49 protein-coding genes and 1 riboswitch (2 of these 50 running past the window's edge) are annotated in these 55,829 nt (G+C 67.7%); of the genes, 23 read left to right on the plus strand and 26 right to left on the minus strand.

Annotated features, from left to right (window positions below):
- The 3 genes from N440_RS18430 to N440_RS18440 form a co-directional block, all read right to left on the minus strand.
- Positions 1–328, minus strand: the beginning of a protein-coding gene (locus N440_RS18430) for an ExeM/NucH family extracellular endonuclease (protein WP_133936126.1). 1,118 nt of this gene lie to the left of the window's left edge; 328 of the gene's 1,446 nt are visible here — the first part of the coding sequence; its start codon is at positions 326–328; its stop codon lies beyond the left edge, outside the window.
- Between the two features lie 173 nt (positions 329–501).
- On the minus strand, positions 502–1,020 hold the full coding sequence (locus N440_RS18435) for a c-type cytochrome (protein ID WP_005407662.1): 519 nt from the start codon (positions 1,018–1,020) through the stop codon (positions 502–504).
- A 201-nt stretch (positions 1,021–1,221) separates the two neighbouring features.
- On the minus strand, positions 1,222–1,836 hold the full coding sequence (locus N440_RS18440) for a TetR/AcrR family transcriptional regulator (protein WP_133936127.1): 615 nt from the start codon (positions 1,834–1,836) through the stop codon (positions 1,222–1,224).
- Positions 1,837–1,996: 160 nt separating this feature from the next.
- Between N440_RS18440 and N440_RS18445 the strand changes: the two genes are divergently transcribed.
- From N440_RS18445 to N440_RS18455, 3 genes are read left to right on the plus strand one after another with little or no spacing between them, the layout of a single operon-like run.
- The gene (locus N440_RS18445) at positions 1,997–3,160 is read left to right on the plus strand and encodes an isovaleryl-CoA dehydrogenase (RefSeq protein WP_133936128.1); all 1,164 of its coding nucleotides are present in this window, start codon (positions 1,997–1,999) and stop codon (positions 3,158–3,160) included.
- A gap of 10 nt (positions 3,161–3,170) precedes the next feature.
- Complete coding sequence (locus N440_RS18450) at positions 3,171–4,781, plus strand: carboxyl transferase domain-containing protein (RefSeq protein WP_133936129.1); 1,611 nt, start codon at positions 3,171–3,173, stop codon at positions 4,779–4,781.
- A gap of 41 nt (positions 4,782–4,822) precedes the next feature.
- The gene (locus tag N440_RS18455; RefSeq protein WP_133936367.1) at positions 4,823–6,805 is read left to right on the plus strand and encodes an acetyl/propionyl/methylcrotonyl-CoA carboxylase subunit alpha; all 1,983 of its coding nucleotides are present in this window, start codon (positions 4,823–4,825) and stop codon (positions 6,803–6,805) included.
- Positions 6,806–6,824: 19 nt separating this feature from the next.
- Here N440_RS18455 and N440_RS18460 read toward each other — a convergent pair whose 3' ends face one another.
- Positions 6,825–7,991 carry a putative peptide maturation dehydrogenase gene (locus N440_RS18460; protein WP_053511188.1) on the minus strand — a complete coding sequence of 389 codons (1,167 nt, stop codon included), beginning with the start codon at positions 7,989–7,991 and terminating at the stop codon, positions 6,825–6,827.
- 138 nt (positions 7,992–8,129) lie between these two features.
- On the opposite strand from N440_RS18460, the gene N440_RS18465 reads away from it, so the two are divergent.
- A complete protein-coding gene (locus tag N440_RS18465) occupies positions 8,130–8,426 on the plus strand; it encodes an NHLP-related RiPP peptide (RefSeq protein ID WP_053448498.1) in 297 nt (98 codons plus the stop codon).
- A 7-nt stretch (positions 8,427–8,433) separates the two neighbouring features.
- Here N440_RS18465 and N440_RS18470 read toward each other — a convergent pair whose 3' ends face one another.
- The 4 genes from N440_RS18470 to aceB form a co-directional block, all read right to left on the minus strand.
- The gene (locus N440_RS18470) at positions 8,434–10,923 is read right to left on the minus strand and encodes a putative peptide modification system cyclase (RefSeq protein ID WP_133936130.1); all 2,490 of its coding nucleotides are present in this window, start codon (positions 10,921–10,923) and stop codon (positions 8,434–8,436) included.
- Between the two features lie 13 nt (positions 10,924–10,936).
- The gene (locus N440_RS18475) at positions 10,937–11,977 is read right to left on the minus strand and encodes a GGDEF domain-containing protein (RefSeq protein ID WP_133936131.1); all 1,041 of its coding nucleotides are present in this window, start codon (positions 11,975–11,977) and stop codon (positions 10,937–10,939) included.
- Between the two features lie 342 nt (positions 11,978–12,319).
- Positions 12,320–13,621, minus strand: a complete 1,302-nt coding sequence (gene aceA / locus N440_RS18480; protein WP_133936132.1) for an isocitrate lyase — start codon at positions 13,619–13,621, stop codon at positions 12,320–12,322.
- Between the two features lie 66 nt (positions 13,622–13,687).
- Positions 13,688–15,310 (minus strand): malate synthase A, encoded by a 1,623-nt coding sequence (gene aceB / locus N440_RS18485; RefSeq protein ID WP_133936133.1) that lies wholly within the window; start codon positions 15,308–15,310, stop codon positions 13,688–13,690.
- 110 nt (positions 15,311–15,420) lie between these two features.
- Between aceB and N440_RS18490 the strand changes: the two genes are divergently transcribed.
- On the plus strand, positions 15,421–16,389 hold the full coding sequence (locus tag N440_RS18490) for a LysR family transcriptional regulator (RefSeq protein WP_133936134.1): 969 nt from the start codon (positions 15,421–15,423) through the stop codon (positions 16,387–16,389).
- 388 nt (positions 16,390–16,777) lie between these two features.
- Positions 16,778–17,686, plus strand: coding sequence for a LysR family transcriptional regulator (locus N440_RS18495; protein ID WP_133936135.1), 909 nt, complete (start codon positions 16,778–16,780; stop codon positions 17,684–17,686).
- Between the two features lie 93 nt (positions 17,687–17,779).
- Here the strand turns inward: N440_RS18495 and N440_RS18500 are convergent, their stop codons facing one another.
- Positions 17,780–19,036 carry an MFS transporter gene (locus N440_RS18500; RefSeq protein ID WP_133936136.1) on the minus strand — a complete coding sequence of 419 codons (1,257 nt, stop codon included), beginning with the start codon at positions 19,034–19,036 and terminating at the stop codon, positions 17,780–17,782.
- Positions 19,037–19,160: 124 nt separating this feature from the next.
- Positions 19,161–19,787, minus strand: a complete 627-nt coding sequence (gene lepB, locus N440_RS18505) for a signal peptidase I (RefSeq protein ID WP_133936137.1) — start codon at positions 19,785–19,787, stop codon at positions 19,161–19,163.
- Positions 19,788–19,968: 181 nt separating this feature from the next.
- Between lepB and N440_RS18510 the strand changes: the two genes are divergently transcribed.
- The gene (locus N440_RS18510) at positions 19,969–20,370 is read left to right on the plus strand and encodes a hypothetical protein (protein WP_133936138.1); all 402 of its coding nucleotides are present in this window, start codon (positions 19,969–19,971) and stop codon (positions 20,368–20,370) included.
- A 3-nt stretch (positions 20,371–20,373) separates the two neighbouring features.
- Positions 20,374–20,820 (plus strand): 3-dehydroquinate dehydratase, encoded by a 447-nt coding sequence (locus N440_RS18515; RefSeq protein ID WP_004153636.1) that lies wholly within the window; start codon positions 20,374–20,376, stop codon positions 20,818–20,820.
- A 146-nt stretch (positions 20,821–20,966) separates the two neighbouring features.
- Here the strand turns inward: N440_RS18515 and dcp are convergent, their stop codons facing one another.
- The 3 genes from dcp to arfB all read right to left on the minus strand — a co-directional run bounded on the left by dcp (position 20,967) and on the right by arfB (position 24,273).
- Entirely contained in the window at positions 20,967–23,123 is a 2,157-nt protein-coding gene (gene dcp / locus N440_RS18520) for a peptidyl-dipeptidase Dcp (RefSeq protein WP_004153614.1), read from the minus strand.
- Between the two features lie 111 nt (positions 23,124–23,234).
- Positions 23,235–23,837 (minus strand): lysophospholipid acyltransferase family protein, encoded by a 603-nt coding sequence (locus tag N440_RS18525; RefSeq protein ID WP_008266991.1) that lies wholly within the window; start codon positions 23,835–23,837, stop codon positions 23,235–23,237.
- A gap of 4 nt (positions 23,838–23,841) precedes the next feature.
- Positions 23,842–24,273 (minus strand): alternative ribosome rescue aminoacyl-tRNA hydrolase ArfB, encoded by a 432-nt coding sequence (gene arfB / locus N440_RS18530; RefSeq protein WP_004153612.1) that lies wholly within the window; start codon positions 24,271–24,273, stop codon positions 23,842–23,844.
- A 133-nt stretch (positions 24,274–24,406) separates the two neighbouring features.
- Between arfB and N440_RS18535 the strand changes: the two genes are divergently transcribed.
- Complete coding sequence (locus N440_RS18535) at positions 24,407–24,943, plus strand: DUF2059 domain-containing protein (protein WP_133936139.1); 537 nt, start codon at positions 24,407–24,409, stop codon at positions 24,941–24,943.
- A 75-nt stretch (positions 24,944–25,018) separates the two neighbouring features.
- On the opposite strand, the gene N440_RS18540 is transcribed toward N440_RS18535, so the two are convergent.
- Both N440_RS18540 and N440_RS18545 read right to left on the minus strand, forming a co-directional pair.
- On the minus strand, positions 25,019–25,804 hold the full coding sequence (locus N440_RS18540; protein ID WP_343133951.1) for a pseudouridine synthase: 786 nt from the start codon (positions 25,802–25,804) through the stop codon (positions 25,019–25,021).
- A gap of 65 nt (positions 25,805–25,869) precedes the next feature.
- Positions 25,870–26,451, minus strand: a complete 582-nt coding sequence (locus N440_RS18545; RefSeq protein WP_133936368.1) for an O-methyltransferase — start codon at positions 26,449–26,451, stop codon at positions 25,870–25,872.
- A 170-nt stretch (positions 26,452–26,621) separates the two neighbouring features.
- On the opposite strand from N440_RS18545, the gene N440_RS18550 reads away from it, so the two are divergent.
- Genes N440_RS18550 through N440_RS18565 form a run of 4 tightly spaced genes read left to right on the plus strand, consistent with a single transcriptional unit; the run spans position 26,622 to position 29,754 of the window.
- Complete coding sequence (locus N440_RS18550; RefSeq protein ID WP_049457575.1) at positions 26,622–27,233, plus strand: PIG-L deacetylase family protein; 612 nt, start codon at positions 26,622–26,624, stop codon at positions 27,231–27,233.
- Complete coding sequence (locus N440_RS18555) at positions 27,233–28,372, plus strand: glycosyltransferase family 2 protein (RefSeq protein ID WP_133936141.1); 1,140 nt, start codon at positions 27,233–27,235, stop codon at positions 28,370–28,372. Before N440_RS18550 ends, N440_RS18555 begins: the two co-directional genes overlap by 1 nt.
- Positions 28,359–28,964: an acetyltransferase gene (locus N440_RS18560; protein ID WP_133936142.1), complete on the plus strand. Its 606-nt coding sequence runs from the start codon at positions 28,359–28,361 to the stop codon at positions 28,962–28,964. The genes N440_RS18555 and N440_RS18560 overlap by 14 nt, the downstream gene beginning before the upstream one ends.
- A gap of 4 nt (positions 28,965–28,968) precedes the next feature.
- Positions 28,969–29,754 carry a YaiO family outer membrane beta-barrel protein gene (locus N440_RS18565; RefSeq protein ID WP_133936143.1) on the plus strand — a complete coding sequence of 262 codons (786 nt, stop codon included), beginning with the start codon at positions 28,969–28,971 and terminating at the stop codon, positions 29,752–29,754.
- 54 nt (positions 29,755–29,808) lie between these two features.
- Here the strand turns inward: N440_RS18565 and ubiB are convergent, their stop codons facing one another.
- Entirely contained in the window at positions 29,809–31,464 is a 1,656-nt protein-coding gene (gene ubiB / locus N440_RS18570; protein WP_133936144.1) for a ubiquinone biosynthesis regulatory protein kinase UbiB, read from the minus strand.
- Positions 31,461–32,096, minus strand: coding sequence for an SCP2 sterol-binding domain-containing protein (locus tag N440_RS18575; protein WP_004153599.1), 636 nt, complete (start codon positions 32,094–32,096; stop codon positions 31,461–31,463). The genes ubiB and N440_RS18575 overlap by 4 nt, the downstream gene beginning before the upstream one ends.
- A 404-nt stretch (positions 32,097–32,500) precedes the next feature.
- On the opposite strand from N440_RS18575, the gene ddlA reads away from it, so the two are divergent.
- The gene (ddlA, locus tag N440_RS18580; RefSeq protein ID WP_133936145.1) at positions 32,501–33,586 is read left to right on the plus strand and encodes a D-alanine--D-alanine ligase; all 1,086 of its coding nucleotides are present in this window, start codon (positions 32,501–32,503) and stop codon (positions 33,584–33,586) included.
- A gap of 96 nt (positions 33,587–33,682) precedes the next feature.
- On the opposite strand, the gene N440_RS18585 is transcribed toward ddlA, so the two are convergent.
- From N440_RS18585 to oleC, 3 genes are all read right to left on the minus strand, one after another.
- Entirely contained in the window at positions 33,683–33,838 is a 156-nt protein-coding gene (locus N440_RS18585) for a DUF1328 domain-containing protein (protein WP_004153593.1), read from the minus strand.
- A gap of 82 nt (positions 33,839–33,920) precedes the next feature.
- Complete coding sequence (gene oleD, locus N440_RS18590) at positions 33,921–34,913, minus strand: 2-alkyl-3-oxoalkanoate reductase (RefSeq protein ID WP_133936146.1); 993 nt, start codon at positions 34,911–34,913, stop codon at positions 33,921–33,923.
- Positions 34,910–36,568 (minus strand): olefin beta-lactone synthetase, encoded by a 1,659-nt coding sequence (gene oleC / locus N440_RS18595; RefSeq protein ID WP_133936148.1) that lies wholly within the window; start codon positions 36,566–36,568, stop codon positions 34,910–34,912. The genes oleD and oleC overlap by 4 nt, the downstream gene beginning before the upstream one ends.
- A gap of 104 nt (positions 36,569–36,672) precedes the next feature.
- Here oleC and N440_RS18600 point away from each other — a divergent pair, with 104 nt between their 5' ends.
- On the plus strand, positions 36,673–37,104 hold the full coding sequence (locus N440_RS18600; RefSeq protein WP_049458121.1) for a YkgJ family cysteine cluster protein: 432 nt from the start codon (positions 36,673–36,675) through the stop codon (positions 37,102–37,104).
- Positions 37,105–37,219: 115 nt separating this feature from the next.
- Here the strand turns inward: N440_RS18600 and N440_RS18605 are convergent, their stop codons facing one another.
- From N440_RS18605 to N440_RS18620, 4 genes are all read right to left on the minus strand, one after another.
- On the minus strand, positions 37,220–38,110 hold the full coding sequence (locus N440_RS18605; protein WP_133936150.1) for an alpha/beta fold hydrolase: 891 nt from the start codon (positions 38,108–38,110) through the stop codon (positions 37,220–37,222).
- Positions 38,111–38,250: 140 nt separating this feature from the next.
- Positions 38,251–39,267, minus strand: coding sequence for a 3-oxoacyl-ACP synthase III (locus tag N440_RS18610; protein ID WP_004153587.1), 1,017 nt, complete (start codon positions 39,265–39,267; stop codon positions 38,251–38,253).
- A gap of 102 nt (positions 39,268–39,369) precedes the next feature.
- Entirely contained in the window at positions 39,370–39,687 is a 318-nt protein-coding gene (locus tag N440_RS18615; protein ID WP_005407628.1) for a DUF4156 domain-containing protein, read from the minus strand.
- Positions 39,688–39,838: 151 nt separating this feature from the next.
- Positions 39,839–42,688, minus strand: a complete 2,850-nt coding sequence (locus N440_RS18620) for a pitrilysin family protein (RefSeq protein WP_133936152.1) — start codon at positions 42,686–42,688, stop codon at positions 39,839–39,841.
- A gap of 414 nt (positions 42,689–43,102) precedes the next feature.
- On the opposite strand from N440_RS18620, the gene N440_RS18625 reads away from it, so the two are divergent.
- Both N440_RS18625 and N440_RS18630 read left to right on the plus strand, forming a co-directional pair.
- On the plus strand, positions 43,103–43,579 hold the full coding sequence (locus N440_RS18625; protein WP_049458123.1) for a hypothetical protein: 477 nt from the start codon (positions 43,103–43,105) through the stop codon (positions 43,577–43,579).
- Between the two features lie 69 nt (positions 43,580–43,648).
- Positions 43,649–44,128, plus strand: a complete 480-nt coding sequence (locus N440_RS18630) for a tRNA (cytidine(34)-2'-O)-methyltransferase (protein ID WP_004153580.1) — start codon at positions 43,649–43,651, stop codon at positions 44,126–44,128.
- A 170-nt stretch (positions 44,129–44,298) separates the two neighbouring features.
- Here the strand turns inward: N440_RS18630 and N440_RS18635 are convergent, their stop codons facing one another.
- Entirely contained in the window at positions 44,299–45,462 is a 1,164-nt protein-coding gene (locus N440_RS18635; protein ID WP_049455961.1) for an acyl-CoA dehydrogenase family protein, read from the minus strand.
- Between the two features lie 257 nt (positions 45,463–45,719).
- Between N440_RS18635 and N440_RS18640 the strand changes: the two genes are divergently transcribed.
- Together N440_RS18640 and N440_RS18645 are read left to right on the plus strand one after the other, a co-directional pair.
- Positions 45,720–47,396 (plus strand): electron transfer flavoprotein-ubiquinone oxidoreductase, encoded by a 1,677-nt coding sequence (locus tag N440_RS18640; RefSeq protein WP_133936154.1) that lies wholly within the window; start codon positions 45,720–45,722, stop codon positions 47,394–47,396.
- 65 nt (positions 47,397–47,461) lie between these two features.
- Positions 47,462–47,863: a c-type cytochrome gene (locus tag N440_RS18645; protein ID WP_008268418.1), complete on the plus strand. Its 402-nt coding sequence runs from the start codon at positions 47,462–47,464 to the stop codon at positions 47,861–47,863.
- Here the strand turns inward: N440_RS18645 and N440_RS18650 are convergent.
- Positions 47,857–51,456, minus strand: a complete 3,600-nt coding sequence (locus tag N440_RS18650; protein ID WP_133936156.1) for a transporter substrate-binding domain-containing protein — start codon at positions 51,454–51,456, stop codon at positions 47,857–47,859. The genes N440_RS18645 and N440_RS18650 overlap by 7 nt on opposite strands.
- 75 nt (positions 51,457–51,531) lie before the next feature.
- On the opposite strand from N440_RS18650, the gene N440_RS18655 reads away from it, so the two are divergent.
- The 4 genes from N440_RS18655 to N440_RS18670 form a co-directional block, all read left to right on the plus strand.
- Positions 51,532–52,170, plus strand: a complete 639-nt coding sequence (locus tag N440_RS18655) for a response regulator transcription factor (RefSeq protein ID WP_049455957.1) — start codon at positions 51,532–51,534, stop codon at positions 52,168–52,170.
- Positions 52,171–52,516: 346 nt separating this feature from the next.
- Positions 52,517–52,924 (plus strand): glycine zipper 2TM domain-containing protein, encoded by a 408-nt coding sequence (locus N440_RS18660; RefSeq protein WP_014035547.1) that lies wholly within the window; start codon positions 52,517–52,519, stop codon positions 52,922–52,924.
- A 128-nt stretch (positions 52,925–53,052) separates the two neighbouring features.
- On the plus strand, positions 53,053–54,177 hold the full coding sequence (locus N440_RS18665) for a phosphotransferase (RefSeq protein ID WP_133936158.1): 1,125 nt from the start codon (positions 53,053–53,055) through the stop codon (positions 54,175–54,177).
- A gap of 43 nt (positions 54,178–54,220) precedes the next feature.
- Positions 54,221–54,316, plus strand: a riboswitch (TPP riboswitch).
- A gap of 69 nt (positions 54,317–54,385) precedes the next feature.
- Positions 54,386–55,829, plus strand: partial view of a TonB-dependent siderophore receptor gene (locus N440_RS18670; RefSeq protein WP_133936160.1) — the 5' portion only. 746 nt of this gene lie beyond the right edge of the window; only the first 1,444 of its 2,190 coding nucleotides appear in the window; it begins with the start codon at positions 54,386–54,388; the stop codon falls past the right edge of the window.

Below are 55,829 nucleotides of genomic sequence, written 5' to 3' on the forward strand. Positions count from 1 at the left end.
GACGCTGGTTGTCGGCCATCACCTGCTCGTAGCCGGCGGTACCCGGCGCGGCCACTTCGGTCGGCTGCCAGAGGCGGCCATCGAAGGCCACGGTGAGTTGGCCGAAGCGCTCCAGGCCGTCGGTACCGGCCAGGGTCAGCGGGGCGGCGATACGCACCCGCTGTCCCTCCAGCGCGCGCCAGTCGGCCGGGGCCGCAGTCAGCACCACGGTGGCGCTGCTGCGCGCGGCAGGCGTTGCCGGGGCCGGTGCAGCCTGCGGCAGGGCCTGGGCGAAGGCGCTGGCCGGCAGCAGCAGGGTCAGTGCAAGGGCAAGGGAGCGGCGGCGCATCGACGGGCGATTCCAGGGAAGAGGGCGCACAGACTAACCCTGAAATGCGAAACCCCGCTTGCGCAGCGGGGTTTTGGCCCGGGTGGGCAAAACCGGGTAGCGCCGGCCGCTGGCCGGCAGCCCTATGACCTTCGTGCGATGCGTGGTGGCCGACCGCTGGCCGGCACTACCGGCTACTTCAGGTTGCCCAGCATCCAGTCCACGGTGGCGTGGATCTGTTCCTCGGTCAGCGCCGGGTTGCCGCCCTTGGGCGGCATGATGCCGCCGTCCGGGCCGGTGTAGCCCTCGATGGCGTGCTTGTAGAGGGTGTCCTTGCCCTGCGCGATGCGCTTGTCCCAATGCGAGTGGTCCAGCGTCGGTGCCATGCCCACGCCGGTGGTGTGGCAGGCGGTGCACAGGTTGTCGAAGATGACCTTGCCGTCCTTGGTGCCGCCATAGGCCACCTGCGAAGCCGCCTTGGCCAGCGCGGCGGCCTTGGCCGCCGCCTGCGCGGCGGCGCCGGTGCTGCCGGCATAGACCGCGCCGGTGGGCGAAATGCGCTGCTCGGTGCGCTTGGCCGCGGTCGGCGACACCTCCGGCGGAATCCGGGTGTGGATGTAGGCAGCAAGGAGGATGAGGCCGAGGGTGATGGTCGCCAGCAGCGCGATCACCATGGAGAAGCGTTTCAGGAACTCCAGATCGTAATTCCGCACTCTTCGTTACCCCTGGCTGATAGTCGTTGGACCACGGCTGAGCGACTGCGTGATGGGCCGAGTATAGAACGCGCTTCGCGTGCGACAACAGGCTTCAGGGCTGGTGCGGCGCAGCATGCGTGGCCGGCATCGCCATCCCGCCGGATGGATCGTGCAGAAGCCGGCCAGCGGCCGGCAAAAACAGTCGAGCATGGCTCGACTCTACAAAACCCGGGCGCCGATCGCGCGCAGGCAGAAGCTGCAGATCGCATCCACCAGCGCGTCCTCGTCGCGGTGCGCTTCGCGGCTGGGAGCGGTCGGGCCGACCATCGCCTCGGTGAAGGCGCCGACCAGGCAGGCGGCGGCCACGTGCGCGTCCTGCACCGGCAGCTCACCGGCTGCCACGCCCTCTTCCACCAGGCGCAGGAACACGTCACCAAAGGCGCGACGGCCGCGCATGCGCTCGGCTTCCACGTCCGGGTCCACCGGCTCGACGATGAAGGCATGGGCCAGCCCCGGCCCGGCCAGGGCGCGGCGGACGAAGGCGGTGATCGCAAGGCGCAGGCGCTCGCTGGCCACCTCCGGGCCGCTGGCGATGCGTTCCATGATCGCCACCTCGTGGGCCACGGCGGCGTTGAGCACCTCCACGAACAGGTCGGCCTTGGACGGGAAGTGCCGGTAGATCAACCCGGTGGACACCCCCGCCTGGGTCGCCACGGCGGTTACCGGGGCGTTGCGCCAGCCGCCGGCCGCAACCAGCTCACGGGTGGCCAGCAGGATCCGTTCCCGGGCCCCGGCCAGCCGTTCTTCCATCAGTGCAGAGCGTTTGTAGGCCATGTTTTGATTCTAGTTTCAATTTTTGAATTTGTGTTCACTTCTTTCCCGAACCCCGCTACGCTGGGGTCCATCGCCCGTGCGGGTGACGGCCCTGCCGGCCGCCGCCCGCTCCCCCGCCGGGTGCGTCCATTCCCTGTAGTCCCGCCGTGGAGCCACCGCAATGCACGTGCCATCCCTGAACTTCGATCTTGGCGAAGATATCGACCTGCTGCGCCAGAGCGTGGCCCATTTTGCCGCCGCCGAGGTCGCGCCGCTGGCCGCCGAGGCCGATGCAACCAACCAGTTCCCGCTGGCACTGTGGCCGAAGTTCGGCGAACAGGGCCTGCTCGGCCTCACCGTGGAAGAAGCATACGGTGGTACCGGCATGGGCTACCTGGCCCACGTGGTGGCGATGGAAGAAATCTCGCGTGCCTCCGGCGGCATCGGCCTGTCCTACGGCGCGCACTCCAACCTGTGCGTGAACCAGCTGCGCAAGAACGGCAGCGAAGAACAGAAGCAGCGTTTCCTGCCCGGCCTGTGCAGCGGTGCCAAAGTCGGCGCGCTGGCGATGAGCGAACCGGGCGCCGGTTCGGACGTGGTGTCGATGAAGCTGCGTGCGGACAAGCGTGGCGACCGTTACGTGCTCAACGGCAACAAGATGTGGATCACCAACGGCCCGGACGCCGATGTGCTGGTGGTCTACGCCAAGACCGACATGGACGCCGGTGCCAAGGGCATCACCGCGTTCCTGGTCGAGAAGGGCATGAAGGGCTTCTCCACCGCGCAGAAGCTGGACAAGCTGGGCATGCGCTCCTCGCCCACCTGCGAGCTGGTGTTCCAGGACTGCGAGATTCCCGAAGAGAACGTGCTGGGCCAGGTCGGTGGCGGCGTGCGCGTGCTGATGTCCGGCCTGGACTACGAGCGCGTGGTCCTTTCCGGTGGCCCGCTGGGCCTGATGGCCGCGGCCATGGACGTGGTGATGCCGTACGTGCACGAGCGCCACCAGTTCGGTGAGCCGATCGGCAGCTTCCAGCTGATCCAGGCCAAGATCGCCGACATGTACGTGGGCCTGGGTGCCTGCCGCGCCTATGTCTACGCCGTGGCGCGCGCCTGCGACCAGGGCCGTACCACCCGCCAGGACGCGGCCGGTGCGATCCTGTACGCCGCCGAGAAGGCCACCTGGCTGACCGGCCAGGCGATCCAGATCCTGGGCGGCAACGGCTACATCAACGAATACCCGACCGGCCGCTTGTGGCGCGACGCCAAGCTGTATGAAATCGGCGCCGGCACTTCGGAGATCCGCCGCATGCTGATCGGCCGCGAACTGTTCCAGCGCACCCTGTAAGGCCACCGCAATGACCGTCCTGAACAGCCAGCTGCAACCGGGCAGCGAAACGTTTGAAGCCAACCGCACCGCCATGCAGGCCGTGGTCGATGACCTGCATGCCACCCTCGCCCGCACCGCACTGGGTGGCAACGAGGCCGCGCGTGCCAAGCACACCGCCCGCGGCAAGCTGCTGGTGCGTGATCGCATCGATGCGCTGCTCGACCCCGGCAGCGCCTTCCTGGAGATCGCGCCACTGGCCGCGCACGGCATGTATGAAGATGCCGTGCCCGCTGCCGGCGTGGTGGCCGGCATCGGCCGGGTAAGTGGCGTGGAATGCGTGATCGTGGCCAACGACGCCACGGTGAAGGGTGGCACCTACTACCCGATGACGGTGAAGAAGCACCTGCGCGCGCAGGAGATCGCCGAGCAGAACCACCTGCCGTGCATCTACCTGGTCGATTCCGGTGGCGCCTTCCTGCCGCTGCAGGACGAGGTGTTCCCTGACCGCGACCATTTCGGCCGCATCTTCTACAACCAGGCCAACCTGTCGGCGCAGGGCATTCCGCAGATCGCCTGCGTGATGGGCAGCTGCACCGCCGGTGGCGCCTATGTGCCGGCAATGAGCGACGAGACGGTGATCGTGCGCGAACAGGGCACGATCTTCCTGGGCGGCCCGCCGCTGGTGAAGGCGGCCACCGGTGAAGTGGTGACCGCCGAGGAACTGGGCGGTGCCGATGTGCACACGCGCATTTCCGGCGTGGCCGACCACATGGCCGACAACGATCTGCAGGCGCTGGCCCGGGTGCGTGCGATCATCGCGCAGTTGAACTGGCGCAAGCCGGAACCGGCGATGGCGGTGCAGGCCAGTGAAGAACCGCTGCTGCCGGCGCACGAACTGTACGGCGTGATTCCCGCGGACACGCGCAAGCCCTACGACGTGCGCGAAGTGATCGCGCGGCTGGTCGATGGCTCGCGCTTCGACGAGTTCAAGCCGCGCTACGGTGCAACCCTGGTGACCGGCTTCGCGCATCTGAACGGCTACCCGATCGGCATCATCGCCAACAACGGCATCCTGTTCTCCGAGTCGGCACTGAAGGGCGCGCATTTCATCGAGCTGTGCACCCAGCGCAACATCCCGCTGGTGTTCCTGCAGAACATCACCGGCTTCATGGTCGGCCGCAAGTACGAACAGGGCGGCATCGCAAAAGACGGCGCCAAGCTGGTGATGGCGGTGGCCTGCGCCAAGGTGCCCAAGTTCACGGTGGTCATCGGTGGCTCGTTCGGCGCCGGCAACTACGGCATGTGCGGCCGCGCATACTCGCCCAACTTCCTGTGGATGTGGCCGAACGCGCGCATCGGCGTGATGGGCGGCGAACAGGCCGCCAGCGTGCTGGCCACGGTCAAGCGCGACGGTATCGAAGCCAAGGGCGGACAGTGGCCGGCGGCGGAAGAGGATGCGTTCAAGGCGCCGATCCGCGAGCAGTTCGAACAGCAGGGCCACCCCTACTACGCCAGCGCGCGGTTGTGGGACGACGGCGTGATCGATCCGGTCGACACCCGCCGTGTCCTCGCTCTGGCGCTGTCGGCCAGCCTCAACGCCGCCCCGCAGCAGACGCGCTTCGGCGTGTTCCGCATGTAACCCGTGCCATGACAGAGCAAGCTCCCATGAAGCCCGTCGCCATGTTCAGCAAGATCCTCATCGCCAACCGTGGCGAGATCGCCTGCCGCGTCATCGCCACCTGCCGCCGCCTCGGCATCGCCACCGTGGCGGTGTATTCCGATGCCGACCGCAACGCACGCCACGTGCGCCTGGCCGACGAAGCCATCCACATCGGCCCGGCCGCCGCGCGCGAAAGCTACCTGCGCGGCGACGTGCTGCTGGACGCCGCGCGCCTGACTGGCGCGCAGGCGATCCACCCCGGCTACGGCTTCCTGTCCGAGAACGCCGACTTCGCCGATGCCTGCGCAGCGGCCGGCATCACCTTCATCGGCCCGCCGGCCAGCGCGATCCGCGCGATGGGTGACAAGAGCGCGGCCAAGGCGCTGATGGCCAAGGCCGGCGTGCCGCTGACCCCGGGCTACCACGGCGACCAGCAGGACCCGGCGTTCCTGCGCGCGCAGGCCGATGCCATCGGCTACCCCGTGCTGATCAAGGCCAGCGCAGGCGGTGGCGGCAAGGGCATGCGCAAGGTCGAACGCAGCGAGGACTTCGTCGATGCGCTGGCCAGCTGCCAGCGCGAGGCGGGCTCGGCGTTCGGCAACGACCACGTGCTGGTCGAGAAGTACGTCGAGCGCCCGCGCCATATCGAGATCCAGGTGTTCGGCGACAGCCACGGTGAGGCGGTGTACCTGTTCGAGCGCGACTGCTCGGTGCAGCGGCGCCACCAGAAGGTGCTGGAAGAAGCCCCGGCGCCGGGCATGAGCGCCGAACGCCGCGCGGCGATGGGCCAGGCCGCGGTCGATGCCGCGCGTGCGGTGGGCTACGTCGGTGCCGGCACCGTGGAGTTCATTGCCGGCCCGGACGGCGATTTCTACTTCATGGAAATGAACACCCGCCTGCAGGTCGAACACCCGGTGACCGAGTCCATCACCGGCACCGACCTGGTGGAATGGCAGCTGCGCGTGGCCGCTGGCCAGCCGCTGCCGCTGCGCCAGGACCAGCTGGCCATCCACGGCCATGCCATCGAAGCGCGCCTGTATGCCGAAGATGCGGACCGCGGCTTCCTGCCCTCCACCGGTACCCTGCGCCACCTGCGCCTGCCGACACCCTCGGCGCACGTGCGCGTGGATACCGGCGTGGAGCAAGGCGACAGCATCACCCCGTTCTACGACCCGATGATCGCCAAGCTGATCGTCTGGGACGTGGACCGCGATGCCGCGCTGCGCCGCATGAGCCAGGCCCTGGCCGACTGCCAGGTGGTCGGCGTGACCACCAATGCCGGCTTCCTGCGCCGGCTGGTGAACACCGATTCGTTCGCGAACGCCAGGCTGGATACCGCGCTGATCGAACGCGAACAGGCGGCGCTGGGTCACGTGGGCGATACCGGCGATGCGCTGTGGATGCTGGCGGCGGTGGCCGCCGTGACGTGCACCGCAGGCGCCAGCCGCGATGCGCGCGACCCGCATTCGCCGTGGCAGGCGCAGGACGGCTGGCGCCTGGGTGCTTCGGCGCCGCGCGTACTGCCGCTGCAACAGGGCGAGCGCCGGCACACCCTGAAGGTGTGGGCACAGGCCGATGGCTGGCGCGTGCAGCGCGATGACGCGGCGCCGGTACAGGTGACCGGCACCGCCGATGCGCGCGGCATCACCGTGCAGCTGGAGGGCCGACGCTGGTCGTTGCAGGTGCTGCGCGAAGGCGACCAGCTGTATCTGTTCGGTGCCGATGGCCAGCAGCGCTTCACCCTGCATGATCCGGTGGGCGAATCGGACCACGCCGCGGCCGATGCCGGCAGCCTGCTGGCACCGATGCCGGGCAGGATCGTGGCCACGCTGGTCGCGGCCGGCACCGAGGTCAAGCGCGGCACGCCGCTGGTGGTGCTGGAAGCGATGAAGATGGAACACACCCTGCAGGCCCCGGCCGATGGCACGGTGAAGGGCTACCGCGCCAAGGCCGGCGACCAGGTCGGCGACGGCGCGGTGCTGGTGGACTTCGAAGCGGCGTGATCGCCGGGGCGGCGACCGCTCAGCGGTCGTCGCCCGCCAACACGCGTCCGGCGGGATCGAATTCCGCCGTGTCCAACGTGGCGCTGCGCCAGCCCAGGCCACAGATGGCCATTGCGCTCTGGCCGATGCCATCGAAGCCGAACGCCCGATCGACATCGGCATCGTTGATGGCCGCGGTCACGAACGCGGCCAGCCCGCGCTCGGTCGCGCACAGGTACAGCAGCTGCGAGATATGGCCGACATCCAGCGTCACCGCACGGTGCGCCTTGGCATGGTTGCGGTACTTCCAGAAGCAGCGGTCATAACGCGGCGCCAGTACCAGCAGTGCCGGCGCATCGGCAAACCACTCCTGCCCCGACAGCATCCGCCGCGCCAGCGCAGGCAGCGACGGCGGCGGCGGTGAAGGCAGGGGCAGCACGGCGTGCTGCACGGGATGGTAGTGGTACAGGCCCGGTGCCAGGCCCTCCACGTTCTGCACCAGCAGGAAGCCCTCGGTGGGATGCAGGCCACCGCCGGAGGGTACGTTCTTCTTCAGGAACTCGGTATCGCGCTCGACCTTCTGCACCGCGTGCGCCATCAGCGTGCGCTGCAGCACCTGGGCCAGCAACGGCAGCGGCAGCGCGCGCTGCGGGTCGAAGTTGCGGCAGGTGGTGCGCCGCGCCAGCAGTGCGTCGAACGCAGCCTCGTCGCTGCGCGGCAGCGGCTGGTAGTCGCCCTGCATCGGCTGCACCACCGGCGGTGGCGGCCCCAGCCGTTGGCGCAGGCCCGCGGCGGTGTCCAGCCCCTGGCGGCGCATGTCCTCCACGCTGTCCACGGCCTGCCAACGTGCGTGGCGATGGGCCAGTGCGGCCAGCGGCCACCACTGGCTGCGCCGCAGCGCCTCATCACGCAGCTGGTGCCCCACCTCGCTGGGCGGGTCGGTCAGCAGCAGGCCCTGTTCAACCAGGCGCGCCAGCATGGCCGGCGAGGCGTCGGCCGGTGGCTCGCTCCAGCGGTGCGCGCTGAGCTCGCCCAGCAGCTGGCGCTCCTCGGCATCCACCGGCAGGGGCTGATCCAGATGGGCGGCCAGGGCCACCCAGCTGATCTGGCTGTCCATCTCGGCGTGGCCGGCCAGCATCGCGCGCAGGTCCAGGGTGACCGACTCGCGGGGTTCGAACATCAGGCTGGCGCAGCGGCGCAGGCGCATGGGTTTCCTTCCTTCTGCCGCACAACCGGCATAGCAGCAGCGACCGCAGCGCGGCCAACTTTAGCGATGAACGCGCCACGGCCCTCAATGGCAGGCTGTCGCGGCCGATACGAAACATTCCACCTACGGAAGATCCCGATGAGCACCCATCCCCGCCTTTCCGCCGAAGACGCCAGCACGCTGCTGGACCACCTGATCGGCAACGACGACTTCCGCAACCGCTTCACCGCTTCGCCGGCCAAGGCGCTGGCCTCGATCGGCCTGGACGGCGCTGTCGGCGAAAACGACTGCATGAAGATCGGTACCCTGGCGTCGGTCGAGGAGCTGTGCCGGACGCGCGATTCGCTGCATGCGTACCTGAGCACCTCGACCGCCTCGATGACGGTGGTGTTCTGTTTCGAAGCCGACCGCATCGACGAGCGCGTCAACGCCTGAGCCTGCTTCAGTGCGACGATGGCGGCGACACCGCCGCCATGGCGATGTCGTGCACGTTCAAGGGCTGCCAGACCTGCATCGAGGCGACTTCAGCAATGGCCTGGCCGTGGTGCCGGGCCAGCCATTGCTGCTCGCGGCGCACGCCGGCGGCATCCTGCTGTACACGCAATGCCTGCAACAGCACCACATGGGCCTGTACCGGTTCGCTGCCATCCAGCGCAGTCTCGAGCAGATCGCGTGCCGCCTGCGGCCGTTGCCGACCCAGTTCGGCCATGGCCCGCACCACGCGGAGCCACTTGCCCACCACCGGGCTGCGTTGTCCCTCCAGCAGCTCGCCGTGGTCATGCAGCCACTCTGCGGCGAGCACATGCTGGCCCTGTCTCTGGGCCAGGTAAGCCAGCGCCAGCAATTGCAGGCTGCGGCTTCCCACGGCGGAGTCGTCGTTGTCGCGGAGCAGGGGCCGCAGCATCGCCGCGATGGATTCAAGTTCCTTCACGTCCCCGGTCGTGCACAGCGTGGTCACCGTAGCGTGCTGCAGGCGCTGATGGATCTGGTAATCGATCAGCTCCGGCGCCGGACCATCCGCCGCAATCGCTGAATGCATGGCTGTGCAATCGCGCTGCTCGGCAGCCACCAGCAGGTGTGCACGCAGGCGCATGCGCTGTTGCAGGTCGTCTCCCCTGGGCAATCGCATCAGCACCTGCCGTGCCTGTGCCTGCTGGCCCTGGGCGATCAGGACGTCCACATCAAGGTCGTCGGCCTCGTCATTGCCGCGCAGCATCTGTGCCTGATGCAGGGTCCGCATCGCCTGCTGTGGCTGGCCAAGGCCCAGCTGCGCCCGCGCCAGGTGGATCATCGGATACAAGCGCAATGGATCCTGCGGCACCGTCGCCGCGCGCGCATAGGGCAGCGCTTCGGTGAAGCGATTGTCCTGCAGCAGCCCCCACGACGTATTGGACAGTCCGGCAAACGAATCCGGATAGATCTTGGCCAGTGCACGCCACTGCTCCAGCGGCCAGCCGCCGGGTTCCAGCTCGGCCTGCCAGCCCTTCAGGTACAGGCGCTCGCGTGCGGGCAGGCGCTGTTGCTGGGCCAGTGCATGCTCCAATGCCTCGCGCGCCTGCTGGACCTGTGCGGTGCGTGCCAGCAGCTTGGCCAGCCCCATGTAGGCCAGCGCAAAACCAGGATCGATGTCGATCGCGGCCTGGTAGAGATTGCGCGCCTCTTCGAAGCGACGTTGTCCCAGCGCGTTCTCGGCCAGGGCGAAGGCCCGCAGCGCACGCAGATCGCGGGTCGACGCCCGCGGCAAGGGCAGCGACTGCTCAAGGCTGGCGACGGACTCACCCAATCCGCGACGCAGGCGTCCAACCACGTCGTCCACCGCGAACACCAGCTGATCGGAGCGATCGGCCGTTGCCGTGAAGCTGGTCACCAGCTGGCCGCTGCGGGGTTCGACCACATCGATGCCCAGCAGGTAGCCACCGGTCTGCTGCCGCACATTGGGCAGCAGCACCGCACGCGCACCTTCGCGCATGGCGATTTCCACGGCCGTGTTGCGGGTCATCCGCGAGTCACTGGACAGCCGGGCCATCTCCAGGCTTTCGCGGATCTTGCCTTCGGACAGCACGTTCACGTACCGCGACTGTTCCAGCGCGATCAGAATCGCGTGCCGCATCGACTCGTCGAAGATCGGGTCACCGGTCAGGTTGTCGACATCGGCCAGCACCACCCAGTCGCGCTCGGCGAAGGCGATCGCCGGTTCCGGCCGCAGCAGCAGCCAGCCGCCCAGCACCAGCACCGCCAGCACCAGGCCTTCGGCGGCCAGCACCACGGGCTGCCGCCACAGGGGAAGATCGCGGCGCGCCTTGGCATTGGAGCGCGGCATGCGCAGCGGCGCCGACCCGATCTCGCCCACTTCGATCACTTCCTGCACCACCGGCACACCCTTGAAGCGCCAGCGTCCGTGCGACTTCCACAGCAGGCGCGTGCCACGCTCGCCGAGCGCTTCGGTGGCGCGGTGGGTCAGCGATTCGGCCACGGCCGACAACAGGATCTGGCCCGGCCGTGCCAGCATCATCAGGCGTGCTGCCATCGGCTTGGCCAGGCCTTCCACTTCCATCGACTTGGCGCCGGCGCGGACCGCTTCGGGGCTGTTGTCCCAGGTCAGCACGTCGCCCACGTGCAGGCCGGCACGCGCACGCAGTTCAATCGAGCGCTGCTGGCCCAACGCATGCAGTTCGCGCTGGTAGTCCAATGCGAAGCCCAGCGCATCGATGGCGCGCTCGAACAGCATGAACAATCCGTCGGAGCGATCGATCAGCTGGCCGTTCCAGCGGTGCTGCAGCACCAGCACCAACCGATCGTGTTCCTGGAACAGGCTCGCGGCCGCCACATCGCCGATCCGCTCGACCAGCTGCAGCGAATCACACAGATCGGTGAACAACAGGGCGCGTAGCTGGGGGCTATGCGGGGCTGACGTTCCGTTGTCGCCATTCATTGCCTGCCTCTCCCTATGGGCCGTCCGGATCATCCACCCAGCGCAGGCAGTTGCCGCCATCGCGCTTGGCCTGGTACAGCGCGCGATCCGCGCTGGCATACCATTCGCTCCAGCCGGCATCCGGCGGCAGCAGGCTGGCGCCGATGCTGACCAGGCTCACGTGCGGCGTGCCATGGCTGCGTTCAAGCAGACCGTGTACCGCGCTGAGAATGAACTCGGCCGCGTGCTGCACGATCTCGTGGTTGCCACGGCGCAGGATCAGGCAGAACTCGTCGCCGCCCAGCCTGCAGGCCAGGTCCTGCTCGCCGGCCATCGAGCGCAGGATGTTGCCCATGCTCTGCAGCACGCGGTCGCCGGCCTGGTGGCCATGGCGGTCATTGATCTGCTTGAAGCGGTCGCAGTCGATCAGCAGCAAGGCCTGCGGCAGCCCTTCCTGCTCGGTGCGGCATTCCTGCAGGTACAGGGTCAGGCCGCGGCGGTTGTGCAGCCCGGTCAGTTCATCGGTACGCACCAGCTCGCGTGTATGGGTCAACTGATGGGTGGTGATGTACAGGTTGTCCAGCGCGGTTTCCAGATCATGGTTGCGCCGGCGCAGCTGGCTGATCAGGGCCTGTTCGTTGGTCAGCACGCGCATGATCGTGCGGCGCAGGAAGTAGGCGACCAGGCCGGGATCGGATTCGACCAGGCGATGGAAATCGGACGGCCCCAGTTCCAGCACTTCACAGTCGGCCAGGGCACGGGCGCTGGCACTGCGCAGGTGGTCGCCCACCAGCAGGCCCAGTTCGCCGAAGAACTCATGCTGGCCGAGGGTCTTGATCACCAGGTCTTCGCCGAAGTCCAGTTCGATCTGGCCTTCGAGGATCACATACATGCGTTCGCCACGGTGGCCGCGCTGGAACAGCCACTGTCCGGCATGAAGCTTGCATGGGCGGGCGAATCTGGCGAACAATGCCACCTCGGCATCGGACAGCAGCGCGTGCACTATCTCGGCCATCGCCACCCGGGCGATACCTGACGTCACATCACTGTTCTCGGCCGCACCCCTGCCGGTCATTCCCTGCACCCGCCGCCAGCGTCCCCTGGTGAGCCGCGGAGCATAGCATCGCTTTAAAGTGTGCGCCCTATCTCATTTTGGACCTTCCGGCGCGCGTCTCCGATGTGAAGATGCGTGGTGGCCCGTTCTGCTCACCGTCACCTGCCCAAAAGTCCTGCCGGATCAATCCGATGGCCGTCTTCACAGGGTTTCGGCCAAGTTGCCGCGCAGGGGGTGCGCCGGATTGACGCTGCCCGCGTTCACCGCTGTTCCACCGATACAACAACGCCGGCAGGTCCCCCGACCGGCCGGCGTTGCCTGGCCCTTCCCTGGCCACCCTGAGCGTTCTGAAGCCCTACCGCATTACGCCGCGCGCTCGCTGCGGCCGCCGTGGAACTGCTCTTCCTCGGTCGAGCCGGTCAACGCGGTGGTCGACGACTGGCCCTGCTGGATCGCCTGGGTCACCGCGTCGAAGTAGCCGGTGCCGACCTCGCGCTGGTGCTTGACCGCGGTGAAGCCACGCTCGGCCGCTTCGAACTCGGCTTCCTGCAGCTCCACGAAGGCGCTCATCTGGCGACGCGCGTAGCCGTAGGCCAGGTTGAACATGCCGTAGTTCAGCGCGTGGAAACCAGCCAGGGTGATGAACTGGAACTTGTAGCCGTAGCTGCCCAGTTCACGCTGGAACTTCGCAATGGTCGCGTCGTCCAGGTTCTTCTTCCAGTTGAAGCTGGGCGAGCAGTTGTAGGCCAGCAGCTTGCCCGGGAACTTTGCATGGATCGCCTCGGCAAACTTCCGTGCGAACTCCAGGTCCGGTTTGCCGGTCTCGCACCACACCAGATCAGCGTAGGGTGCGTAGGCCAGGCCGCGGCTGATCGCCTGGTCCAGGCCATTGCGGGTCTTGTAGAAGCCTTCCACGGTGCGCTCGCCGGTGGCGAACGGCTTGTCGTTGCCGTCGATGTCGCTGGTCAGCAGATCGGCGGCTTCGGCATCGGTGCGCGCCACCAGCAGGGTCGGCACGCCCAGCACGTCGGCGGCCAGGCGCGCAGCGTTGAGCTTTTCAATCGCCTCGCGGGTCGGCACCAGCACCTTGCCACCCATGTGGCCGCACTTCTTCACCGAGGCCAGCTGGTCTTCGAAGTGCACGCCGGCGGCACCGGCCTCGATCATCGCCTTCATCAGTTCGAAGGCGTTGAGCACGCCGCCGAAACCGGCTTCGGCGTCGGCCACGATCGGCTGCAGGAAGTCGATGTCGTCCTTGCCTTCGGCGTGATGCAGCTGGTCGGCGCGCAGCAGGGTGTTGTTGATGCGCTTGACCACCGCCGGCACCGAATCGGCCGGGTACAGTGACTGGTCCGGGTACATCTGCCCCGCCAGGTTGGCGTCGGCCGCCACCTGCCAGCCGGACAGGTAGATCGCCTTCAGGCCGGCCTTGACCTGCTGCATGGCCTGGTTGCCGGTCAGCGCACCCAGCGCGTTGACGAACTCGCGCTCATGCAGCGATGCCCACAGCTTCTCCGCGCCCAGGCGGGCCAGCGAATGCTCGATGTGCACGGTGCCGCGCAGGCGCACCACGTCGGCGGCGCTGTAGTTGCGCTGGATGCCTTCCCAGCGCGGGTTGGTATCCCAGTCGTGCTGGATCTGTTCGGCAGTGGGCAGCTTGCTCATGTCTTTCTCCAGTTCGGTTGGTGCGTGCAGCGGGGAGGGAAACGTCGGTGGAACGCGGGCGCTCGATCAGTCGATGCGTGCGTAGGCCGGCAGGGTCAGGAAATCGGTCAGTTCATTGCTGCGGCTCAGTTCGGCCAGCAGGGTGATGGCTTCGGTGATGCGCGCGCCGCCGGGCAATGCATGGGTATCGCCCAGCCGCGCCGGCAACTGCGCCAGCGTGGCGTCGAGCAGGGCCAGGTCGATGGCGGTGCCGTCGTCCAGCTGCTGGCCCGGCGTATGCAGCCACTGCCACAGCTGGCTGCGGCTGATCTCGGCGGTGGCCGCATCCTCCATCAGGTGATGGATCGGCACGCAGCCATTGCCATCCAACCACGCCGCCAGGTAACGCACGCAGACTTCCACGTTGCCTTCGAAGCCTGCGCGGGTGATGGTGCCGGGCGGCCGTGCGATCAGTTCGTCGCGGCCGACACGCACATCCTGGCGCAGCACGCTGTGCTGGTTCGGGGTGGGCATGTGCTCGTCGAAGATCGCCATCGCCACCGGGATCAGCGCCGGGTGTGCGACCCAGGTGCCGTCGTGGCCGGCGCTGACTTCGCGCAGCTTGTCGGCGCGCACGCGGGCCATCGCCTGTTCGTTGGCGGCCGCATCGTTGTTGATCGGGATCTGCGCGGCCATGCCGCCCATCGCATGCGCGCCGCGGCGGTGGCAGGTCTGGATCAGCAGTTCCGAATACGCCTTCAGGAAGGGCTGGATCATGGTCACCTGGCCGCGCTCGGGCAGCACGCGGTCGGCGTGGCGGCGGAAGGTCTTCAGGTACGAGAAGATGTAATCCCAGCGCCCGCAGTTCAGGCCGACGATGCGGTCGCGCAGCGCGTGCAGGATCTCGTCCATCTCGAACACCGCCGGCAGCGTTTCGATCAGCACCGTCACCTTGATCTGGCCGTGCGGCAGGCCGAGCATGCCCTCGATGTGCGACAGCGCGGTCTCCCACAGCGCCGCTTCTTCCATGCTCTGCAGCTTGGGCAGGTAGAAGTACGGGCCGCGGTCCTTGGCCTGCAGCGCGCGCGCATTGTGGAACGCGAACACCGCCGCATCGAACAGGCCACCGGCCAGCGGCTGGCCATCGATGGCCACGTGCTTTTCGTCCAGATGCCAGCCACGCGGGCGCACGATCAGCACCGCCTGTTCGTCGTACGGGCGCAGGCGGTAGTGCTTTCCATTGGGTGCGGTGTATTCCAGGTCACCACGCACGGCGGCGGCCAGCGACTGCTGCCCGGCCAGCAGGTTGCGCCAGGTCGGCGAGGTCGAATCCTCGAAGTCGGCCATGAACACCTTGGCGCCGGAGTTCAGCGCGTTGATGACCATCTTCGGATCGGTCGGGCCGGTGATCTCGACGCGGCGGTCCTGCAATGCGTCCGGCAGCGGCGCGACGGTCCAGTCGCCGCTGCGGATCGCGGCGGTGTCTTCGCGGAAATCCGGCAGGCCGCCCTGGTCGAAGAACGCCTGGCGTTCGCGGCGCGCCTGCAGCCGCGCCTGCCGGCCCGGTTCCACCGCGCGGTGCAGCGACACCAGCAGGGCCAGCAGCGGCGCCGGCAGCACGGTGTCCTGGCCGGCCACGCGGGTCGCCAGGGCGATGCCGGGGGTGGCCTTGGCAGCGGAAGCGGGAACAGCGGAAGCGACGGCGGACATGAGGCGACTCCAGCAGTGGGGGAACGTCTCCACGGTGCCGCCGGGGCCGAGTATTTGGCAAAACAGTTTTTGCAATGTTCTACATAAACTGTGCTAATACTTGTGACGCGATGACCACACGCACCCCGCCAAGTCCGCGTTTTTCCTACAAATCCGACCGGTTGAAACCGCTGCGCGCGTTCTGCCAGACGGTGCGCCTGGGCTCGGTCTCACGGGCGGCTGAGGCACTTTTCGTCAGCCAACCAGCGATCAGCCTGCAGTTGCAGGCACTCGAACGGGAGCTGGGGGTGCCGCTGTTCGAGCGCAGCGGGCGGCGCCTGGTGCCCAGCCGCGAGGGCCAGCTGCTGTATGAAATGGCGCAGCCACTGGTGGAGAACCTGGACGGGCTGGAGGCGCGCTTCCGCGACAAGGTGCGCGGGCTGGACGCCGGCGAACTGAACATCGCCGCCAACAGTTCGACCATCCTGTACCTGCTGCCGAAGATCGTCGAACGCTTCCGCCTGCATCATCCGGACGTGCGCCTGACCCTGCACAACGCGATCAGCGCCGATGGCACCGACCTGCTGCGCGAGGATGCGGCCGACCTGGCGATCGGTTCGATGACCGATGTGCCGGCCGACCTCAGCTACGCCCCGGCTTACCGCTTCGAGCAGGTGCTGATCGCGCCGCACGACCATCCGCTGGCCAGCGGCGCCGAACTGGAGCTGGCCGACATCGCGCGCCATCCGCTGGTGCTGCCACCGAAGCGGCAGATCACCTACCGCCTGGTCGACCAGGTGTTCCAGCGCCACCGCATCGCCTACACGGTGGCACTGGAGGTGGGCGGCTGGGAGGTGATCAAGCAGTACGTGGCGATGGGCATGGGCATTTCCATCGTGCCGGCGCTGTGCCTGAACGAAGCCGACCATGAGCGGCTGGCGGCGCGGTCGATGAAGCGCTGGTTCCCGGAGCGCAGCTACGGGGTGATCGTGCGACGGGGCAAGGCGTTGTCGGCGCAGGCGCGGGCGTTCATCGAGCTGATCCAGCCGGAGTTGTTCAGTCCGCGCGATTACGACCAGAGCGGACATTCGGAGCGGTAGGAGTTTCCTGGTTTGCAGGGCTGCCGCCCTGCACCTGCAGAGGCCGAAGCAACGGCAACGGCAACAGCGGGCTATCCGTGGGATGGCGGGGCGGAGTGGGTGGGCAGGACACGCCGTAAACCCCCCTCCGGGGTCCGGCCCAGCCGCTGGCGGCTGGGCGTTCGGGCGCTTGCGAAGCAGCGCTTCGCAAGCAAAGCGCCCTCACCCATGGGGGCTCGATGGCGCCATCCATGGCGCCAACGGTCCTGCCCACCCACACCGCCCCACCTCTGACAGTTGGCCGCAATCTGCCGGTGGGTGCCGACCGTTGGTCGGTACGGGGTCGGATCCCGTTGCTACGCAACGGGCTCTGACCCCATTTCCGGCTGACGATGAATACACTGGGCCCATGTCCATCGAACTGCGCCACCTGCGCTACTTCCTCGCCGTTGCCGATACGCTGCACTTCGGCCAGGCGGCGGAGCGGTTGGGCATGTCGCAGCCGCCGCTCAGCCAGCAGATCCGCCAGCTGGAGGAACTGATCGGGGCGCGCCTATTCGTGCGCAGCCATCGCCGCGTGCAGCTGACGCCCGCCGGGCAGCTGCTGCAGGAACGGGCACGGGCCATCGTGCAGCAGGTGGAAGCGGCGGTGGACGAGGTGCAGCGCGCGCAGCGCGGCGAGCAGGGCGAGCTGCATATCGGGCTGACCCGGGCCACGCCGCTGTCGCCGCAGATTCCGCGTTCGATCCTGCATTACCGCCAGCAGTATCCGCAGGTGCGGTTGCAGCTGAGCGAGATGAACACGCTGCAGCAGATCGATGCGCTGCTCGATGGCAGCCTGGACGTGGGCATCATCCGCAAGCGCACGCTGCCCCCGGAGCTGGTGGCACACAGCCTGTTCGTCGATCCGCTGGCGTTGATCGTGCATGCCGACCACCCGGCCCTGCGCCGGCTCTCGAAGCAGGGCACGCTGTCGCTGCGCGACTTCGCACAGGAGCCGTTCGTGGCGTTCCGGCGCAGTGCCGGTGCAGGTATCCACGACCACATGATCGCGCTGTGTGCGGCGGCGGGCTTCACGCCGCGCATCGTGCAGGAGGCCGGTGAAGCCTCAACCCTGATCAGCCTGGCCGCGGCCGGGCTGGGCGCGGCGATCCTGCCGTCGTCGTGCGATCACATCCGCGTGGAAGGCGCGCGCTTCGTGGCACTGGCCGATGCCGGTGCGCATTCGGAAGTGCAGCTGGCATGGCGCCGCGAAGGGGTGACGCCATTGATCCGCAACTTCGCCACGCTGCTGCGCGAGGCGTTCGCGGAAGGGTAAGCGTGCAACCCGCCTGGTGGTGCCGGCCGCTGGCCGGCATGCGGACCCAAATGGAATTGCCGGCCAGCGGCCGGCACTACCGTACGCGTTGGATCACGCCGTCACCGGCTGCGGGGCGCGCTGCTGCAGCGCCCAGACAATGCCGCCGCCGATCAGGGTCAGCGCGGCGGCGAAGGCGCACACCCCTCGCCAGTCCCAGGCCGCGTAGGCCAGTCCGCCCACCCCGCCCAGCACGCTCGACCCCAGGTAGTAGGCAAACAGGTACAGCGCCGAGGCTTCGGCGCGCATCGTGCCGGCGCGGCTACCAACCCAGCTGCTGGCCACCGAATGGCCGCCAAAGAATCCAAACGTCACCAGCGCGATGCCCAGTGCCATCGTGCTCAGCCACGGCATCGCCAGCAGTGCGATGCCGGCGCCGATCAGTGCGAACGAGATCGACAGGATGCGGCCACGCCCGTAACGCGTGGCCTGCTGACCCATCCATGCCGAGCTGAAGGTGCCGACCAGATACACACTGAAGATCAGCCCGACCACGGTCTGGCTGAGGTGGTACGGCGGTGCCAGCAGGTGGTAGCCCAGGTAGTTGTAGAGGGTGACGAACACGCCCATCAGCACGAACGAGGTGGCGAACAGCCACGGCAGGCCCGGGTCGGCGAACAGCGCGCGCCAGCGCGACGGCAGTTGGCGCAGGCCGTCGCGGCGGGCCTGGAAATGCCGCGATGGCGGCAGTTGCAGCCACAACAGCACGGTGCTGGCGATGGCAATGATCGAGACCACGCCGATGCCCCAGCGCCAGCCCCAGTGGTCGGCGATGATGCCGGCCAGCAGGCGGCCGCTCATGCCACCGATGGCGTTGCCGCCGATGTACAGGCCCATCGCCAGGCCCAGCGCGCGGCTGTCCATTTCCTCCACCAGGTAGGTCATCGCCACCGCCGGTACGCCGCTCAGCGCCAGGCCAAGCAAGGTGCGCAGCACCAGCAGCGTGGTCCAGTCGTCCACCAGTGCGGTGCACAGCGACAGGATGGCCGACGCGAGCAGCGCGGCGATCATCAACGGGCGGCGGCCGATCGCATCGGACAGCAGCCCGGCCAGCAGCATCGCCACCGCCAGGGTGCCGGTGGTCAGCGACAGCGACATTGCACTGCCGGCTGCGGAGACGCCGAAGTGACGGCTGAACTCGGGCAGCAGCGGCTGCACCGTATAAAGCAGGCCGAAGGTGGAGAAGCCAGCCAGGAACAGGGCCAGCGCGGTGCGCCGGAAGGCCGGGGTGCCCTGCTGGATGCGGGTCTCGGCAGTGGGGTCGACAGTGTGGGGGCGGCGTTCGACGGCCGCCGCGGTTTCGCCAGTCATGGGATCGATGGGCCGGTGGGGACGGCCGGGCGTGGGAGGGAACGGGCCCCAGACTAGGCCCGTTGATCCAGTCGATCCATAACCTGATAGATCATGATTGATACACAGGAAGTATCAATTAAGCTTACAGCCGCTGCCATTCAAAACCATCGCTGCGGCGGTAGTACACCGCCACGGCGCGGCCATAGAGCTTGTCCGCGTCGACGAAGCCGAAGAAGCGGCCGTCAAAGCTGTTGCCGCGGTGGTCACCCAGCACCAGCACCTTGCCGGCCGGCACTACCAGATCGGCGATGTCCGGGCCGCCGCCCATGTCCAGATCGAGGCGGGCGCGGCGCTGGCCGAAGGCCTCCACGTCCTGCAGGTCGGTGATCTGCAGCGGCTCCCCGTTGATGCTCAGATGGCCCTCATGCAGCTGCACGTGGTCGCCGGCCACCGCCGCCACGCGCTTGATCAGGCGGGTGCCATCGGCCGGCGAGTCGAACACCGCCACTTCGCCACGCTGCGGGCTGCCGGTCGCCAGCAGTTCCTTGCCAGTGAACGGCAGGCGCAGGCCATAGGCGCGCATGTCCACCACCACCCGGTCGCCAGGCTGCAGGGTTGGCTGCATCGAGCCACTGGGCACCACGTAGTGGTTGGCCAGGGTATCGCGGGCGGCGGCCAGCAGGCCGAGCATCACCAGCAGCGGCAATGCTTCCTTCTTCAGCCAGGTAAGCGCACGTTCGGAAAAGGGAGGGCGGGCAACAGCATCCATGGCAGGCTCCGGGTGGTCGGTAGCGGTATCAGACCACAGGCAGGCGTCGCAGGTTCCCGCCAGCACGGGACAGGGTTACGCAGGTTTTACGCCCCGGCCCGGCGACGGGCATCGCACCTTTACGGCCAGCGCGCGCATCGTGTGCCCACCGCGCCACAGGGCGCATTCCGCAAGGTGTTGTATGACCCTCCTGGTGATCCGCCACGCATCTGCGTCGGCGCCGCGCCCGCAGCTGCCGACGCAGTTGAGCGGCCATCGCGTGCTGTGCAGCGACTGCGCCAGCCTGTCCGAAGTGCGCCAGTGCCTGTGCCAGCCGCAGGCGCGCTCGGCCGACTGGGTGCTGCTGGATGTCGGCACTGCCGACGAGGCGCAGTGGCAGGCCGAAGGTGGCGCGCTGCAGGCGGCACTGGAACGGCTGCCGGCGCAGTACATCGAGCTGCAGGCCCGCAGCGAGCCGGGGCTGGATGCACGCCTGCGCCTGCAGCACGGTCCGGCCGCAGTGGTGGTCGACCAGCGCAGCCAGCAGGCCGGTTATCCGTTGTCGCTGGCCATCGTTGGCCGCCGCCTGGCGCAGGAGGGCTGAGCCATGTCGATCTTCATCATCCGTGGCCCGGAAGCGGCCGGTGCGCTGATCCGTACCGCGATGCCGCTACCGGCGCCGGTCCTGAAGTCGCTGGTGCATCGCGCCATCGACGCCGGCACCAGCGTGGCGATCCGCGCCTGTGGTTCGGAGCAGGAACTGCTGGACGCGCTGCGCGTGGCCGACCACAGCCGTGGCGAGGTGACCCTGCTCGATCCGGGTGCGTGTGCCAACAGCCTGCGCCTGCAGCGGCTGCTGCCGTACCTGCACAACGCCTACGTGGAAGTGCATGACGACGGTGCGGTGGCCGAACCGTGCCTGCCGGCCGGAGTTGGCCAGCGCCTGGGCATCGCCGCCGGCTACGGCGCGCAGAGCTATGTGCTGGCGCTGGACATCGCGCTGGATCACCTGGGGTTGGCCGAACAGGCCAATCGTGTGCACGTAGGCACGTAACCCGCTTGTGTAGCGTCGAGCCATGCTCGACTGGCCTTTCATCGAAAGGCAGCCGAGCATGGGCCCGGCTCTACAGAAGAACGTCGAGCAAGGCTCGACGCTACACAACGAAAAACGGCGGGGTTGCCCCCGCCGTTTTCGCTTTCTTACTTCAGCCCGCGGAACTTCAGCAGCGGCTCCACCGACGGGTCCTTGCCGCGGAAATCGCGGTACAGGGTCGACAGCTCCACGCTGTTGCCACGCGAGAGGATCTTGTCGCGGAACTCCTGGCCGTTGGCGGCGGTCAGGCCACCGTGCTCGGTGAACCACTGGTAGGCGTCGTGGTCCAGCACTTCCGCCCAGAAGTAGGCGTAGTAACCGGCCGAGTAACCGCCACCCCAGATATGGTCGAAGTAGGTGGTGCGGTAACGCGGCGGCACCTGCGGCAGGTCGACCTTGAACTTCTTCAGCGCGCTGGCTTCAAAGGCGCCCACATCCTGCAGCGGCGCGTCGGCCTTCTGCGTGTGCCAGGCCAGATCCAGCAGCGCGGCCGACAGGTACTCGGTGGTCGCATAGCCCTGGTTGAAGCTGCGTGCCTTGAGGATCTTGTCGACCAGCTCCTGCGGCATCGCCTCGCCGGTCTTGTAGTGCTTGGCGTAGTGGGCGAACACCTTCGGGTCCAGCGCCCAGTGCTCGTTGAACTGCGACGGGAACTCGACGAAGTCACGCGAGGTTGCGGTGCCGGCGATCGACGGGTACTTCACGTTCGAGAACATGCCGTGCAGTGCATGGCCGAACTCATGGAACATGGTGGTGACGTCGTCGAAGCTGATCAGCGCAGGCTGGCCGGCGGCCGGCTTGGTGAAGTTGCAGACGTTGTAGACCACCGGCTTGGCACCGGTCAGGCCGTCCTGTTCAACGAACACGTCCATCCAGGCGCCGCCGGACTTGCTGTCACGCTTGAAGTAGTCGGTGTAGAACAGGGCCAGCGAGGTGCCGTCCTTGTCGAACACTTCGTACACCTTCATGTCCGGGTTGTAGGTCGGAATGTCGGTACGCGGCTTGAAGGTGATGCCGTACAGCTGGGTCGCGGCGTAGAAGACGCCGTTCTGCAGCACGTTGTCCAGTTCGAAGTACGGCTTGATCTGCGACTCGTCCAGATCGTACTTGGCCTTGCGCACCTGCTCGGCGTAGAAGTCCCAGTCCGATGCAGCGACCTGGAAACCGCCCTTCTGCGCGTCGATCACCTTCTGGATCTCGCCGGCTTCGGCGCGGGCCTTGGCGGTGGCGGCCGGCACGGTGTCGGTCAGCAGCTTCAGCGCGGCGGCCGGAGTCTTGGCCATCTGGTCGCCCAGCTGGTAGTCGGCGAAGGTATCGAAGCCGAGCAGCTTGGCCTTCTGCGCACGCAGCTGGGCCAGGCGCTGCACGGTCTGCCGGGTGTCGTTGGCATCGCCACGCTCGGCGCGGGTCTCCGAAGCCTTCAGCACGGCCGCGCGCTGGTCACGGTCGCTGAGCGAGCCGAGCACCGGCTGCTGGGTGGTGTTCTGCAGCGGCAGCACGAACTTGCCGTCCAGCTTGCGATCCTTGGCGGCGGCTGCAGCGTTGTTGATCGCGTCCTCGTCGAGGCCGGCCAGCTTGGCCTTGTCGTCGACGACCACGGCGGCGGCGGCGGTGGCGGCCACCAGGCGGGTGTGGAACTGGGTGGAGAGCGTGGTCTCTTCCACGTTCAGCTTGCGCAGCGATGCCTTGTCGGCGTCGGACAGCTGCGCACCGGCACGTACCAGGCCGTCGTAGTAGTGCTCGACCAGGCGCTTCTGCACCGGGTCCAGCTCCAGCGTGTCGCGCTGGTCATAGATCGACTTCACGCGCGCGAACAGCTTCGGATCGAGGTTGATCTCGTCCTGGTGCGCGGCCAGCTTCGGCGCCACTTCTTCCTGGATCTTCTGGCGCGCGTCGTTGGTATCGGCCTGGACCAGGCCGAAGAAGATGCGCGACACGCGGGTCAGGGTCTCGCCGCTGCGCTCCATCGCCACGATGGTGTTGTCGAAGGTGGCCGGTTCGCTGCTGTCGGCGATCTTGCGCACGTCGGCCAGGTGCTGGCGCATGCCTTCCTCGAAGGCCGGCAGGTAGTCGCTGTCCTTGATCTTGTCGAACTGCGGCGCCTGGAACGGCAGCGTGCTGGCGCTCAGCAGCGGGTTGGTGGAGGCTTCGGCCGGCTGCTGGGCCGGGGTCTTCTGGGCTTCGGACACGGGGGTGGACTCCTTGCCGGAACAGGCCGCCAGCGCCAGGCTGATGGCGGCGGCCAGGACTACGGTACGCGACATGTAAAACGCTCCTTGGGCAGACGGTATGGAATACCAGCCCTCCACCCTACTCCTGTCGCGCTCGCCCGGCATGTGCCGGACGTGGCGTCTATGCGGGGCCTGCCGGCCGGCTCAGACCGTGCCGCGGGTCTTGCCGATCCAGGGCCGGTAGAACTCACGGATGGCGGCCATGTCGGCCGCGTCATCACCGCTGGGCGTGAACAGCGGACCGATGCCGATGGTCTTTTCCGGATAGTGGAAGTACGCGGCCAGGATCGGCACGTCGGCCATCCGCGCGATCTTCAGGAAACCGGCCTTCCAGTCCTTCACCGCCTTGCGGGTGCCTTCGGGGGTGATCGCGAACCACATCTTCTCGTTGTTGCGCAGCAGGTCCACCGCCTGGCCAACGGTGCCCTGCGGCGAGCTGCGGTCCAGCGGGATCACGCCCAGCTTGTGCAGCAACGGGCCCAGTGGCCACCAGAACAGCGAGGCCTTGCCCAGCACCTTCACCTTCATGCCCAGCGCGATCTTGGCCGCCATCCCCCACAGCCCGTCCCAGTTGGACGAATGCGGCGCGATGATGAACACCAGCCGGGGAATGTCAGGCAGGGTGCCGGTCACCTTCCAGCCGCCCATGCGCAGGGTGCAGCGCGCCAGCCAGCGCAGGAAGGCATTGGGTTTGACCTGCGGCATCTGCGGCGGCACGGCCGGCAGCAACGGAGTCGGGTTGTTCAAGCAATCACTCCCAGTCACGTGATGAGCGCCCGCGCTTGATCTGCGCGCGCCCGCGTTTGGCGTCCAGACGACGCAGTTTCGACCCGAGGGTCGGCTTGGTGGCCTTGCGCGGCTTGGGCACGCTCAGCCCGGCCTGGATGAAGGCCGCCAGCCGATCGCGCGCATCCTCGCGATTGCGATCCTGGGTCCGGAACCGTTGCGCATCGATGACCAGCACGCCTTCGCCGGTCATGCGCCGGTCACGCCGCGCCAGCAGGCGCGTGCGCAACGGCTCGGGCAACGAGGGCGAGTTGGCCACGTCGAAACGCAGTTCCACCGCGGTGGAGACCTTGTTGACGTTCTGCCCACCGGCGCCACTGGCACGCACGAACCGCTCGACGATCTCGCCGTCGGGGATTTCAAGCTGCGCGCTGATGGTGACCGGTCCACTGCCCATCCGCGCATTGTAGCGGCAGCCACGCCCCGCAGTGCGGCATCGCGCCCCGTATGCCGCCGATCAGGTACCGAACACGCCGCCTTCGCCTTGGCTGCGGGTATGCTGGCCGTCCCATGTACCGCAGGAAGCCCGCATGACCCGCACCGCACCCGCCCTGCCGTCCCTGCCGTCCCTGCTGCGCCGTGCCGCCCTGCTGCTGGCGCTGGCCGTGGCCAGTGTGCCGGCCCTGGCCGCGCCGCCGACCGATGGCGACATCAACCGCCTGCTCTCGGCCTCGCGCGCGCAGAGCATGATCGACACCATGCTGCCGCAGATCGAAGCGATGCAGCAGCAGCAGTTCCAGCAGGTGGCCGCGCAGCGCCAGCTCAACGCCCAGCAGCAGGAGCAGCTGAAGCGGATCCAGGCGCGGACCAGCCAGACCCTGCGCCAGGCCCTGTCATGGCAGCAGCTGCGGCCGATGTACGTGGACCTCTACAAGAAGACCTTCAGCAAGGAAGACGTGCTGGCGATGGCCGAGTTCTACGAGAGCGCGGCCGGCCAGAGCCTGCTGGACAAGACCCCGGCGCTGATGCAGAACGTGATGGTGGCCATCCAGGCGCGCATGCAGCCGCTGTTCGCGGACCTGCAGAAGGACCTGGAAGCGATCGTCAACGAGCCGGAAAAGAAGTGAGGTAGAGCCGGCCGCTGGCCGGCTCCCCGGTACATCTGGAATCGCGTAGCTGCCGGCCAGTGGCCGGCACTGCCGTCAAGCGGTATCCACCTGCCAGCCGAACAGGTCCAGCGCCTTCTGGAACCCAGGGTCCAGCGGCGCGCGTACATCCACCACGCCACCGTCGGGATGCGGGAAACGCAGGCGCTCGGCGTGCAGCAGCATGCGATGCACGCCCTGCATGCGGAAGATGCGGTTGTGGCGGCCATCGCCATGGCTGGTGTCGCCGATCATGTGGTGCGACAGGTGCTTGAGGTGCCTGCGGATCTGCCGGAAGCGCCCGGTCTGCGGCTGGCAGCGCAGCAGCGCATAACGCGAACTGCTGAACTCGCCGATCGGCACCGACAACTCGCCGGTGGCCAGGCGCTGGAAATCAGTGATCGCCGGCTTCTTCACCGGCTTGCCCGGGCCGCCGTCCAGATCATGGTCGACCTGCCAGGAGAGCTCGGCCGGCCAGCCCCGGCACACGGTCAGGTAGTCCTTCAGCACTTCGCCGCCCATCAGCGCCTTGCCCAGCGCGCTGGCGGTATCACGGTCGAAGGCCAGCAGCAGGCAGCCACTGGTCGCCCGGTCCAGGCGATGGACCAGGAAGATCGGGCGGCCCAGCTGCTCGCGCAGGCGGTCGGCCAGGAAATCGTCTTCGCCACGGGCCAGCTTGCTGTCGTGGACCATCAGCCCGGCCGGCTTGTTGACCACGGCCAGGCGCTCATCCAGGTGCAGCAGCTGCAGGGGTGCGGTGTCGGTCTCGACCGCAGCGAGGGTGTCGGGTTCGGTGCTCACCGCGGGATTATAAGGGCCTGCTTCCTGTAGAGCCGAGCCCATGCTCGGCTGCTCTGCGCGACCGGCAACAACGTGCCAACCAAGGTTGGCACCTACCTGTAGGGCAGTCAGGCGTTGCGCACCGCCAGCAACTCGCCGTTGCCCACCGGCACCAGGCTGCTGCTGAAGCCGGCGTCGGCTGCCAGCAGCGCGCGCAGCGGCTCCATCTGCGCGGCATGCGAGATCGCGTTGTCCACCACCAGCAGGCCCCCGGGCCGCAGCACGCGGCGCAGCTGCGGCCACCAGCCGGCGTACTGTTCGCGGTCCGAATCGAGGAACAGCAGATCGAGGCTGGCATCGGTGGCCTGCGCAAGCCACTGCCCGGCATCGGCGTGGACCAGCGTGATGCGCTCAGCCAGGCCACTGCGCGCGAACGTTGCTCGCGCCATCGCCACCTTGTCTTCGGCGTACTCCAGCGTGGTCACGTGGCCGCCGATGGCGGCGGCGGCTTCGGCCAGCCAGAGCGTGGAGTAGCCGTTGGAGGTGCCGATCTCCAGTACGCGCCGTGCTGCACCGAAACGCACCAGTACCGACAGGAACTCACCGGTCTGCGGCGTGATGTTGAGCATGCGCCGGGCACGTTCGGTCTCGCGAGCGTCGTTATCGGCACCGAAACGCGCCAGTTCGTCCCTCAATACCGAAAGCTGCATCGCTGTCGCCTCTTTCATTTGTCGCATCAGGGCAGCCATTGTGGCCCATCAAGTCACATTTTCAGATTGATCCTAATCTTTCGCGTTGCTCGAGTTGCGATAGTTCCGCCTCTTTCGCGCGGGACGTTCCACCTGCCCGCCGCTCCCTCGGTTTTCGCAAGGACACGGCCATGGCCTTCGACATTCTGGCAATCGGCGCCCACCCCGACGACATCGAACTCGGCTGCGGTGGCAGCCTGGCCAAGCTGGCACGCACGGGTGCGCGCATCCATGCGCTGGTGCTCAGCCGCGGCGGCCGCGGCTGCCACACCGGTATCGACCGCAGCGATGAATCCCACCGCGCCCTGCACCGACTCGGAGTCGGCAACGTGATCCAGCAGGATTTTCCGGACACGCGTTTCCCGGGCTGCCGCAACGACATCATCGCGGCCATCGAGCAGGCCTGCGCCACGCTTGTGCCGCATCGCGTCTACACGATGTGCGGCGAGGACCATCACCAGGATCACCGCACCGTCCACGAGGCATCGATCATCGCCTGCCGCAGTGTCCCGCAGATCCTCTGCTACGAGAGTCCCAGCACCCTGCCGCAGTTTGCACCCCAGGTATTCGAAGACATCAGCGCGCAGCTGGACCTGAAGATCCACGCCCTGCGCGAGCATGCCAGCCAGAGCGATCGCCAGTACATGCAGGAGGACCATCTGCGCTGCCACGCACAGTTCCGCGGGCAGCAGATCGGTATCGGCCCCAGCGAGGGCTTCCTGCCCCATCGGCTGGTGCTCTGATGAAGACGCTGCTGTTCCTGGCCATGTGCGTCTTCATCCTGGTGCGTATCTGCATGCTGCTGTCGCGCCGGCCGAGTACGCACCTGTACAGCATCGACGCGATCGTTCCCGCCTACAACGAAGCCCCGTGCCTGGAGCGCTCGTTGACCAGCCTGTTGCAGAACCCTTACCTGGCCCGGGTGATCTGCGTGAATGATGGCTCCACCGATGACACCGCTGCGGTGCTCGATGCGCTGCAGGTACGCTGGCCAGGGCGTCTGGTGGCGGTGCACCAGGCCAACACCGGCAAAGGCGGGGCATTGATGCACGGCCTGCAGCACGCCACCGCCGAACAAGTGTTCCTGACCGACGCCGACACCCATATCGATCCGCGCGGGCATGGCCTGGGATACCTGCTGGACGAAATCGAGCGTGGGGCCGATGCGGTCGGCGGCGTGCCCTCGTCCAGCCTGGAAGGCGCCGGTTTCCTGCCGCATGTGCGTGCCAGCCTGAAACTGCCGATGATCGTGATCAAGCGCAGCTTCCAGCAGTGGCTGGGCGGCGCGCCGTTCATCGTCTCCGGCTCGTGCGGCCTGTTCCGCACCTCGGTGCTGCGCAAGGTCGGCTTCTCCGACCGCACCCGCGTGGAAGACCTGGACATGTCCTGGTCGCTGGTCGCGCAGGGTTACCGTGTGCGCCAGAGCGTGCGCTGCGTGGTCTACCCGCAGGAGTGCAACACGCTGGTGGAGGAATGGCGGCGATGGCGGCGATGGATCGTCGGCTATGCGGTCTGCATGCGCCTGCATCGTGGCCTGCTGCTGACCCGCTTCGGCCTGTTCAGCATCCTGCCGATGATGCTGCTGGCGCTGGCCGGCATCGTGCTGACCCTGCAGGTCTGGTTCGGCGCGGCGATGCTGCATGGACCCGCCGGCCTGGCATTGGCGGTGATGCCGCTGTTCTGGATAGGCGTGGTCATGCTGCTGGCGCTGATCAGCGCCATCCATCATCGCCGCGCCTGGCTGGTGCCTGCCGCTGCCTTCTCGATGCTGTATGTACTGCTTGCCTATGCGATCTGGGTGATGCACGGCCTTGCCGGGCTGTTCACCGGCCGCGAGCCGGTACGCGACAAACCGACGAGGTATCCGCATGTGGTGGAATGATCTCACCGCCCTCGCCGATGCGCTCCCGGCACTGGCATCCCACATTGATTCCAGCGCCCAGGTGTCGCCACGTGCAACCGTGCAGGGGACCGTGTGCATCGGTGCCGGCAGCCGCATCTGCGACGGAGCCCATCTGCAGGGCCCGATATCGATCGGCCGTGATTGCCTGATCGGCAACAACGCGCTGCTGCGTGGCCCGCTGCGCATCGGCGATGGCACCCGCATCGGCTTTGCCAGCGAAATGAAGAACGCCTTGATCGGCGAGAGCGTCAGCATCGGTCCGCAGTGCTTCATCGGCGACAGCCGTATCGATGCCCGCGCCTATCTTGGCGCGCTGGTGCGCACCAGCAACCATCGCCTGGATGGCGCGACGGTCGCCGTGCACATCGAAGGCGCCGTCATCGACAGCCAGCGCGACAAGCTTGGCGCGTGGATCGGTGAAGGCGCCTCGCTGGGCGTCGGCGTGATCATCCTGCCCGGTCGCATCATCGCACCGGGCAGCCAGTTCGGACCGCGCATCACCGTGGAACGAAACCTGCCGCCGGGCCGTTACCGGCTGCTGCAGTCGCTGCATTCCCAACCCCTGGAGTAACCCCATGCGATTGATCTTCCGTGGCGCGCTGCCGTGTGCCCTGTTGCTGGCTGTGTCCAGCGCCCACGCCGGCGTCGACCGTGTTTCGATGCAGCTGGACCATGCCGACTACACCGACAGCTTCGGCAAGCGCGACGTGCAGACCCTGGACGTGGCCGGCCGCAACGGCCACACCCGTTGGCACCTCGGCCTGGCCCATGGTGAACGCGACTTTGGCAGCAGGCGCTTCAGCGGCAACCGCGTGCAGGCCTCGCTGCACCAGCGCTGGAGCCCGCGGTTGTCCACCCGCACCGCCGTCACTGCGTCCAACGATGATCCGGTGTTCGTCAACCGCCAGGTCAACCAGGACCTGCAGTGGAAGGTGGCGCCGCAGACCGTGCTCAACGTCGGCGGCAAGTACGCGCAGTACCACGCCGGCGCGTACGTGAGCGGCTGGTCGGTGGGGGCCTCGCATTACTTCCCGCGCGTGACCGCTTCGCTGCGCCACGAGCGGCACCGTCAGTCCAATGGGCCCGACGGCCATGGCACCACGCTGTCGCTACGCCTGAAGGACGCCCAGGGCCGCGGTTCAACCCAGCTGTGGCTGGGCACCGGCACGTCCGGCTACGCGGCAGAGTCCGATCCGCTGCTGCTGCGCGAACATGATGCGCGGCGTGCCTTCCTGCGCCGCAGCCAGCCGCTGGGCGAGCATCTGGTGCTGGACATGGGCATCGGCAAGACCTGGCACAAGACCCGCCTGGACACCTTCCAGAGCGTGCAGTCGCACGTGGGCCTGGGCTACCACTGGTAAGAATCCGGGGTGGGTCGGCGGCATGCATCGCCGCCGGCCCTCAGCCTGACGGGCTCAGCGCCACCACGCGCGCAGCAGCGCCACCGCGCCGACCGCACCGGACAGCCAGCTCCACATCGGCAGGTCACCCCAGTACCAGCCCGGCGGTTGCAGCACGTACATCAGCGCCGCGATGGCCAGCAGGCCAACGCCGGTGATCGCACCCACCGCGCGCTTCTGCAGGCGCTGCAGGCTGGCATCGAGCGCCACCAGGTCACGCGAGCGCATCGCCAGTTCGTGGCGGCCTTCCACCTGCTGGGTCAGCCAGGCGTGTACCAGCCGCGGCATGTCCGGCGCATGGGTCATGATCTCCGGCAGGCGCTTGCCGATCTCGCGCACCACCCGGCGCGGGCTGTAGCGCTCGCGCAGGATCTTCGCCAGCACCGGCTTGGCCACTGCCCAGATGTCGATCTGCGGATCGAGCTGGCGGCCGACACCTTCGATGTTCAGCAGGGTCTTCTGCAGCAGGATCAGCTGCGGCTGCAGGGTCAGCTGGTAGCGCTGCGCCACGCGGAACAGCTTCATCAGCACTTCGGCCAGCGAGATCTGCGACAGCGGACGGGTGAAGTACGGCTCGCACACCGAACGCACCGCCGCTTCCAGATCATCGATGCGCACGTGGTCCGGCATCCAGCGTGCCTGCACGTGCAGTTCGGCGATGCGACGGTAATCGCGGTTGAAGATGGCCATGAAGTTCTCGGCCAGGTAGTACTGATCTTCCTGCGAGAGCTGGCCCATGATGCCGAAGTCCAGCGCGATGAAACGCGGGTTGGCACGGCGCGCCGGATCGGTGTCGACCCAGATGTTGCCGGCGTGCGCGTCGGCATGGAAGAAGTTGTCGCGGAACACCTGCGTGTAGAACACCCGCACGCCCTTGGCGGCCAGCGCCTTGCGGTCGATGCCGGCCTTGTCCAGCGCGGCGATGTCATCGGACGGGATGCCCCATACGCGTTCCAGGGTCAGCGCGCGCTCGGCGGTGTGGCTCCAGATCACTTCCGGCACGTACAGGTCGTCGCTGTTTTCCCAGAAGCGGCGCAGCACGCTGGCATTGGCGCCTTCGCGCTGCAGGTCCAGTTCGGCGGCCAGGGTGTTCTCGACTTCGGCCACTACCTCCCGCGGGCGGATCTTGTCGGCACGTGGATGGGTGCGATCGACCAGCGCGGCCAGCGAGTTGAGCAGGGCGATGTCGGCGTCGATCTGCTTCTCGATGCCTGGGCGCAGCACCTTGACCACCACCTGGCGGCCGTCGGCCAGCGTCGCTGCGTGCACCTGCGCGATCGAGGCCGAAGCCAGCGGTTCGGTGTCGAAGCTGGCAAACGCCTCGCTCACCGGCAGGCCGAGTGCTTCCTCGACGATGCGGCGCGCGGTATCGCCATCGAACGGCTTGACCCGGTCCTGCAGCAGGGTCAGCTCGTTGGCCACGTCCGGCGGTACCAGGTCGCGGCGGGTCGACAGGATCTGGCCGAACTTGACGAAGATCGGGCCCAGGTCCTGCAACGCCAGGCGCAGGCGCGCACCGCGCGATTGTGCGGCGATATCGGCCGAAGCGCGCGGCACGAACGGCTTGGCCAGGCGCAGCCAGCGCTCGGCCGGCGTGCCTTGCAGCAGATCGTCGAGGCGGTAACGCAGGATCACCCGGCCGATGCGGCTGGCCCGCAGCACGGCCTTCATGCGGCACCCCGCAGGCGCTGCACGCGTGCGCCCAGGCGCTCGACGTCATCGCGCAGCACGTCCACGTCGTCATGGAAGGCATCCAGCTCTGCGCGCGGCACCACATCACGCGATTCCTCGGTGATGAACTCGGCAGCGCTGTGGGCCAGGTCGATCGCGCCCTGGCGTGCGTGCTGCAGCGCGCTGCGCAGGGTGTTGGCGACCTGCACGCCCAGCACCTCGCCGAATACGCTGACGAACGGCTGCTGCCAGTCCGGATCGAAGCCCTTGGCCAGCTGCTGCAGCCGGCGCGCCAGTTCGGCGTCGCCGGCTACGCGCACGCGGCCCTTGCCGGTGCTGTCGGCGCGGCGCGCGTTGGCCAGCAGTGGCAACTGCGCCAGCACGCCGGCCAGGCTGCTGCGCACGGCCAGATCGGCTTCCTGCGTGTCGACCGGGCCGACCCGCAGCTGATCGCCCTCGACGCTGATGCGCATCGCCAGCGAAGGCGCTTCCAGGGTCAGGTCGATATGCCGGCCGTCGAGGCTGGCCAGCGCATGGCGGGTATCCGGATCCAGCGCGAGGGCGCGGTTCAGGGCGATCTGCAGGGCGCGGCCGGCGACCGGCTTGAGGGACTTGAGCAGGGAGAGAGCCATGTGCGCATTCTACCTGCGTGGGTGGGGGGCTTGGGCCGGGCTGCCGCCCGGCACCCGCAGATGCACCGGCCTCGGGCCGGCAAGATCTACATCAAAAGCTGGCTTCCCGTGGGGAGGCGAGGTGGGTCCGGTTGCGGGGGACGCTGCAAGTACGTCCCTGTAAGCTCGGTCGCCGCATCCATGCGGCTCACGCCCCCGCAACCGGCCCCACCCCGCCTTCGACAGTTTCCTGCGATCGGTCGGGTCTCGCTCTGGTAGATGCCGACCTTGGTCGGCGCTTGGTTTCGTGGTGTGCCAACCAAGGTTGGCAGCTACCAGAACCGGGGATTCATCTGTGCCTCACCTGGGTGGCAGCGGAAGGTTCATGCTGTACGGCCACGCAACGCACAGGACATCGCAACACCATGGCACGGACCCGGGTCGGCATCATCTTCGGGGGCAAGTCCTCCGAGCACGAAGTTTCGCTGCAGTCGGCGAAGAACATCCTCGATGCCCTCGACCGCGAGCGCTTCGAGCCGGTGCTGGTCGGCATCGACAAGCAGGGCCAGTGGCATCTGAGCCAGCCGGACACCTTCCTGATCAATGCCGATGATCCGTCGCGCATCGCGCTGCATCGTTCCGGCCAGTCGCTGGCGGTCCTTCCCGGCACGGAGCAGGCGCAGCTGCGGCCTTCCGATGCGGCCAGCGGGCTGGGCCAGATCGACGTGGTGCTGCCGATCGTGCATGGGCCGCTGGGCGAGGACGGTGCGCTGCAGGGTCTGCTGCGCATGGCCAACCTGCCCTTCGTGGGTTCGCCGGTGCTGGGCTCGGCGGTGGCGATGGACAAGGACGTGACCAAGCGCCTGCTGCGCGATGCCGGGCTGCAGGTAGCGCCGTGGCTGTGCATCCGTCGCCACCAGGCGGCGGCGGTCGATGTCGAGGCGGTGATCGCCCAGCTTGGCCTGCCCCTGTTCGTGAAGCCGGCCAACCAGGGGTCATCGGTCGGTGTAAGCAAGGTCAAGGAGGCGGCCGGCTTTGCCGAGGCACTGGAACTGGCGCTGCGCTATGACCACAAGGTACTGGTGGAGTCGGCGGTGGTCGGCCGCGAGATCGAGTGCGCGGTGCTGGGCAACGCGCAGCCGCAGGCCAGCGTGTGCGGTGAAGTGGTAGTGCACGACGAGTTCTACGCCTACGACACCAAGTACATCAACGAAGGCGGTGCCGACGTGGTGGTACCGGCGGACATCGACGCTGCCACCCAGACGCGCATCCAGCAGATCGCGCTGCAGGCCTACCAGGCGCTGGAGTGTGCCGGCATGGCACGCGTTGATGTGTTCCTCACCGCAGACGGCGAGATCGTCATCAACGAGGTCAACACGCTGCCGGGCTTCACCCGCATCAGCATGTACCCGAAGTTGTGGGGTGCCAGCGGCGTGGACTACACCAGCTTGATCACGCGGCTGATTGAACTGGCGCAGGAGCGCCATGCGGCTGACAGGCAGCTTCTGTAGCGTCGGGCCATGCTCGACGAAGGGCGTGCCGACCAACGGTCGGCACCCACCGGAGAAAACAGTGCCGGCCGGCGGCCGGCACTACCCTGCGGTCTTCTACCCGCGCTTGCGGAACATCGAGATCACTGCCAGTACCAGGAACACAACGAACAGGATCCAGGCGATGTTGCTGGCAGCACCGGCAATGCCGGAGAAGCCGAGCACGGCGGCGATGATGGCGATGACAAAGAAAATGACGGCGTAATGCAGCATGGCGCTCCTCGCAGATGTCCGGGCCGTTGGATGGCGTGGGTCCATCCTCCCGATCTGGCGGTGTGCAACCGGTGATGGCGATCTATGCGGCAGATGAAGCCTTCAGCCTGCGCAGCCCTTCTTCGATGCTGACCTGCGGCACGTAGCCGAAATCGCGCCGTGCCGGCTCCATGCTGTACCAGTGCGGCGTACACAGCTGCTCGGCCAGGAAACGGGTCAACGGCGGCTCGCCACGCAGGCGCAGCAGCGGCCACAGCCGCTCGCAGACCGCGCCGATGCGATAGGCGGTCCTGAAGCTGATCGCCTTGTCCACGGTCGGCGCCCCCACGGCGGCCAGCAGCTTGTTGACCAGCTCGCGCATCGGCAGCGGTTCGCCGTTGGAGATGAAGTACGCCTTGCCGGCACAGGCCGCGCCCGGCGCCAAAGCTTCGAAGGCGAGGAAGTGTGCCAGCGCGGCGTTGTCGATGTAGGTGGTATCGACCTTGTTGTTGCCATCGCCCACCAGGCGCAGGCGACCCTGCCGTGCACGCTCGGCCAGGCGCGGCACCAGCTGCTGATCGCCCGGCCCCCAGATCAGGCGCGGGCGCAGCGCTACCGTCGCCAGCGTCGCATCGTTGGCGGCCAGCACGCGTTGTTCGGCAATCGCCTTGGTCGCCGCATACGGCGCCTGGAAATCCTCGCCATACGGGACCTCGTCGGCGCCAAGGCCTTCCACCGGATGGGTGGCACGGTGGGTCACGCTGGGCGTGGAGGTGTAGACCAGCCGGCCAATGCCGTGTGCGCGGCATGCGGCGATCACGTTGTCGGTGCCGACCACGTTGGCCTGGTGGTAGCTGTCATAGCTGCCCCACGCGCCAGCCTTGGCGCCGTTGTGGAACACCGCATCGACGCCGGCCACCGCATGCAGCACCGCCTGCGCATCGGCCAGGTCGCCACGGATCTGGCCCACGCCCATCGCCTGCAGTTCCGGGTAGTGGCTGCGGTTGAACGCCAGCACCTGGTGGCCACGTTCGACCAGCCCGCGGCACAGCGCCTGGCCAAGGAAACCACCCCCACCGGTGACCAGGATCTTCATGCGCGCTTCTCCAGTTCGGCGCTGGCCCAGACGGCGAGCTTCTCGCGGCCGATCTTGGCGTTGTGACGGATATCGACGGGGAAGGCAGGATGCACCAGGAAATGCTGCAGGCCGGCCTCAGGCACGCGGGCTGCTGCGTGAGCGCGCAACGCTTCCTGCAGTGCCGGGCTGTCGGACTGGCCGCGCTGCAGTTCCACGCACAGCACCGGTACCTGTGCACCGGCCGCGCCAACGCCGACCAGCGCAGTGCGCGCCACGCCGGCCACGGTGTTGAATACCGGCTCGACCTGTTCGGTGTACAGCGGCCCGCGCGCGGTTTCCACGCGCTGCGTCTTGCGCCCGCAGAACCACAGGCGGCCCTGCGCATCGAAGTACCCCACGTCGCCCATGCGGTGCACGATACGGGTGCTGCCATCGGCCAGGGTTTCGCTGATCTTCGCTGCCGCGGTCGCCTGCGGGCGGTTGAAATAGCTGTCGGTGGTGGTCGGCCCGGCCACGGTGATCTCGCCCACCTCACCGGTGGCCAGCACGCGTGCCTGCCCCCAGTCCGGCAGCGGGGCATCATCGATGGCGATGATGCGCACCTCGTTCGGCTCCACCACGCTGCCCACGCAGGTGCCGGCGCCGGCCTCGGTGGCGGCGCGGGTGCGCTCCAGCTCGCGGCCTTCGACCACGGCCACCGGCAGGCACTCGGTGGCGCCATACGGCGTCCAGAACTGCGCGTCGGCCGGCAGCAGGCGGCGGATGGTGGCGACCACGTCCGGTGGCACCGGCGCACCGGCCGACGTCACCCGGGTCACGGTCGGCAGCGGGCGGCCATGCCGGGCCAGCACCCGCATCAGTGCCGGCGAGCCGAACAGCTGGGTCACGCCGAAGCGCTGGATGGCGTCGTGCAGGCGCGCCGGATCGGCCTGTGCCGGCCGCGTCGGGTCCATGTCCGGAATCACCGAAGTCAGGCCCAGCGCCGGATCGAACAGCGCGAACGGCGGGAAGGTCGGCAGGTCCACCCCACCCGCTTCCATGCCGAACGCGCTGCCCAGCAGCTGGATCTGGCCGACGAAGTGGCGGTGACGGTAGACCACGCCCTTGGGCACGCCGGTGGAGCCGCTGGTGAACAGGATGGCGGCCATGTCCTCGCCATCGGTGCCGGCCAGCATCGGCCCACCGTTGGCGCCTGCGCGCTCGAGTGCGGCCAGGGTGGTTCCGCCCCAGCCGAGGCGGCGGCCAACAGTGACCAGACGGGTCGCCGAAGGCGCCCAGCGCAGCGCCAGCCGCGCCACATGCGCCAGCGGGATGCCGATGAAGGCCTCCGGCTGCGCCTCGTCCAGACATTGCTTCAGCGCACGCCTGTCGATGCCGGGGTCGACCAGCACCGGCACCGCGCCCAGTTTGAACAGCGCGAACATCAACAGGAAGAACTCCGGCGATGGCCGCACCATCACCACCGTGCGCACGCCGCGGCCGATGCCGTAGCCGGCCAGGCCGGCCGCCATGGCATCGCTGCGCGTGTCCAGCTGGCGGTAGTCCAGGGTCACGTCATAGGCTGCCATGCCATTGCCGGCACCGCGGCGGCCGGGGCAGCGGATGGCGATCTGGTCAGGGCGTTCGCGAGCCAGTTCAGGCAGGCGGGCCGCAATGTTGCAGGGTCCGTTCATCCGTTCATTGTCGCCGCTTACGGAATTTCTTGCGCGGCGGCCCACTTCGTGGAAAATCCGCACCCTCGTTCCTGATTCCGACTGCCGCCCGAGGCGGCTTGCCCATGCAACATCCCTGCATGACCTGCGGCGCCTGCTGCACCCAGTACCGCGTGGCCTTCCACTGGATGGAATCGGACGAGGTCACTCCCGGCGGCGTGCCGCACCAGCTCACCGAGGTGCTCGACCCGCACCGCCTGTGCATGCGCGGCACCCACTCCAAGCCGGTGCGCTGCGTGGCGCTGGATGCGCAGATCGGCGTGTATTCACGCTGCACCATCCACCCCAACCGGCCCAGCGTGTGCCGCGAGGTGGATGCATCGTGGGAGTACGGCAAGGCCAGCCCGCAGTGCGACAAGGCGCGCATCGCCTATGGCCTGGATCCGCTGACGCTGGCCGACTGGCGCTGGCGCGATGAGGCCGGCAACGATGACGGCCATCCGGACGACAACGGCAACAGCCCGTCCTCGCCACCGCAGGCACCGGTCGCGGCGTAGGGGTAATGCCGGCCGCTGGCCGGCAACCTCATGAACCCGGCCGGTGTGCCGACCAACGTTCGGCACCTACCCATTACCTCTTCCGGTGGGTGCCGACCGTTGGTCGGCACGCCCCTCAGATCGGGTTCTTGTCGAGGAACGCGCGGATTTCCGGCACCAGCACGTCCTGCTTGTCTTCCAGCACGTAGTGGCCGGCATCCTCGAAGGCATGCACCTGGGCCTGCGGCAGTGCGACCTGGAAACCCTTCAGGAAATGATGGTCGAACACGAAGTCGCGCAGGCCCCAGCCGAGGAAGGCCGGGCGGTCGGCGAACGACGGCAGCGCCTTGCCGGCGCGCTCCAGCAGCGACCAGGCCTTGTCGGCCGGTGACAGCGGGATGTCCTGCATGAAGCGGATGGTGCTGATGCGGTTGGCGTAGCTGTTGTACGGCGATACATAGGCACGGCGCACATCGGCCGGCATCTTGCGTTCCACGCCCAGCCACGAGGCGCCGGACGAGAAGGCATTGAAGGTGCGGATGATCCACTCACCGATCTTCCAGTGGCGGCCCAGCGCGATCTGCCACGGCATCTTCTTCGCGGCCGGCATCGGGAACGCGGCGGTGTTGAGCACCACCAGGCGCTTCACCTGCTCGTGGTGCGACAGCGCCCAGCCGAAACCGATCATGCCGCCCCAGTCGTGCACGGCCAGGGTCACCGGGCCGGTGATGCCCAGGTGCTTCAGCAGCGCATCGAGGTCGTCCACGCGCGATTGCAGGGTGTATTCGTAGCGGCTGTCGTCCGGCTTGTCCGACAGGCCCATGCCGATGTGGTCCGGCACGATGCAGCGGTACTTGTCCGACAGCCCGGCCACCAGCGTGCGCCAGTAATAGCTCCACGACGGATTGCCGTGCACCATCACCACCACCTCGCCGTCGCGCGGGCCTTCGTCGAGATAGTTCATCGACAGGCCGGGGCGCACGTCGAAACGCTGCGGGTGGGCGGGGTAACCGGGAAGATCGCGCATGCGGAGCACCTAGGGAGAATCGCGGCGCGGTATAGAGCCGAACCGATGTTCGGCTGCTCTCCGGTCCGCTGCGGAAGAGCCGCGCTGCGCGCGTGAGCCGAGCATGGCTCGGCTCTACAGGAGGTCGGGCAGCGGGCTGCTTACCAGACCACTTCAGCCATCGAACAGTTCAGCCCCGAGCCGATGCCCAGAAGCGCGATGCGATCGCCCTTCTTCAGCTTGCCCAGCTGCTTGAGCTTGCTCAGCACGATCGGCACCGAGGCCGGACCGATGTTGCCGTGCTCGCCGAAGATGGTCATGACCTTCTTCGGGTCGATGCCGAAGTTCTTGATGAACGCCGCGGTGTGCGGCTGGCTGACCTGGTGGATCACGAACTGGTCCAGCTCTTCCACGGCCCAGCCCAAGGCGATCTTGGCGGCGGTGAAGGTCTTCTGCGCCAGCTTGATGCCTTCGATCAGCAGCAGGCGGGTATCGGTGACCATGCGGTCCAGGTTGCCCAGGCACAGCTGGTTCCACTCGGTGGCCGAGCGGGTCACGCCGCCCTTGTAGCGCGGTGCGTCCGGCACCAGTTCCGAGCGCGCCATCACCATCGCGGCGGCGCCCGAACCGGTGGTCAGCGCGGCCAGCTCGTTGCGGAAATCGTCGGCGGTGACGTCCGGGGCGGTCATGCGCTCCAGGGTCTTCTCGTACACCAGGTTGGCGGTCTCGCCATCCACCACCAGCGCGTAGTCGATGTCACCGCGCTCGATCATGCGCGCGGCGATATCCATGCCGTTGATGAAGGCCAGGCAGGCATTGGCAACGTCGAAGGTCATGCACTCGTCGCTGACGCCCAGGTTGCCGGAGACGATCGACGCCGTGGACGGCTCCAGGTAATCGCGGCTGACCGAGGTGTTGACCAGCAGGCCGACCTGGGTCGCGGTGATGCCCGCGTCTTCCAGCGCCTTGCGCCCGGCCATGGTGGCCGCATCGGAGGCCAGCACGCCGTTGTCCCACAGGCGGCGCGCGTGGATGCCGGCGATGTCGCCGAGCACGTCGGTGCGGATACCCAGGCGATCCAGCGTCGGCTGCAGCCGCTCGTTGATTTCCTTGGTCGTCAGCGTATGCGGCGCGTCGACGTGTGCCAGGCCGGCGATCGAGACATTCTTGAAGAGCATCGAGGTTAGCGCCAAGGCTCAGGCAAAAGGGGGCGCTATTCTATAACTCCCGGGCTTTCACCGCATCTTTACGAATTCAGCCTCGCCCGTATGGTGAAGCGTTCAGCGCGGCGGGCACTGGAACGCGGCGAAGCGCTGGCTGCCGTCGGCTGGAGCCGCGGCGGCCTGCACGGCGTTGGCGCCGGCACTCGGGGCCTCGTTGCGGGCCAGGGTTTCCAGCTCTTCCTGCACGCGCAGCGGGTTGCGGTTGTAGAAGCCGACCTTGCTCTTCACGGTGACCACCACCTCGCCCTTGGCGATGCAGCCGGCCGGAACCGGGCCTGCCGGCAGCACGCGGGTCGCCTTGCCGGCCGGTTCGATCGGCACCCAGGTGCAGGCGGTGACGGTGAGCAGCAGGGAGGAAAGCAGCAGAACGCGCATGGGCAGATCCTGGAAGGGTATGGGGGGATTCTGCCTGAACAGCCTGAATCGGGGGTAGCCCGGCGAGCGGGGCCCTCGGGTCACGGGGGTGCCGGCCAGCGGCCGGCACTACCGGGGGAGGCCTGCCCGCCGTGGCGGGCAGGCGCATCCCTTATTTCTTGACCGGGTTGCCTTCGGCGTCGATCACCGTCACCTCGCCCAGGTTCAGCGCGCGCACGGCCGCTTCGGTCTGCTTCAGGTCACCCACGACCACCCAGGTCAGTGCCTGCGGCTTGATCTCGGCGGCGGCCTGCTGCACCTGCGCCGGGGTCATCGCCTCGATCTCCGCCTTGCGACGCAGCACATAGTCGTCCGGACGCTTGAACTGCACGATCGAACCGATGGTCGACGCCACCGCGCTGGCGGTCTCGTAGGCACCGGGCAGGCTCAGGGTCTGGATGTTGCGGATGCGGTTGACCTCGGCGGCGGTGGCCGGCTTGCTGCCATCGGCGAACGCGGCGATTTCCTTGCGCATTTCCGCCATCGCCGGGCCGGTCTTGTCGATCTGCACCGGCGCACTGGCCATCCACGGACGCTGGCCCACCGAATTGACCGCGCTGCTGCGCGCACCGTATGACCAGTGCTTGTCCTCGCGCAGGTTCATGTTCAGGCGCGAGGTGAAGTCACCACCGATCACGCCGTTGGCGATGTCGAAGCGGGTCGAGCTGGTGGCGCTTGATGGCGGCACCACCTGGCCGGCGAACAGGTTGGCCTGCACCGCACCCGGCTGGTCGATCAGGAACACGCGCGGGCCCTTCGGCAGCGCGACGTCGGTGGCGGCCTTCACCTGCGGGGCATCGCCACTGGCCTTCCAGTCGCCCAGCTGCTTGTCCAGCAGCGGCACGATCTCGGCCAGCGTGGTGTCACCGACCACGATCAGGGTGCCGTTCTGCGGGCGCAGCCAGTCGTGGTGGAAGTCGACCAGGTCTTCGCGGGTCAGGCCGTTGATCGCGGCCTCGTCGCCGCTGCCGGTGAACGGAATCGCGTACGGGTGGCCCTTGCCGTACAGCAGCGGCGGCAGCACGCGCATCGCCACCGCACCCGGGTTGACCTTCTCCTGCTGGATGCCTGCGATCCAGGTGGCGCGCACCCGGTCGATCTCGCCCTGCTCGAAGCGCGGCTCGCGCAGCAGGTCGCGGTACAGCGCCAACGACGGTGCAAGGTTCTCCTTCAGCGCGGACAGGTCCACGCTCATCGAATCCAGACCGGCCGAGGCATCCAGGCTGGCGCCCAGTGCGTCGGCAGCATCGGCGAAGGCCAGCGAACCCAGCTTGCCGGCGCCTTCGGTCATCAGGCTCATGGTGAAGTTGGCGGTGCCCGGCTTGCGGCCCTGGTCGGCGCTGAAGCCGCCCGGGAACTGGTAGCTGAACTGCACCACCGGAATCTCGTGGCGTTCGGCCAGGATCACCTGGGTGCCGTTCTTCAGCGTGGCGCGCTGCAGCGCCGGGAACTTCAGCTGCGGGAACTCTCGGGTCTGCGGCACGCCGGCCTTGCGGTCCACCTGCTCGGGCAGGGTGCTGTACTTCGGGTCCACCGCCGGCACGGTGAACGGCTTCGGCGTCTGGCTCGGTTCTTCCTTCAACGCCACGCGCTCACCCGGCTCGATCACCAGGGTGTGGCTGCCCTTGTCCAGCCACTGCGCGCCCAGACGGCTCAGATCGGCGGCCGTGGCCTTGTCGATGTTGGCCAGCGAAGTGCGGAAGCAGCCCGGGTCGCCGGTGAACACCGCGCACTCGGCCAGCGCGTCGGCCTTGCCACCAAAGCCGCCGATGCGCTCGATGCCGCGGATGAAACCAGCGCGGGCGCCGGTCTTGGCGCGCTCAAGTTCGGCCGCGGTCGGCCCCTGCTTGATCAGCCGGTCCAGTTCCTCATCGATGATCTTCTCGACCTTGGCCGGGTCCTGGCCCTGCTTCACGGTCGCCACGATCACGAAGTTGGAGCCCAGCTGCGAGGTCGACAGGCCCGAACCGATGCTGTCCACCAGCTTGTCCTGGTGCTGCAGGCGCTGGCTCAGGCGCGAGGACTTGGCGCCACCGAGTACCTGCGCGAACAGCTGCAGCTGATCGATATCGGTGGTGCCGACCTGCGGCACGTTCCAGGCGCGGTAGATGCGTGCCTGCGGCACCTTGTCGGTCATCGTCTCGCGGCTGTCGGCACTGCGCTTGGCCACGTTCACCGCCGGCTGCGCCATGCTCGGGCCGGCCGGGATGCTTCCAAAGTACTTGGCGACCTTCTCCTTGGCGGTGGCCAGGTCGATGTCACCGGCCAGCACCAGCACCGCGTTGTTCGGGCCGTACCAGGTGCGGAACCAGGTCTTCACGTCGTCCAGCGAAGCCGCGTTGAGATCGTTCATCGAACCGATCACGCCGTGGTGGTACGGGTGGCCGACCGGGTACAGCGCCTTGTTGATCTGGTCCCAGGCCTGGCCGTACGGCTGGTTCTCACCCTGTCGCTTCTCGTTCTGCACCACGCCACGCTGCTCGTCCAGCGCCGCCTGGTCGATCGCACCGACCAGGTGGCCCATGCGGTCCGATTCCATCCACAGCGCCATGTCCAGCGCGGTGGTTGGCACGTTCTCGAAGTAGTTGGTGCGGTCGGTGTTGGTGGTGCCGTTCTGGTTGGTGGCACCAACCTGCTTGAACGGCTCGAAGAATTCGCCGTCATGGTTCTCGCTGCCCTGGAACATCAGATGCTCGAACAGGTGCGCGAAGCCGGTGCGGCCGGCCGGCTCGTCCTTGCTGCCCACGTGGTACCAGACATTGACCGCGACGATCGGCACCTTGCGATCGGTATGCACGATCACGCGCAGGCCGTTGGGCAGGGTGAACTGCTCATACGGGATATCGACCTTGGCCGGGGCAGCCGGCTTGGCGGCCAGCACAGGGGTGGGCGCAAGCGTGCCCAGGGCGGTGCTGAGGGCGACAGCCAGCAGTGCAGCGCGCGGGCGAAGGGCGAGAGACATATCCGGATCCTTGGTCACGTAGGTGAACCCCGATCCTAGCGTGCGCACGCAGCGGCAGGAATCGGTCGCCAGTCACTGGGGGTGTTTGCCCTGATGCGCCATTTCGGCCTCTCACTGCGGCCTTCTGGCAGGTCACATGCGGCGGCAACCCGCGTCCGGACAGTGTCCGTCGCCCATCGAATGGACAGGTGTCCGCCCAGCGGACACTTTTCTAACCAAAAAAAGCCTTTCAAATCAATCACTAAAAGTTGGCACGGGGATTGCTTGGTAGTTCCTGCGCCAGGAAGGGCTTCAGATGCAAGATGACTGAAGACTGAACAAATGCAGGAAATCGAAAATTTTCCTTGCATGCCCAGAATCGGTGTACTACCTTACTACCACACCACTGATCACCAACACTAAACAGGCCCCGTCATGAACGCCAAGACCATTGCCATCGCCATCGCCCTGATTGCCGGCACCGCGGTTGTTTCGTCGGTGCAGGCCTCCGAATCCATCAAGACCCTGTCCACCGTGCAGGTCCGCCCGGCCGCCGACCAGCTGGCCCAGCAGGCTTGGGAACAGGCCAGCGGCATCCCGACCCTGGCCACCGTGGAGGTGCGCCCGAGTGCCGACCAGCTGGCCGAGCGCAGTGGCTACGTCGCCGCCCCGGTCGCCGCCGCGATGCCGATCACCACCCTGGCCTCGGTGGAAGTGCGCCCCAGCCTGGAGCAGCGCGTCGCCCTGGCCGCCGAACTGGAAGCCCAACGCTACGCAGCCACCCTGGCCGCCGCCGCTACCAGCGTCGCCCACTCGGTCATCGTCAACCTGCCGGCCCTGCAGGTGCGCCCGAGCGCGGCCGACCTGCAGGCCCTGGCCACCGAAACCGCCCAGGTCCTGCTGCGCCCGTAACCGGTGCCGCCCTGCCCCGTGCAGGGCGTGCGCCGTAAAGGCGGCGGCCGTCGCAGGTACACTGCGCCGATGAATGCCGCGCCCCAGTTCCACGTGATCCTGTTCCAACCGGAAATCCCGCCCAACACGGGCAATGTGATCCGGCTCTGCGCCAACACCGGCGCGCAGCTGCACCTGGTCGAGCCGCTCGGCTTCGCACTGGAAGACAAGCAGCTCAAGCGCGCCGGGCTGGACTACCACGAGTACTCGCGCCTGCAGGTGCATCCCGACCTGGACACCGCGCTGGCGCGGATCGCGCCGAAGCGGCTGTTCGCGCTCAGTACCCGGGCCAGCGTGCGTTACGACAGCGTGGCATTTGAAGATGGCGATGCGTTCCTGTTCGGCCCGGAAAGCCGCGGCCTGCCGCAGGACGTGCTCGATGCCCTGCCCGATGGCGCCCGCCTGCGCCTGCCGATGCGGCCGGACAACCGCAGCCTCAATCTTTCCAACACCGTGGCGGTGGTGATGTACGAAGCGTGGCGGCAGCATGGGTTTGCTGGCGGGGCGTAACGCCGCAGACCTCTTGTGGTGGGTGCGGACCTTGGTCCGCACAAATGCCCGGTCACGCGCTGAAGGAATGTGCCAACCAAGGTTGGCACCTACCAAAGGCAAGTCAAGGTGACGGCAGAAACTTCTGGAGAGATGTGCCAACCAAGGTTGGCACCCACCAGAACCCGGTCTCAGAACGCGTTGATGCCGGTCAGTTCGCGGCCGATCACCAGCTGGTGCACGGTCTCGGTGCCTTCATAGGTGATCACCGATTCCAGGTTCAGCGCGTGGCGGATCGCCACGTGCTCGGTGGTGATGCCCGCGCCGCCGAGCAGATCGCGACACTCGCGGGCGATATCAATCGCCATGCGGCAGTTGTTCCACTTGGCCAGGCTGACCTGCTGCGGCTGCAGCTGGCCCGCCTCCTTCAACCGCCCCAGCTGCAATGCCAGCAGCTGCGCAGTCGTGATGCGGCGGGCCATCTCGGCCAGCTTGATCTGTGCGCTCTGCGTGGCCGCCAACGGGCGCCCGAACAGCACGCGTTCCTTGGCATAGCCCAGCGCTTCATCCAGGCAGGCGATGGCCGCGCCGATCGGGCCCCAGCTGATGCCGAAGCGGGCCTGGGTCAGGCAGCCCAGCGGCCCCTTCAGGCCCTTCACGTTCGGCAGGCGATGGCTGTCGGGCACGCGCACGTCGTCGAAGAACAGCGCACCGGTCAGCGACGCGCGCAGGCTCATCTTGTGCTTGATTTCCTGGGTGGTGAAGCCGGCCATGCCCTTTTCCAGCACGAAGCCCTGGATGCCGTCCTCGGTCTGCGCCCAGACGATGGCCAGGTCGGCCACCGGGCCGCTGGTGATCCACATCTTGCTGCCGCTGATGCGCCAGTCACTGCCGTCGCGCACTGCGCGGGTCTTCATGCTGCCCGGATCGGAACCGCCGTGCGCCTCGGTCAGGCCGAAGCAGCCGATCAGCTCGCCGCGCGCCATCGCCGGCAGCCACTGCTGGCGCTGTTCCTCGCTGCCATAGGCGTAGATCGGGTACATGCACAGCGAGCTCTGCACCGAAACGAAGCTGCGCAGGCCGGAGTCGCCGCGCTCCAGCTCCTGGCAGATCAGGCCGTAGCTGACCGCACCGAGGTCACCACCGCCGTACTCGGCCGGCAGGGTGGCGCCGAGCAGGCCCAGCGCGGCGATCTCCGGCACCAGTTCGGCGGGGAAGCGTGCCTGGTCGAAGGCATCGCCGATGATCGGCAGCACCCGCTCGTTGGTGAAGCGGGCGACGCTTGCCTGCACCGCGCGCTCTTCCTCGTTGAGCAGGGAACGGACATCGAACAGATCATACGGATGCAAAGCCATGGCACTCACGCGCAGTCAGGACCGGGCCATTGTCGATCATCCGGGCAGAGCGTGCCGGCCAAGGTTGGCATCCACCGGAGTGGCGGCCCTACGCTGCAATGCAGCAATCGGGATGTGAACATCGGCGATCTAGCTCGATCACGCGCGTCCCGGTACCCTGACACATTCAAACAACCGTTTCGCTCGTGGCTGCACGCGCGATTTCCAGGCACCGCCGGTGGCCCCGATGCCGGCCCTACCCACGAGTCATGCAATCGATGAGCGCTGAAGCCAACGCCCTGCCCCCGCGTGAAGTAATGGAGTTCGACGTGGTGATCGTCGGCGCCGGCCCCGCCGGCCTGGCCACCGCGATCCGCCTGCGCCAGCGCGCGATCGAAGCCGGTCGCGAACTGTCGGTCTGCGTGCTGGAGAAGGGCTCCGAGCCAGGCGCACACGTACTGTCCGGCGCGGTGATGGACCCGCGTGCACTGACCGAGCTGTTCCCGGACTGGGCCGAGCGCGGCGCGCCGCTGAAGCAGAAGGTCACCCGCGACGAATTCCTGTTCCTCAGTGAAACCGGCGCGCGCAGCACGCCCAACGCGCTGCTGCCGGAGTGCTTCCACAACGAAGGCAACTACATCATCAGCCTGGGCGAAGTGACCCGTTGGCTGGCGCAGCAGGCCGAGGCGCTGGAAGTGGCGATCTTCCCGGGCTTCGCCGCCGCCGAAGTGCTGTATGGCGACAACGGTGAAGTGATCGGCGTGGCCACCGGCGACATGGGCATTGAAAAGGACGGCAGCATCGGCCCGGCCTTCGAGCGCGGCATGGCCCTGCAGGCGAAGTACACGATCTTCGCCGAAGGTGCGCGTGGCCACCTCGGCCGCCAGCTGATCGCCCGCTACAAGCTCGACGAAGGCAAGGACCCGCAGGCCTACGGCATCGGCATCAAGGAACTGTGGCAGATCGACCCGGCCAGGCATGAGCCGGGCCTGGTGGTGCACGCGGCCGGCTGGCCGCTGGACAACGACACCTATGGCGGTGCGTTCCTGTACCACGCTGACGGCGGCAAGGTTGCCATCGGCTACGTGGTCGGCCTGGACTACAAGAACCCGTGGCTGAGCCCGTTCGAGGAGTTCCAGCGCTTCAAGACCCACCCGTCCATCCGCAAGCACCTGGAAGGTGGCACCCGCATCGGCTACGGCGCCCGCGCCATCACCGCCGGTGGCCTGATGTCGCTGCCGAAGACGGTGTTCCCCGGCGGCGCGCTGGTCGGCTGCGAGGCCGGCTACCTCAACGTCAGCCGCATCAAGGGCAGCCACGCCGCGATCAAGACCGGCATGTTGTGCGCCGATGCCGCCTTCGACGCGCTGGCTGCCGACCGCCAGCACGATGAACTGGACGCCTACCCGAAGGCGTTCGAAGCCAGCTGGCTGTTCACCGAACTGCAGCAGGCCAAGAACTTCAAGCAGTGGTTCAAGAAGGGCCAGACCGTGGCCACGCTGATGACCGGCATCGAGCAGTGGCTGCTGCCCAAGCTGGGCGTGCGCAACCCGCCGTGGACCCTGCGCCACAGCACCCCGGACCACGCCTGCCTGGAACCGGCGGCCAAGCACACCCGCATCGCCTACCCGAAGCCGGATGGCGTGCTGACCTTCGATCGCCTCAGCTCGGTGTTCCTGAGCAGCACCAACCACGACGAGAACCAGCCCAGCCACCTGACGCTGAAGGACGCCAGCATTCCGGTGAAGGTGAACCTGGCCGAGTACGCCGGCCCGGAAGCACGCTACTGCCCGGCCGGCGTGTACGAGTTCGTCGGCGAGGCCGACAACGCGCGGCTGCAGATCAACGCGCAGAACTGCGTGCACTGCAAGACCTGCGACATCAAGGACCCGACCCAGAACATCGTCTGGGTGACCCCGCAGGGCGGCGGCGGCCCGAACTACTCGGGCATGTGACCGCCACGGGCTGCGACTGCATGTCGCAGCCCGGTCGTTTCCGCGCACCGCTATCCTGCCCGCCCATGCGTGCCTTCAACCTGCTCACCATCGTTGCCATGGCACTGGCGGCCACGGCCTGCCAGCGCCCGCCCGCCGCACCGGCCACGCCCGAACAGGCCCACCAGCAGGCCATGCAGCGCGCGTTCGAACTGTGCGCCGGTTGCCATACCGTGCAACCTGGCGGCATCCATCGCTTCGGGCCGAACCTGCATGGCGTGATCGGTCGCCGTGCCGGCAGCCTGCCCGATTACGGCTATTCCGACGGTATGCGCCGCGCCGACATCACCTGGACCGCGCAGACCCTGGATGCCTTCCTGCAGTCACCTACCCATCTGGTGCCCGGCACGCGCATGTACAACGCCTTCCCCAGCGCCGAACGCCGCGCGTTGGTGATCGCCTACCTGCAGCAGCAGTCGGCTCAGTGAGCCAGCCGCTGCAGCTGTTGCTGCAGCCCGGCCACGAACGCGGTTACAGCTGCGAACAGCGGCACCGGATCCGTTTCGGTTGCATCCTGCAGCCGCTCGACCAGCGCATTGGCCTGGCCTGCCAGCGCGCCCGCCCCCACCGCCCCGAGACCACCGGCCTGGCGATGCAGATGCAGCGCCGCCGCCGCACGGTCACCGGCCTGCAGCGCGCGCTGCACGGCCGCCAGATCATCCTCGCTGGCCTGCAGCAGGCTGTCGCGCAGCTGCTCGGCCACCGCCCGTGAGCCGAACCGCTGCTGCAGGGCGGCCAGATCGGGCAGTGCCATGCCGTCGTCGGCCACCGCTTCCGCCACCGGTTCGGCGAACGTCTGGCCCTGTGCCTGCGGCAACCAGCGCAGCAGCGCCGCACGCAGCGTGGCCAGTGACAGCGGCTTGGCCAGCACCTCATCCATGCCGGCCTCGCGGCAGCGCCGTGCATCGTCGTCCAGCACGCTGGCGGTCAACGCCAGCACGGTCAGCCGTGGCTGGCCGGTGCGGCCTTCGCGTTCGCGCAGCAGGCGGGTGAACCCGAACCCGTCCAGTACCGGCATGCGGCAATCGGTGATCACCAGGTCGAAACTCTCCGCCGCCAGCCGATCCAGCCCCTGCTGGCCATCGCCGACCATCACGTGCGGCACGCCCAGCTGCTGCAATCGCCAGGCCATCATTGCCTGGTTGGTCGGGTGATCCTCGATCACCAGCACGCGCGCGCCGCGCAGCGCGGCCGGCAGCAATGCGGTCTGGTCCTGCTCGGCCACCAGGGCCTCGACATCACCACTGCCCGCTTCCACCAGCGACAACCGCACTTCGGCACGGGTGCCCTCACCCAGCGTGCTGTGCAGGGTCAACTCGCCCTCCATCATCTGCGCCAGGCGCTGGCTGATGCTCAGGCCCAGGCCGGTACCACCGTGGTCGCGCTGGATGTAGGCCCCGGCCTGGGTGAACGGTGCGAACAGATGCTGCAGCTGATCCGGTGCGATGCCCATGCCGGTGTCGGTGACGCTCAGGCACAGCGGCTGGGCGCCGTCCTCGCGGGTCGGCCCCAGCACCTCCAGCTGCAGGCGGACCTCGCCCTGGGCGGTGAACTTGATGGCGTTGCTGAGCAGGTTGAATACGATCTGCCGCAGGCGTACGCCATCCACTTCGTGCGCCGGCGCCAGCTGTGGATCAATCTGCACGTGCAGCGCCAGCCCGCGTGCACTGGCCTGGGCCGAGAGCAGGCGGCAAACGCTTTCCAGCAATGGCCGCAGAGGCTGCGGCACCGGCTCCAGGCGCAGTGCACCGGCTTCAAGCCGGGAGTAGTCGAGGATGTCATCGAGAATCTGCCGCAGCATCTGCGCCGAATCCTCGATCACGCCCAGAATGCGTTGCTGCTCGGCATCCAGTGGTGAATGCACCAGCACTTCCAGCATGCCGAGCACGCCGCTCATCGGCGTGCGGATCTCATGACTCATGGTGGCCAGGAAGCGTGATTTGGCCTCCGCCGCCTGTTCGGCCTCGGCCTTCGCAGCCACCAGCGCATCGGCCTGCGCGCGCGCTTCGCTCACATCCACCCAGTAGCCACTCCACGTCACGGCACCGGCTTCAGCGGAATAGGGATGGGCCTGGCTGCGCACCCAACGCCCACCACTACCCTCGGCGCGCAGGCGGAACTCCAGGATCAACGGCGCGAACTGGCGCGCAGCCTGCTCGACCGCCTGCAGGATGCGCGCGCGATCGTCCTCCTCGATACGCTCCAGCAGGGCCTTCGCATCCTGCTCGGCCTGTTGTCGGCTGATTCCGAACAGCGCCTGCAGATCGCCGGCGATGAACGGGAAGCTGAGCGTGCCGTCGGCGTCGCGGCGTGCCTGGTAGACCACCGCCGGCAGATTGTCGGTCACTTCCGCCAGGCGCTGTTCCAGGTGACGCCGCCCGGCCACTTCGCGGCGCAGGCGCCAGTAGCCGATGCCGTGCACCAGCACGGCGGTCAGCAGCACCAGCAGCAGCGGCAAGCCCCAGCGCATCACCTGCTTCCAGTCGATGCCGTTGCGGTGCTCGGCTGACAGCCAGTTGCCGCGCAGTGCCTCGTGCTCGCCGGGTGTCATCTGCAGCAGCAGGCGGTCAAAGGTCGTGGCCAGCGCGGCATGGCGGCGCTCCACCGCCATCACCAGCTGATCGTTGAAACCGGCCGGCGCAGCAACCTGCAGGCGCCCCTGGAAACGACCACGCAGCAGTTGATTGACCAGCGCCAGATTGCCTACATAGGCCTCGGCTTCGCCATCAAGAACACGCTGCATCGCCTGTTCGGCACTGCGTGCCGCCATGATCCTGGCCTGCGGTGCCTGCTGCAGCACGTAGCCACGCACGCGCTCCGGATCGGACAGCAGCACGCGCTTTCCCTGCAGGTCCGACAGGCCCAGCAAGGCAGGGCTGTCGGCACGGCTGACGATCACGTTCGGCACACTGATGAAGGGTTGGCTGAACACCCAGTCCGGGCCCAGGTAGCGTGAATCGGCAGGGATGCCCATCACCGCCTGCAGCTCGCCTCGGCGGGCCTTCTCGCGCACCTCGTACCAGTCGTGGCTGCTCTCCGGCTGCAGGTGTGCACCGGCCTGCACCAGCCGATGCAGGTACTCGCTGGCCAGGCCGCTGGGCGCGCCATCCTCGCCGGTGAACGACAACGGCGCCGCATTCGGTGCGAAGCCGATCTTCAGTGGCTGCTCCAGCACCCGCTTTTCGGCCTGGCTCAGCGCCATCTGCGCCGATGCCGACCATTGCGGTGGCGGCAACCAGCGCCTTGCCAGTGCATCGCGCTGGGCCTGGCTGGTTGCGGCCAGGGCCAGGTCCAGCGCTTCGGCCAGCGGCTGCTTGCTGGTGGGGATGCCGAAGTGCAGCCGCTCGGGGGGCAGGTCGCTGGGACGCAGCAGCACCACACCGTGCAGTCGCTGGAGGGCGATCAGTTCAGTGGCGACATAAGCATTGCCGATATAGACATCAGCTTTGTCGTCTCTGACCATCTCGAGCGCCGCCAGCGAGCTGTGTGCGACAAGCTGCCGGGCACGCGGAAACCGTGCCCGCACCTGCGGACCGGTCAGGAAGTCCTGCTCGATCACCACCCGCAAGCCATCCAGATCGGGATTGTCGGAGGCACGCAGGTCGCCCGGTCGTCCCACCAGGGCCAGGGGTGCTTCGCCATAGGCCGCCGTGTAGACCATGCAACGGGTGCGGTCGGCGCTGAGACCGACGTTCATCACCACGTCGACCTCGCCACGGCATGCCGCATCCAACACGGATGTCCAGTCCGGATAGCGACGTGCCTCGACCTTCACACCCAGTTGGCGGGCTAGAAGCGACAGATAGTCCGGACCCAAGCCGACCTGCTGGCCATCGTGGAGGGACTCGAACGGCGGCCAGCCGCTGTCATACTGGCCCACGACGATGCTCGGATGGGCGGCGAGGTACTCACGCTGCAGGGAGCTGAGCGGCAGCAGCCCTGGAACGCCCTGCGCCAGGGCCGCTGGCAGCACCAGTACGGCCAGCAGCAGGACCAGCCCGCGAACAGCCCAGCTACGCATCGGCGTCGATCTCCTAGAATGCTGCCAGGGATCGCGATGGTCGCGGCCCGGCCTGCCCGGTGGTCATACTAGAGCATGAGCTTGCGCATCATCATCGCAGACGACCACCCGGTGGTCCGTATCGGCACCCGCGCCGTCATCGAATCGAGCGGGGTGGGCCGCGTGGTCGGCGAAGCCGACAGTGCACAGGCATTGATGGCCCTGCTGGGCAGCCAGCCCTGCGACCTGCTGGTCACCGACTACTCCATGCCCGGCAGCCCCCAGGCCGATGGCTTCGCCATGATCGGCATGATCCGCCGCCGCTATCCCGACCTGCCGGTGCTGATGCTCAGCGTCTCCAACAACCTGGCGATCCTGCGCATGGTGCTCGACAGCGGTGTGCTCGGCCTGGTCGACAAGAGCTCGTCGATGGACGAACTACCGCAGGCCATCCAGGCGGTCTACCGCGGCCAGGCCTACATCAGCCGCAGCCTGCGCGAGCGGGTCGAGGCTGCGGGCGGCTGGCGCATGCGCGAGGGCGACGGCAAGCCGCTGTCGCCCCGTGAGGTGGAGGTGCTGCGGCTGCTCGGCACCGGCATGACCGTAAAGGAAATCTCGCTGCAGCTGCACAAGAGCGTCAGCACCATCAGCCGCCAGAAGGGCGATGCCATGCTCAAGCTGGGCCTGAAGGGCGACGCGGAACTGTTCGATTACCTGCGCGACGGCAATATCTGAGTTCAGGCGCGCATGACCCGCGCGCCAATGCTGCTGCACCAGCAGCAGGAACACCGCCAGGGACGGACCCGCCCGGCGCCTCGGACGATGCCGGGCCGGGCCGCGGACGCCTTGCCGGACAAGGGCAGGGCCCATCAAACGCCGCCGCTTTCCCAACTGCCGGCTGAGCGGCCGGGTCCGCTTTCAGCGTTGCTTCATGCCTTCTACCGCTAGATGAATGCGCAAGCCGCACGGTGCGCCAGGCAATGTTCCGGCAATGTTGGAACGCCAGCGTGGACATCACGGCAGCCGGGGCGCCCCGCGCCCTCCCTGCCCAGCGTGGCATGCACCTCACAGGAGAACGAACATGCTCAGTACTTCCACACTCAGCTTCCGTGGTCTGGCGATGGCCCTGGCACTGGTGGCCGGTGTCGCCGTGGTCAGCGATGCCAGCGCGATGTCGAGGAAGGACAAGCGCACCCTGGTCGGCGCCGTGGTCGGTGGCGTGGCCGGCAACCTGCTCTCCAATGGCGATCCCGCCGCCACCGTCGGTGGCGCCGTGGCCGGCGGTGCGATCGGCAACCTGACCACCTCCGACCGCCGCGACCGTCGCTATTACGACAACCGCTACTACGACAACCGCTACGACCGCCGTTACGACCGTGGCTACTACCGCAGCGGCTACTACGACCGCGGTGACGACCGTCGCTGGCAGCGCGAGCGCTACTACGACAACCGCTACTACAACGATCGCGGCCGTCATCGCGGCTGGTAAGCGGCGGCACGGCACACCGCGAGCGGGTGCAGGGACGGGCGGGTCGATGACCCGCCCGTTTGCGTTGGCCGCGGGCATGGCGTTGAATGCGCAGCCTTGGATGTGACTTTCCCCTTTCGGGCTGTGGCATGACTTCCTTCTCCCACCGCGTGCAGGGCCTCAACAACGACGAGGTCGCTGCCGACTGGCCACCGATCAGCGCACGGGACATCGGCTGGCTGCGCGCGCACTACCCGCAGCTTGACGGGCAAAGCCAGCCGCGCTGGCACAGCCCGCGGCCACTGTCGGCCGCCGCCATTGTCGACGGCGCGCAGGGTGCGGTGTTCATCAAGCGCCATCACCACAGCGTGCGCAGCGCGGCCTGCCTGGAAGAAGAGCACCGCTTCATCACGCATCTCGCTGCCGCAGGCGTGCCCGTGGTGCAGGTGCTGGCGGCCGCCGATGGCCATACCGCCGTCGAGCACGGCGAGTGGACCTTTGAACTGCACGCCGTTGGCGTAGGCGACGATCTGTACCGCGATGCGGTGTCGTGGTCGCTGCTGACCGATGTCGTGCAGGCCCGCGAAGCCGGTCGCGCGCTGGCGCGACTGCACCACGCTGCGGCCAGCTACCACGCGCCCCAGCGCAGCACCCATCTGCTGGTCGCGCGCGACGATCTGATCCGTGCCGACGATCCGATCGCAGCGATCAAGGCGGACCTGCCCACACGCCCCGGCCTGGCCCGCTACCTCGCACGCATCCCGTGGGAAACGCAGCTGCGCCGCGATGTACTGCCGTGGCACGGCGGCCTGGCCGAGCGCCTGCGCGACGAACCCCGGCTATGGGCGCACAACGACTGGCACGTCTCAAACCTGCTATGGCGCGACGGCCAGGTCAGCACCGTGCTGGATTTCGGCCTGGCCTCGCCCACCAGCGCACTGTTCGACCTCGCCACCGCGATCGAGCGCAACGCGGTGGCGTGGCTGGAACTGGAGCGCGGCATGGAGGCGGTACGCATCGACATCGCACTGGCGTTGCTCGATGGCTATCGGCAGGTGCTGCCGCTGTCGGACACGCGCGTGCACCTGCTGGCCGACCTGCTGCCGATGGTCCATTTCGACTTCGCACTGTCCGAAGTGGAGTACTTCGAAGGTGTCACCGGCTCGCCCGCGAACGCCGACGTGGCCTGGCAGCCCTTCATGCTGGGGCATCCGGCATGGTTCCACAGCCCACCCGGGCAGGCACTGCTGCAGGCCCTGCACGCCGCGGCATGAACGCCACCGGCTCGCAAATCCGTACCATTTGTAGTGAAATGGTCACCTGAAGCGGGGGTGCCTGGATCTGCCAGGCTGAGAGAGTCCCTTGGAACCTGATCCGGTTTGCACCGGCGTAGGGAGCTTTGAGCCGCAGCCACACCCCCGTCATGGGCCGTGCACCTGCGCGCCTTCGCTTCGTCTCCCTTGTTGTCCGAAGACGAACCGAATGAACCGCTGCCTGCGCCCCACCCTGCTCTCCCTCGCCCTCTGCGCCGCGCTGCCGCTGCATGCCAGCGAGGCCGACGCTGCTCCCGATGCGGCTGCCACCGGTGCCGAACGCTCGCCCACCGAACTGGCGGCGGTGCGCGTGCAGGCCGGCAGACCGAAGGCGGATACCTCGCGCGTGAATGCCTTCGGTGGCGGTTCGTGGAAGGACACGCCGGCTTCGGTGAACGTGCTCGAGCGCGACTACCTCGACCGCCGCCAGGTGCGTTCGCTGTCCGAGCTGGCCAGCAACGATGCCTCGCTGGGTGATGCGTACGCACCCGTGGGCTATTACCAGAACATCGCCATCCGCGGTTTCGCGCTCGATGCCGCCACCGGCTATCGCTTCAACGGCCTGTCCATCGCTGGCGAACAGCGCCTGGCGCTGGAGAACGTGCAGGCGGTGGAGATCCTCAAGGGTGAAGCCGGCCTGGCCGCCGGCGTGATGGCGCCGGGCGGCATCATCAACTACATCGGCAAGCGTCCGGCCGAAGTGCGCACCGCCACGCTCGGCACCGATTCGGAGGGTTCGCGTTACGTCGCCGTCGATGTCGGCCACTGGATCACCCCGCGCTTTGGCCTGCGCCTGAACGCCGCCTGGGATTCCAGCAATTCCTACGTCGAGCATGCCGATGGCCGCCGCAACTTCTACTCGCTGGCCGCCGACTGGCTGATCGGCGAGCGCGGCAAGCTGGAAGTGGATGCCAACTACCAGACCAGTTCACAGCGCTCGGTGTCCGGCTACCAGCTGCTGGGCGCGCGTGACCTGCCGCGCGGCGTCGACCGCGAGTACCTGCTCGGCTACCAGCCGTGGCAGCGCCCGGTGGATATCGCCAGCACCAACATCACCGCCCTGCACACCTACGACTTCAACGACGCGTGGCAGTCGCGCGTCTCGGTCGGCCACAGCCGCTCGGTGATCGATGACAACGTCGCCTTCGCCTACGGCTGCTATTACGCCGCGCAGTGCGCCGATGGCAGCGTGCCGGGCAACTACTTCGCTCCCAATGGCGACTACGACGTCTACGACTACCGCAGCCCCGACGACACCCGCCGCAACCAGCAGGCGCGTGCCGAGCTGCGCGGCCGCTTCGAGACCGGCACGGTCGGCCACCAGCTGACCGTCGGTGCAGACTACTTCCGCCGTACCGTGGACAAGCGGCCCAGCGTCAACGAGTACGTCGGCACCAGCAACATCCACGACGCGCAGGTGCCGGTGTTCGAGCCGTCGCCGAAGATGCCGGGGCCGTCCGCGCGACGCCTGGACAGCCGCCAGACCGCCTTCTTCGCACTGGACCGGATGAGCTTCGGTGACGACTGGCAGTGGCTGGCCGGTGGCCGCTTCGTGCGCCTGGATGAACGCGCGTACGACAAGCGCGGTACCCCACAGCGCCACAGCCGCCTGT

Origin of the sequence: Stenotrophomonas sp. CC22-02 (assembly GCF_004365115.1) — a bacterium.
Classification (GTDB): Bacteria; Pseudomonadota; Gammaproteobacteria; order Xanthomonadales; family Xanthomonadaceae; genus Stenotrophomonas; species Stenotrophomonas forensis.

What these genes read in the sequence shown, in the direction of transcription:
- N440_RS18440 (WP_133936127.1), bottom strand. Translation starts at nt 1,836, where the DNA reads ATGGCCTACAAACGCTCTGCACTGATGGAAGAACGGCTGGCCGGGGCC.
- N440_RS18445 (WP_133936128.1), top strand. Translation starts at nt 1,997, where the DNA reads ATGCACGTGCCATCCCTGAACTTCGATCTTGGCGAAGATATCGACCTG.
- N440_RS18450 (WP_133936129.1), top strand. Translation starts at nt 3,171, where the DNA reads ATGACCGTCCTGAACAGCCAGCTGCAACCGGGCAGCGAAACGTTTGAA.
- N440_RS18455 (WP_133936367.1), top strand. Translation starts at nt 4,823, where the DNA reads ATGTTCAGCAAGATCCTCATCGCCAACCGTGGCGAGATCGCCTGCCGC.
- N440_RS18460 (WP_053511188.1), bottom strand. Translation starts at nt 7,991, where the DNA reads ATGCGCCTGCGCCGCTGCGCCAGCCTGATGTTCGAACCCCGCGAGTCG.
- N440_RS18465 (WP_053448498.1), top strand. Translation starts at nt 8,130, where the DNA reads ATGAGCACCCATCCCCGCCTTTCCGCCGAAGACGCCAGCACGCTGCTG.
- N440_RS18470 (WP_133936130.1), bottom strand. Translation starts at nt 10,923, where the DNA reads ATGAATGGCGACAACGGAACGTCAGCCCCGCATAGCCCCCAGCTACGC.
- N440_RS18475 (WP_133936131.1), bottom strand. Translation starts at nt 11,977, where the DNA reads ATGACCGGCAGGGGTGCGGCCGAGAACAGTGATGTGACGTCAGGTATC.
- aceA (WP_133936132.1), bottom strand. Translation starts at nt 13,621, where the DNA reads ATGAGCAAGCTGCCCACTGCCGAACAGATCCAGCACGACTGGGATACC.
- aceB (WP_133936133.1), bottom strand. Translation starts at nt 15,310, where the DNA reads ATGTCCGCCGTCGCTTCCGCTGTTCCCGCTTCCGCTGCCAAGGCCACC.
- N440_RS18490 (WP_133936134.1), top strand. Translation starts at nt 15,421, where the DNA reads ATGACCACACGCACCCCGCCAAGTCCGCGTTTTTCCTACAAATCCGAC.
- N440_RS18495 (WP_133936135.1), top strand. Translation starts at nt 16,778, where the DNA reads ATGTCCATCGAACTGCGCCACCTGCGCTACTTCCTCGCCGTTGCCGAT.
- N440_RS18500 (WP_133936136.1), bottom strand. Translation starts at nt 19,036, where the DNA reads ATGACTGGCGAAACCGCGGCGGCCGTCGAACGCCGCCCCCACACTGTC.
- lepB (WP_133936137.1), bottom strand. Translation starts at nt 19,787, where the DNA reads ATGGATGCTGTTGCCCGCCCTCCCTTTTCCGAACGTGCGCTTACCTGG.
- N440_RS18510 (WP_133936138.1), top strand. Translation starts at nt 19,969, where the DNA reads ATGACCCTCCTGGTGATCCGCCACGCATCTGCGTCGGCGCCGCGCCCG.
- N440_RS18515 (WP_004153636.1), top strand. Translation starts at nt 20,374, where the DNA reads ATGTCGATCTTCATCATCCGTGGCCCGGAAGCGGCCGGTGCGCTGATC.
- dcp (WP_004153614.1), bottom strand. Translation starts at nt 23,123, where the DNA reads ATGTCGCGTACCGTAGTCCTGGCCGCCGCCATCAGCCTGGCGCTGGCG.
- arfB (WP_004153612.1), bottom strand. Translation starts at nt 24,273, where the DNA reads ATGGGCAGTGGACCGGTCACCATCAGCGCGCAGCTTGAAATCCCCGAC.
- N440_RS18535 (WP_133936139.1), top strand. Translation starts at nt 24,407, where the DNA reads ATGACCCGCACCGCACCCGCCCTGCCGTCCCTGCCGTCCCTGCTGCGC.
- N440_RS18540 (WP_343133951.1), bottom strand. Translation starts at nt 25,804, where the DNA reads ATGGGCTCGGCTCTACAGGAAGCAGGCCCTTATAATCCCGCGGTGAGC.
- N440_RS18545 (WP_133936368.1), bottom strand. Translation starts at nt 26,451, where the DNA reads ATGCAGCTTTCGGTATTGAGGGACGAACTGGCGCGTTTCGGTGCCGAT.
- N440_RS18550 (WP_049457575.1), top strand. Translation starts at nt 26,622, where the DNA reads ATGGCCTTCGACATTCTGGCAATCGGCGCCCACCCCGACGACATCGAA.
- N440_RS18555 (WP_133936141.1), top strand. Translation starts at nt 27,233, where the DNA reads ATGAAGACGCTGCTGTTCCTGGCCATGTGCGTCTTCATCCTGGTGCGT.
- N440_RS18560 (WP_133936142.1), top strand. Translation starts at nt 28,359, where the DNA reads ATGTGGTGGAATGATCTCACCGCCCTCGCCGATGCGCTCCCGGCACTG.
- N440_RS18565 (WP_133936143.1), top strand. Translation starts at nt 28,969, where the DNA reads ATGCGATTGATCTTCCGTGGCGCGCTGCCGTGTGCCCTGTTGCTGGCT.
- ubiB (WP_133936144.1), bottom strand. Translation starts at nt 31,464, where the DNA reads ATGAAGGCCGTGCTGCGGGCCAGCCGCATCGGCCGGGTGATCCTGCGT.
- N440_RS18575 (WP_004153599.1), bottom strand. Translation starts at nt 32,096, where the DNA reads ATGGCTCTCTCCCTGCTCAAGTCCCTCAAGCCGGTCGCCGGCCGCGCC.
- ddlA (WP_133936145.1), top strand. Translation starts at nt 32,501, where the DNA reads ATGGCACGGACCCGGGTCGGCATCATCTTCGGGGGCAAGTCCTCCGAG.
- N440_RS18585 (WP_004153593.1), bottom strand. Translation starts at nt 33,838, where the DNA reads ATGCTGCATTACGCCGTCATTTTCTTTGTCATCGCCATCATCGCCGCC.
- oleD (WP_133936146.1), bottom strand. Translation starts at nt 34,913, where the DNA reads ATGAAGATCCTGGTCACCGGTGGGGGTGGTTTCCTTGGCCAGGCGCTG.
- oleC (WP_133936148.1), bottom strand. Translation starts at nt 36,568, where the DNA reads ATGAACGGACCCTGCAACATTGCGGCCCGCCTGCCTGAACTGGCTCGC.
- N440_RS18600 (WP_049458121.1), top strand. Translation starts at nt 36,673, where the DNA reads ATGCAACATCCCTGCATGACCTGCGGCGCCTGCTGCACCCAGTACCGC.
- N440_RS18605 (WP_133936150.1), bottom strand. Translation starts at nt 38,110, where the DNA reads ATGCGCGATCTTCCCGGTTACCCCGCCCACCCGCAGCGTTTCGACGTG.
- N440_RS18610 (WP_004153587.1), bottom strand. Translation starts at nt 39,267, where the DNA reads ATGCTCTTCAAGAATGTCTCGATCGCCGGCCTGGCACACGTCGACGCG.
- N440_RS18615 (WP_005407628.1), bottom strand. Translation starts at nt 39,687, where the DNA reads ATGCGCGTTCTGCTGCTTTCCTCCCTGCTGCTCACCGTCACCGCCTGC.
- N440_RS18620 (WP_133936152.1), bottom strand. Translation starts at nt 42,688, where the DNA reads ATGTCTCTCGCCCTTCGCCCGCGCGCTGCACTGCTGGCTGTCGCCCTC.
- N440_RS18625 (WP_049458123.1), top strand. Translation starts at nt 43,103, where the DNA reads ATGAACGCCAAGACCATTGCCATCGCCATCGCCCTGATTGCCGGCACC.
- N440_RS18630 (WP_004153580.1), top strand. Translation starts at nt 43,649, where the DNA reads ATGAATGCCGCGCCCCAGTTCCACGTGATCCTGTTCCAACCGGAAATC.
- N440_RS18635 (WP_049455961.1), bottom strand. Translation starts at nt 45,462, where the DNA reads ATGGCTTTGCATCCGTATGATCTGTTCGATGTCCGTTCCCTGCTCAAC.
- N440_RS18640 (WP_133936154.1), top strand. Translation starts at nt 45,720, where the DNA reads ATGAGCGCTGAAGCCAACGCCCTGCCCCCGCGTGAAGTAATGGAGTTC.
- N440_RS18645 (WP_008268418.1), top strand. Translation starts at nt 47,462, where the DNA reads ATGCGTGCCTTCAACCTGCTCACCATCGTTGCCATGGCACTGGCGGCC.
- N440_RS18650 (WP_133936156.1), bottom strand. Translation starts at nt 51,456, where the DNA reads ATGCGTAGCTGGGCTGTTCGCGGGCTGGTCCTGCTGCTGGCCGTACTG.
- N440_RS18655 (WP_049455957.1), top strand. Translation starts at nt 51,532, where the DNA reads ATGAGCTTGCGCATCATCATCGCAGACGACCACCCGGTGGTCCGTATC.
- N440_RS18660 (WP_014035547.1), top strand. Translation starts at nt 52,517, where the DNA reads ATGCTCAGTACTTCCACACTCAGCTTCCGTGGTCTGGCGATGGCCCTG.
- N440_RS18665 (WP_133936158.1), top strand. Translation starts at nt 53,053, where the DNA reads ATGACTTCCTTCTCCCACCGCGTGCAGGGCCTCAACAACGACGAGGTC.